Source organism: Streptomyces sp. NPDC085937 (assembly GCF_044540535.1).
GTDB lineage: Bacteria > Actinomycetota > Actinomycetes > Streptomycetales > Streptomycetaceae > Streptomyces.
In genome coordinates this window covers 239433-295786 of record NZ_JBITSH010000008.1, presented here as the reverse complement: position 1 = coordinate 295786, position 56354 = coordinate 239433, and the positions used below count along the sequence as shown (strand labels likewise).

At 72.8% G+C, this 56354-nt stretch carries 52 protein-coding genes (2 of these 52 cut by a window edge); 39 read left to right on the top strand and 13 right to left on the bottom strand.

Annotated elements, in window-relative coordinates; genetic code table 11:
* The 3 genes from ACIF8S_RS19530 to ACIF8S_RS19520 all read right to left on the bottom strand — a co-directional run.
* Positions 1-1984, bottom strand: the 5' portion of a protein-coding gene (locus ACIF8S_RS19530; RefSeq protein ID WP_400000323.1) for an ATP-binding protein. Its footprint begins 104 nt before the window's first position; 1984 of the gene's 2088 nt are visible here — the first part of the coding sequence; its start codon is at positions 1982-1984; its stop codon lies beyond the left edge, outside the window.
* Positions 1981-2625: a DUF4255 domain-containing protein gene (locus tag ACIF8S_RS19525; RefSeq protein WP_215214687.1), complete on the bottom strand. Its 645-nt coding sequence runs from the start codon at positions 2623-2625 to the stop codon at positions 1981-1983. Before ACIF8S_RS19525 ends, ACIF8S_RS19530 begins: the two co-directional genes overlap by 4 nt.
* A gap of 154 nt (positions 2626-2779) precedes the next feature.
* On the bottom strand, positions 2780-3463 hold the full coding sequence (locus tag ACIF8S_RS19520) for a LuxR C-terminal-related transcriptional regulator (RefSeq protein ID WP_400000321.1): 684 nt from the start codon (positions 3461-3463) through the stop codon (positions 2780-2782).
* Between the two features lie 377 nt (positions 3464-3840).
* On the opposite strand from ACIF8S_RS19520, the gene ACIF8S_RS19515 reads away from it, so the two are divergent.
* The gene (locus ACIF8S_RS19515; RefSeq protein WP_400000319.1) at positions 3841-6798 is read left to right on the top strand and encodes an AAA family ATPase; all 2958 of its coding nucleotides are present in this window, start codon (positions 3841-3843) and stop codon (positions 6796-6798) included.
* 193 nt (positions 6799-6991) lie between these two features.
* On the opposite strand, the gene ACIF8S_RS19510 is transcribed toward ACIF8S_RS19515, so the two are convergent.
* Positions 6992-9274, bottom strand: a complete 2283-nt coding sequence (locus ACIF8S_RS19510) for a (Fe-S)-binding protein (protein ID WP_400000318.1) — start codon at positions 9272-9274, stop codon at positions 6992-6994.
* A 323-nt stretch (positions 9275-9597) separates the two neighbouring features.
* On the opposite strand from ACIF8S_RS19510, the gene ACIF8S_RS19505 reads away from it, so the two are divergent.
* The 7 genes from ACIF8S_RS19505 (at position 9598) to ACIF8S_RS19475 (ending at position 17445) form a co-directional block, all read left to right on the top strand.
* Positions 9598-10635: an undecaprenyl/decaprenyl-phosphate alpha-N-acetylglucosaminyl 1-phosphate transferase gene (locus ACIF8S_RS19505; RefSeq protein WP_400000316.1), complete on the top strand. Its 1038-nt coding sequence runs from the start codon at positions 9598-9600 to the stop codon at positions 10633-10635.
* Positions 10636-10728: 93 nt separating this feature from the next.
* On the top strand, positions 10729-12567 hold the full coding sequence (gene dnaK / locus ACIF8S_RS19500) for a molecular chaperone DnaK (RefSeq protein WP_400000314.1): 1839 nt from the start codon (positions 10729-10731) through the stop codon (positions 12565-12567).
* Positions 12564-13235, top strand: coding sequence for a nucleotide exchange factor GrpE (gene grpE, locus ACIF8S_RS19495; protein WP_024885702.1), 672 nt, complete (start codon positions 12564-12566; stop codon positions 13233-13235). The genes dnaK and grpE overlap by 4 nt, the downstream gene beginning before the upstream one ends.
* A 36-nt stretch (positions 13236-13271) precedes the next feature.
* On the top strand, positions 13272-14447 hold the full coding sequence (gene dnaJ, locus ACIF8S_RS19490; RefSeq protein ID WP_145829177.1) for a molecular chaperone DnaJ: 1176 nt from the start codon (positions 13272-13274) through the stop codon (positions 14445-14447).
* Between the two features lie 4 nt (positions 14448-14451).
* A complete protein-coding gene (locus ACIF8S_RS19485; RefSeq protein ID WP_400000312.1) occupies positions 14452-14904 on the top strand; it encodes a heat shock protein transcriptional repressor HspR in 453 nt (150 codons plus the stop codon).
* A gap of 274 nt (positions 14905-15178) precedes the next feature.
* The gene (locus tag ACIF8S_RS19480) at positions 15179-16285 is read left to right on the top strand and encodes a sugar ABC transporter substrate-binding protein (RefSeq protein WP_400000310.1); all 1107 of its coding nucleotides are present in this window, start codon (positions 15179-15181) and stop codon (positions 16283-16285) included.
* 128 nt (positions 16286-16413) lie between these two features.
* Positions 16414-17445: a LuxR C-terminal-related transcriptional regulator gene (locus ACIF8S_RS19475; RefSeq protein WP_400000383.1), complete on the top strand. Its 1032-nt coding sequence runs from the start codon at positions 16414-16416 to the stop codon at positions 17443-17445.
* On the opposite strand, the gene ACIF8S_RS19470 is transcribed toward ACIF8S_RS19475, so the two are convergent.
* On the bottom strand, positions 17408-18382 hold the full coding sequence (locus tag ACIF8S_RS19470) for a helix-turn-helix transcriptional regulator (protein ID WP_400000308.1): 975 nt from the start codon (positions 18380-18382) through the stop codon (positions 17408-17410). The two genes, ACIF8S_RS19475 and ACIF8S_RS19470, sit on opposite strands and share 38 nt — an antisense overlap.
* A 23-nt stretch (positions 18383-18405) precedes the next feature.
* On the bottom strand, positions 18406-19383 hold the full coding sequence (locus ACIF8S_RS19465; protein ID WP_400000306.1) for a helix-turn-helix transcriptional regulator: 978 nt from the start codon (positions 19381-19383) through the stop codon (positions 18406-18408).
* 136 nt (positions 19384-19519) lie between these two features.
* On the opposite strand from ACIF8S_RS19465, the gene ACIF8S_RS19460 reads away from it, so the two are divergent.
* Complete coding sequence (locus ACIF8S_RS19460; protein WP_215213286.1) at positions 19520-19708, top strand: hypothetical protein; 189 nt, start codon at positions 19520-19522, stop codon at positions 19706-19708.
* 40 nt (positions 19709-19748) lie between these two features.
* Positions 19749-20045 (top strand): (2Fe-2S)-binding protein, encoded by a 297-nt coding sequence (locus tag ACIF8S_RS19455; RefSeq protein ID WP_167534435.1) that lies wholly within the window; start codon positions 19749-19751, stop codon positions 20043-20045.
* 170 nt (positions 20046-20215) lie between these two features.
* Here the strand turns inward: ACIF8S_RS19455 and ACIF8S_RS19450 are convergent, their stop codons facing one another.
* A complete protein-coding gene (locus ACIF8S_RS19450; protein WP_400000304.1) occupies positions 20216-20632 on the bottom strand; it encodes a pyridoxamine 5'-phosphate oxidase family protein in 417 nt (138 codons plus the stop codon).
* Between the two features lie 135 nt (positions 20633-20767).
* On the opposite strand from ACIF8S_RS19450, the gene clpB reads away from it, so the two are divergent.
* The 3 genes from clpB to ACIF8S_RS19435 all read left to right on the top strand — a co-directional run bounded on the left by clpB (position 20768) and on the right by ACIF8S_RS19435 (position 24842).
* On the top strand, positions 20768-23377 hold the full coding sequence (gene clpB / locus ACIF8S_RS19445) for an ATP-dependent chaperone ClpB (protein ID WP_400000303.1): 2610 nt from the start codon (positions 20768-20770) through the stop codon (positions 23375-23377).
* A 177-nt stretch (positions 23378-23554) separates the two neighbouring features.
* Complete coding sequence (locus ACIF8S_RS19440; RefSeq protein ID WP_349795302.1) at positions 23555-24085, top strand: YbjN domain-containing protein; 531 nt, start codon at positions 23555-23557, stop codon at positions 24083-24085.
* Between the two features lie 148 nt (positions 24086-24233).
* Positions 24234-24842: a DUF1707 domain-containing protein gene (locus ACIF8S_RS19435; protein ID WP_400000300.1), complete on the top strand. Its 609-nt coding sequence runs from the start codon at positions 24234-24236 to the stop codon at positions 24840-24842.
* 275 nt (positions 24843-25117) lie between these two features.
* On the opposite strand, the gene ACIF8S_RS19430 is transcribed toward ACIF8S_RS19435, so the two are convergent.
* Together ACIF8S_RS19430 and ACIF8S_RS19425 are read right to left on the bottom strand one after the other, a co-directional pair.
* Entirely contained in the window at positions 25118-25351 is a 234-nt protein-coding gene (locus tag ACIF8S_RS19430) for a hypothetical protein (RefSeq protein ID WP_400000381.1), read from the bottom strand.
* A gap of 12 nt (positions 25352-25363) precedes the next feature.
* Positions 25364-26017: an SCO4225 family membrane protein gene (locus ACIF8S_RS19425; RefSeq protein ID WP_400000299.1), complete on the bottom strand. Its 654-nt coding sequence runs from the start codon at positions 26015-26017 to the stop codon at positions 25364-25366.
* 403 nt (positions 26018-26420) lie between these two features.
* Here ACIF8S_RS19425 and ACIF8S_RS19420 point away from each other — a divergent pair, with 403 nt between their 5' ends.
* Positions 26421-27290, top strand: coding sequence for a hypothetical protein (locus tag ACIF8S_RS19420; RefSeq protein WP_400000297.1), 870 nt, complete (start codon positions 26421-26423; stop codon positions 27288-27290).
* Positions 27277-27444, top strand: coding sequence for a hypothetical protein (locus tag ACIF8S_RS19415; protein ID WP_400000295.1), 168 nt, complete (start codon positions 27277-27279; stop codon positions 27442-27444). The genes ACIF8S_RS19420 and ACIF8S_RS19415 overlap by 14 nt, the downstream gene beginning before the upstream one ends.
* Before the next feature lie 6 nt (positions 27445-27450).
* Here ACIF8S_RS19415 and ACIF8S_RS19410 read toward each other — a convergent pair whose 3' ends face one another.
* Positions 27451-28644: a pyridoxal phosphate-dependent aminotransferase gene (locus ACIF8S_RS19410; protein WP_400000379.1), complete on the bottom strand. Its 1194-nt coding sequence runs from the start codon at positions 28642-28644 to the stop codon at positions 27451-27453.
* 158 nt (positions 28645-28802) lie between these two features.
* Between ACIF8S_RS19410 and ACIF8S_RS19405 the strand changes: the two genes are divergently transcribed.
* The 21 genes from ACIF8S_RS19405 to ACIF8S_RS19305 all read left to right on the top strand — a co-directional run bounded on the left by ACIF8S_RS19405 (position 28803) and on the right by ACIF8S_RS19305 (position 50513).
* A complete protein-coding gene (locus ACIF8S_RS19405; protein WP_400000293.1) occupies positions 28803-29717 on the top strand; it encodes a carbohydrate kinase family protein in 915 nt (304 codons plus the stop codon).
* An 813-nt stretch (positions 29718-30530) separates the two neighbouring features.
* Positions 30531-31064: a DUF2617 family protein gene (locus tag ACIF8S_RS19400; protein ID WP_400000292.1), complete on the top strand. Its 534-nt coding sequence runs from the start codon at positions 30531-30533 to the stop codon at positions 31062-31064.
* Positions 31065-31123: 59 nt separating this feature from the next.
* On the top strand, positions 31124-32803 hold the full coding sequence (locus ACIF8S_RS19395; protein WP_400000290.1) for a polyamine aminopropyltransferase: 1680 nt from the start codon (positions 31124-31126) through the stop codon (positions 32801-32803).
* 86 nt (positions 32804-32889) lie between these two features.
* Positions 32890-33891 carry an SRPBCC domain-containing protein gene (locus ACIF8S_RS19390; RefSeq protein ID WP_400000289.1) on the top strand — a complete coding sequence of 334 codons (1002 nt, stop codon included), beginning with the start codon at positions 32890-32892 and terminating at the stop codon, positions 33889-33891.
* A gap of 165 nt (positions 33892-34056) precedes the next feature.
* A complete protein-coding gene (locus tag ACIF8S_RS19385; RefSeq protein WP_400000287.1) occupies positions 34057-34845 on the top strand; it encodes an aldose 1-epimerase in 789 nt (262 codons plus the stop codon).
* Between the two features lie 9 nt (positions 34846-34854).
* A complete protein-coding gene (pyrE, locus tag ACIF8S_RS19380; protein ID WP_349795282.1) occupies positions 34855-35403 on the top strand; it encodes an orotate phosphoribosyltransferase in 549 nt (182 codons plus the stop codon).
* Between the two features lie 156 nt (positions 35404-35559).
* The gene (gene fbaA, locus ACIF8S_RS19375; protein ID WP_400000285.1) at positions 35560-36591 is read left to right on the top strand and encodes a class II fructose-bisphosphate aldolase; all 1032 of its coding nucleotides are present in this window, start codon (positions 35560-35562) and stop codon (positions 36589-36591) included.
* 61 nt (positions 36592-36652) lie between these two features.
* Positions 36653-38122: an MFS transporter gene (locus ACIF8S_RS19370; RefSeq protein ID WP_400000283.1), complete on the top strand. Its 1470-nt coding sequence runs from the start codon at positions 36653-36655 to the stop codon at positions 38120-38122.
* Between the two features lie 17 nt (positions 38123-38139).
* Entirely contained in the window at positions 38140-38553 is a 414-nt protein-coding gene (locus ACIF8S_RS19365; RefSeq protein WP_400000281.1) for a DUF3151 domain-containing protein, read from the top strand.
* Positions 38554-38718: 165 nt separating this feature from the next.
* Positions 38719-39549: a tryptophan 2,3-dioxygenase family protein gene (locus ACIF8S_RS19360; RefSeq protein WP_400000279.1), complete on the top strand. Its 831-nt coding sequence runs from the start codon at positions 38719-38721 to the stop codon at positions 39547-39549.
* Positions 39542-40786: a kynureninase gene (gene kynU, locus ACIF8S_RS19355; protein ID WP_400000278.1), complete on the top strand. Its 1245-nt coding sequence runs from the start codon at positions 39542-39544 to the stop codon at positions 40784-40786. Before ACIF8S_RS19360 ends, kynU begins: the two co-directional genes overlap by 8 nt.
* 156 nt (positions 40787-40942) lie before the next feature.
* Positions 40943-41812 carry an alpha/beta hydrolase family protein gene (locus ACIF8S_RS19350; protein ID WP_400000276.1) on the top strand — a complete coding sequence of 290 codons (870 nt, stop codon included), beginning with the start codon at positions 40943-40945 and terminating at the stop codon, positions 41810-41812.
* A gap of 158 nt (positions 41813-41970) precedes the next feature.
* Positions 41971-42987 (top strand): alpha/beta hydrolase, encoded by a 1017-nt coding sequence (locus ACIF8S_RS19345; protein ID WP_400000274.1) that lies wholly within the window; start codon positions 41971-41973, stop codon positions 42985-42987.
* Positions 42984-44168, top strand: coding sequence for an acyltransferase (locus tag ACIF8S_RS19340; RefSeq protein ID WP_400000272.1), 1185 nt, complete (start codon positions 42984-42986; stop codon positions 44166-44168). Before ACIF8S_RS19345 ends, ACIF8S_RS19340 begins: the two co-directional genes overlap by 4 nt.
* A complete protein-coding gene (locus tag ACIF8S_RS19335) occupies positions 44161-45480 on the top strand; it encodes a sensor histidine kinase (RefSeq protein WP_400000271.1) in 1320 nt (439 codons plus the stop codon). Before ACIF8S_RS19340 ends, ACIF8S_RS19335 begins: the two co-directional genes overlap by 8 nt.
* Positions 45477-46139: a response regulator gene (locus ACIF8S_RS19330; RefSeq protein WP_400000270.1), complete on the top strand. Its 663-nt coding sequence runs from the start codon at positions 45477-45479 to the stop codon at positions 46137-46139. The genes ACIF8S_RS19335 and ACIF8S_RS19330 overlap by 4 nt, the downstream gene beginning before the upstream one ends.
* A gap of 115 nt (positions 46140-46254) precedes the next feature.
* Positions 46255-47601, top strand: coding sequence for a sensor histidine kinase (locus tag ACIF8S_RS19325; RefSeq protein ID WP_400000268.1), 1347 nt, complete (start codon positions 46255-46257; stop codon positions 47599-47601).
* Positions 47598-48263 (top strand): response regulator, encoded by a 666-nt coding sequence (locus tag ACIF8S_RS19320; RefSeq protein WP_400000266.1) that lies wholly within the window; start codon positions 47598-47600, stop codon positions 48261-48263. The genes ACIF8S_RS19325 and ACIF8S_RS19320 overlap by 4 nt, the downstream gene beginning before the upstream one ends.
* A 23-nt stretch (positions 48264-48286) precedes the next feature.
* Positions 48287-48721, top strand: coding sequence for a VOC family protein (locus tag ACIF8S_RS19315; RefSeq protein ID WP_400000265.1), 435 nt, complete (start codon positions 48287-48289; stop codon positions 48719-48721).
* Between the two features lie 60 nt (positions 48722-48781).
* Positions 48782-50002, top strand: a complete 1221-nt coding sequence (locus tag ACIF8S_RS19310; protein ID WP_400000263.1) for a cytochrome P450 — start codon at positions 48782-48784, stop codon at positions 50000-50002.
* A 94-nt stretch (positions 50003-50096) separates the two neighbouring features.
* Positions 50097-50513, top strand: coding sequence for a Uma2 family endonuclease (locus ACIF8S_RS19305; protein WP_400000261.1), 417 nt, complete (start codon positions 50097-50099; stop codon positions 50511-50513).
* Between the two features lie 62 nt (positions 50514-50575).
* Here the strand turns inward: ACIF8S_RS19305 and ACIF8S_RS19300 are convergent, their stop codons facing one another.
* Both ACIF8S_RS19300 and ACIF8S_RS19295 read right to left on the bottom strand, forming a co-directional pair.
* Positions 50576-52237 (bottom strand): ABC transporter permease, encoded by a 1662-nt coding sequence (locus tag ACIF8S_RS19300; RefSeq protein ID WP_400000259.1) that lies wholly within the window; start codon positions 52235-52237, stop codon positions 50576-50578.
* A complete protein-coding gene (locus tag ACIF8S_RS19295; RefSeq protein WP_400000257.1) occupies positions 52234-53199 on the bottom strand; it encodes an ATP-binding cassette domain-containing protein in 966 nt (321 codons plus the stop codon). The genes ACIF8S_RS19300 and ACIF8S_RS19295 overlap by 4 nt, the downstream gene beginning before the upstream one ends.
* Before the next feature lie 103 nt (positions 53200-53302).
* Between ACIF8S_RS19295 and ACIF8S_RS19290 the strand changes: the two genes are divergently transcribed.
* Complete coding sequence (locus tag ACIF8S_RS19290; RefSeq protein WP_400000256.1) at positions 53303-53836, top strand: GbsR/MarR family transcriptional regulator; 534 nt, start codon at positions 53303-53305, stop codon at positions 53834-53836.
* 1 nt (position 53837) lies between these two features.
* Here the strand turns inward: ACIF8S_RS19290 and ACIF8S_RS19285 are convergent, their stop codons facing one another.
* Positions 53838-54698, bottom strand: coding sequence for a diacylglycerol kinase (locus ACIF8S_RS19285; protein ID WP_400000254.1), 861 nt, complete (start codon positions 54696-54698; stop codon positions 53838-53840).
* A 186-nt stretch (positions 54699-54884) separates the two neighbouring features.
* Between ACIF8S_RS19285 and ACIF8S_RS19280 the strand changes: the two genes are divergently transcribed.
* Positions 54885-56168, top strand: coding sequence for an adenylosuccinate synthase (locus tag ACIF8S_RS19280; RefSeq protein ID WP_215213272.1), 1284 nt, complete (start codon positions 54885-54887; stop codon positions 56166-56168).
* Positions 56169-56283: 115 nt separating this feature from the next.
* On the top strand, positions 56284-56354 hold the beginning of the coding sequence (locus ACIF8S_RS19275) for a hypothetical protein (RefSeq protein WP_349795248.1). Its footprint extends 220 nt past the window's final position; only the first 71 of its 291 coding nucleotides appear in the window; its start codon is at positions 56284-56286; its stop codon lies off the right edge, out of view.

The window sequence follows — 56354 nt, the reverse complement described above, 5'->3', positions numbered from 1 at the left end:
CCGCGTAGGCGGCGGTGACCACGGCGCTGCGGATGGAACCGCCGGCCAGCTCGAAGTCCCGTGCGACCTGACGGGCGTCGACGTCGTCCGCGCACGGCACGCGGGAGAGGCTGTGCCGCCACAGCGCGAGCCGCTGGTCGGCGTCCGGGAACGGGAAGTCGACCACCAGGTCGAGCCGCCGGGTGAACGCCTCGTCGATGTTGGCGCGCAGGTTGGTGGTGAGCAGCGCGATGCCGTCGAAGGACTCCAGGCGCTGGAGCAGGTAGGCGCTTTCCATGTTGGCGTACCGGTCGTGCGCGTCCTTGACCTCGGAGCGCTTGCCGAACACCGCGTCCGCCTCGTCGAAGAGCAGGACCGCGTCGGTGCGGTCCGCCTCGGAGAAGACGCGCTCCAGGTTCTTCTCGGTCTCGCCGACGTACTTGTCCACGACCGACGACAGCCGTACGACGTAGAGGTCCAGGCCGAGTTCGGCGGCGACGACCTCGGCGGACAGGGTCTTGCCGGTGCCCGAGTCGCCCGCGAACAGACCGAGCACGCCGCGCCCCCGGCCGCCGCCGGCGCTCAGCCGCCAGTCGCCGAGCACCCGGTCGCGCAGCCGGGCCCGCCGGGCCAGTTCCCGCAGCTGCGCGAGGGGGGCCTCGGGCAGCACCAGGTCGTCCCAGGTGACCGCGGGGCGGATGCGCCGGGCGTGCTGTTCCAGACCGGAGGTCGACTGCTGGCGCGCCGCGAGCCGGAGGTGGGCGGGGGTGAGGGCGGTGCCGTCGAACGCGGCGAGGCCCCGCGCGGCCCGCACGGCCCGCGCCACCCGGTCGGTGCTCAGGTGGTAGGAGGCGACGGTCGCGGCGAGGTCGAAGCCGAGGGTGTCCGTCCGCGCGGCGGAGCGATCCGTGCCGTCCCCGTCGCCCAGGGCGGCGGAGTGATCCGTGCCGTCCCCGTCGTCCAGGGCGGGGGAGTGGTCCGCGTCGTCCCCGTCGTCCAGGGCGGCGGCCCAGGTGCGTACGGCGTCGGCGCCCAGCCGGGGGGCGTCCAGGACGAGCGGATCGTGGTCGCACCACTGCGGGTCGTACGGCCGGGGGCCGGTGAACACCACGGTCACATCGGGCACCGACAGTGCCCGCACGAGTGCCCCGGGGTCGTCCGGGAGCGCGGAGACGACCACCGCGAGGTTCCGCAGCCGGGCCTCGCGCACCAGCGCGGGCAGCGGCTCGTCGGCGTGCGGGCCCCTGGGCGTGTAGTGCAGGGCGCCGCCGGGCAGGGCGCGCGCCGCGTGCGCGAGGCCCTCGCCCTCGCGGTGCTCGCGCAGGTAGACGGTGAGCGGTTCCTCGGCGAGCCGCGCGGCGAGCCGCCCGGTGAAGGTGCCGTCGCCGGGTGTTCCGGCGGTGGCCGGGAGGGTGAGCGGGCGGACCCGTCCGGTGAGGGACGCGTCGGGGGTGTCGTCGCCGAGGAGATGGGCGACGAGCCGTCCCGGGACGCGCAGCGAGCGGCTGAGGAAGGGGCGTTCCGGCTCCTCGACCTCCAGCAGGGCCAGCGCGCGCAGGGGCGCGGAGGGGTGGAAGACGGCACGCGCCTCGGGACGGTGCACGGGGGCGCCGCACAGGTCGAGCGCGAGTCCGGTGGTGGCGCGGCGGCGGCCCACGTCGTCGTTGAGGTAGCCGTACAGCGGCTCGAAGGAGCGGTCGAGGTCCGGGGCGAGCGCCGCGAGCAGCACGGCGGCCTCCAGCGGGCGCAGGCCGAGCCGCCGTACGAGCGGGCCGAGCCGGTCGCCGGGGGGCTCGTCGTCGGCGGGCTCGTCGGGGGCGGCCGGGAGGGGGGCGGCGTTCAGGTGGTGCCGTACGGCGTTCTCGTCGAGGTAGAGGCCGCGGAGCGGGTCGCCGGCGGTCGGGTCGCCGGCGGAGCGGTCCCCGACCAGCCGGGCGACGCGTTCGCGGAGCCAGGTGACGCGGGTGAGGAGCGCCTCGGCCGGGTCGTGGAGCGGGCCGTTCACCGGGTGCGCCGCCCCCGCTCGACGTGGTGCGGACGGTGGTGGCGGCCGGGTGCGTCGTCCTGGACGCCGTCGACGGAGCGGACCCGGACGACCGCGCCCTCGGTGACCGGCGGCCCGGCGTCGTACTCGGGGTAGGACGGGAAGGGCACCAGCACCACCAGGTCGAGGGACGGCTTGAGTTCCCCGCCGAGCGCGGACCAGATCTCGGCGAGCGACCGCGACTCGGTCTGCGTGCCGGCCACGGACAGGGAGATGGACAGGCCCAGGGAGGCCAGGGTGGGCGGCAGTTCGTCGGGCGGCAGGATTTCGCGGGGGAGCAGCGTGGCGATGCAGGCCGACAACAGGCGGTGCTCGTCCTGGGGTTGCCGGGTCCAGGCGGTGACCAGGTACGACAGCCGGAACCAGCGCGGGGGCATCCGGCGCTTCACCACCTGGCCGCTGCCGTCGGTGACCGGGACGGTGCCGCGTTCGCGCCGGGAGACCTCCTCGCGGATGTCGTAGAGGTAGGCGTTGAGGGTGGGCGCGTTGCGGCGGGCCGCCCAGTCCCGGGTCGGGGCGTCCAGGGACACCTCGATGCCGGAGCCGGTCAGGGCGCCGCTCGTCAGGAGGCCCTTGAGGACCTCGTCCACCTCGTGGATCACCGTCGTACTCCTGCTCTGCCGTTGCGCGGCTCACCGGCCGCCGGACCGCCGGGCTTCCCCGATGGTGCCCAGGCGCGCGCGAGGGCGTGCCCCGGCCCGTGCGGGGCCGGGGCACGGCGGTCTGCCCGAGGGGTCAATTCGGTTGCCTGTACGGTCAGATGTAACCTTCCCGAAGGGCGTACGCGACGGCGTGCGCCCGGTTGCGGAGGTGCAGCCGGGTGGTGATTCCGTGCAACACGTTCTTGACCGTCCGCTCGGAGTACGAGAGCTTGCCGGCGATCTCGCCCGTGTCCAGCCCTTCGGAGACCAGTCGCAGGACGTCCACCTCACGTGCCGTCAGGCCGGTCGCGGGACCGCCGGAGTGACCCGTCGAGGTGCGGTGCAGGGTGCCCACGCGGTTGATCAGCCGGCCCAGCAGGTCGCCGGGGAGGTCCCCGTCGCCCCGGGACGCCGCGACGACGGCCCGCACCAGCCGGTGGGCGGTGGCCTCGTGGCGCCAGACGATCGCGCCGACCCCGCACTCCACCACGTCGAGCAGTTCGTTCTCCCGGATCGCGCCCACCACCAGCACGGCACGGCTGCCGTCGCTGCGCACGAGCTTGCGCATGCGGGTCAACAGGTCCTCGTCGAGCTGGTCGTTGACGAGCAGGGCGACGGTTCCGGGACCGGGGCGGCCGTCCTCCACCAGTTCGATGACCGGGTGGCGGCGCAGTTCGCTGGCCGCGCCGGCCCGGGAGATGGGGTCCTGGGCCTCGACCAGCACGGGGATGCGGCTGCCGGGCCCGGTGGGCGTGAGCGTGGGGGTGGCCGTCTCCGGGTTCCCGAACGAGCTGTGCAACCGATTCCCCATACCCGACCGTGCGGGCCCCACAGGGGCGACCGCGTCCGACGCTTCGCTCACACACTGCTGTGGCGGATGGGACGCGGGCAATCGTGGAGGACCACGAGACGCACCACGAGATCACGCGGTGCCCCGCGCGCCGGGACGGCGGCCGGGCGGTGGCTCGGCGGGAGTGGATCACGCCCCGGTGCGTCCCGTCCATACCCGTGGCGGGGATTCACACCTTCTTACCGTTTCTTGCCTCAACAGGCCGTCGGCTTCGGCCCGTCGGGGCACCCGACGGGCCCGGCGCGCGTCCTTCAGGAGGGGACCGGCTGCCCCGCCGCCGTCCCCCGACCACGATCCGCCCGGCCCAGGAGGAACCGTTGCCCTTAGTGGACCCCCTCAGCGAACGGGACGACGTCCTGCGCCTGCTGGCCGCCGAGGCGGAACGGGCCCGTGCGGGATCGGGCCGGCTGGTCCTGCTGCGCGGCGCCACCGGCACCGGACGCACCGCCCTCCTCAGGGCCGCGGCGCAGCAGGCGTCGGGCCGGGGGATGCGGGTGCTGCGGGCCCGTTGCACCCCTGAGGACCGGGGCACGGACTGGGGCGTCGCCCGCCAGCTCTTCGGGGAGGAGGCGGACTTCCTCCAGGACGCCCCGGCGGCGTCCGCCCAGGCACCGGCGGCCCACACCCCGGCGGCGCACACCCCCGCGGCGCACAGCCCTGCCCAGGCGGAGCCCGGCCCCACCCCGGCCGAGCGACGCCGGACCCGAGGGGCGCAGCTGTGGCGGCTGCTGGAGACGTACGCACGGCGGACGCCGCTGTTCGTGGCGGTCGACGACGTGCACGCCGCCGACCCGTCCTCACGCCGCTGGCTGACCGAGGCGGCCCGGCTGGCCGACGGCCTGCCGGTGCTGCTGGTGGTCACCGAGCGCAGCCAGTACGACATCGACCCGGCCGCTCCCGGCCTGGCGCACGGGCTGTCCCCGGCCTTCGTGCACACCCACACCCTCGCCCCGCTGAGCGCGGACGCCGCCACGGGCCTGGTGCGGGCCGCCTTCCCGCAGGCTGCGCCGGACCGGGTGGCCGACTGCGTACGGGCCGGGGCGGGCAATCCGCTGCTGCTGCGCGCCCTGCTGCACGACCTGTCGTCCTGGAACGCCGACGACGGCTCCGCCCGGCCGGCCGCGCTGCCGGACACCTGCGCGGCGCTGTACCCGGGCGCCTACCCGGACGTCGTCTCCTGGTGGCTGGCCGGCGCGGGCGGGGCCACGGCCCGGGTCGCCCGCTGCCTGGCCGTGCTGGAGAGCGCGGAGTCGGACGCGGGGGCCGTGCGCCCCCCGGCCGCGGACGGTACGGCGCCCGCGCGGGACTGGTGCCCGGGGTACTGCCCCGACGAGCGCCGCGACACCCAGGCGCGGATCGCGGCCAGGATGGCCCAGGCGGACCCGGCCCGGGTCGCCGGCTGGCTCACCGCGATGACCCGCCTCGGCCTGCTGCGGCGAGGGGAGGACGGCCTGCACCGGTACGCGCACCCGCTGCTGCGGGACGCCGTGCTCAGCGGCTGGACCAGCGGCCGGCGCCGGGAGGCGCACCGCACGGCGGCCGAGGAGCTGATGGGCGAGGGCGCCCCGGCCGGCGTGGTCGCCGGGCACCTGTTCCACGGATCCGCGGTGGCCGAGCCCTGGGCGGTGGACGTCCTGGTCGAGGCGGCGGGGGAGGAGGTGCGGGCGGGCCGGCCACGCTGCGCCGTGGCGTACCTGCGGCGCGCCCTGGACGAGCCCATGGCGCCGGTGCGCCGGGCCACCGTGCTGATCCAGCTCGGTTCCCTGGAGTGCGCCGCGCACCCGTCCGGCGGCCTCGCCCGGCTGGCCCAGGCCGTACGGCTGCCGGGCGAGTCCCGGGACCGGGTGCGGGCGATGGTGGCCCTGGCCACGGCGCTCGCCCGCAGCGGGGAGACCGGGGCGGCGCTGCGGATGCTCCGCGAGGAGGAACAGCGGCTCGCGGGCCGGCCCGGCCTGGTGCGTACGCTGCGCGCGGTCGCCGTGCTGATGTCCGACGCCACCCCCGACGCGCTGCGCCCGGAGCACGAGGCGCCGCTGCCCGGGCCCGAGGGGGACGGCCCGGACCTGCTGGACGCGGCCCGGCGGATGCTGGCCGTACGGCACGGGGCGACGGCCGGGCTGATCTCCTCGCGGGACGCGATGGAACGGATCCGCGCGCTCACCGACGGACCCGCCGACCCGCTCGCCGTGCCGTTCCTGTTCGGGATGGCGGCGCTGGTGGCGCACTGGGCGGACGAACTCGACGAGGCCGAGCAGCTGGTGCGGCGGGCGCTGGATCCGCTGGGGTCCTTCCTGCTGCACCCGATGCACCACATCCTGACCGACGTACGGGTGGACCTCGCGGCGGCCCGCGCCGACCACGACGCCGTGCTGGCCGAACCGAGCGCGCGGACCCCCCGGATCCGCTCGTCCGGGCCCGGGCCCACGAGCGCGCACACGCAGGCCGTGATCGCCCTGGTGGAGACGGGACGGCTGGAGCAGGCCGCCAGGCTCGTGGACGGCTTCGAGCTGCCGACCGCCCCGGACTCCTGGCGCACGCACCGCTTCCTGTACGCGCGGGGGGTGCTGCGCGCGGCGGCCGGGGAGCCGGCGGCGGCACTGGAGGACTTCGAGGAGTGCGGCCGGCGGCAGGCGTCCCGCGAGGCGTACCTGTCCGTGGCCTCCCCCTGGCGGGTGGGCGCCGCCGAGTGCCTGCTGGCGCTCGGCAGGCCGCACGAGGCGCTGGCGCACGCCGAGGAGGAGGCGCGGCTCGCCGAGGTCTGGCACACCCCGCGGGTGCGGGGGCGCGCGCTGCGGGTGCTGGGTGAGGCGACGGGCGGCCGGCGCGGGCTGCGGCTCACCGGCAGGGCGGTCGCGCTGCTGCGGGGGACTCCGGCCGACGCCGAGCTGATCGCCGCGCTGATCGCCCACGGACGATTGCTGCTCGCCTCTCGGGAGCGCTCCCAGGCGCGGGAGACCCTGTACGAGGCGGTGGAGCGGGCGGAGCGCCTGGGCGCGGTCCGGCTGCGCGGGGTGGCCGAGGAGCTGCTGCACGAGGGCGGTGCCCGGCGCGCGGGCGCCCCGCGCACGGGTCCGGCCGCGCTGACGGACAGCGAGCGCCGCATCGCGGGCCTGGCGGCGGAGGGCCGTACGAACGCGGAGATAGCGGCGTCCCTGCACCTGGCCCGCCGCACGGTGGAGACCCACCTGACGGCGGCCTACCGCAAACTGGGCATCACCCGCCGCACGGAACTCCCCACGGCCCTCCCCCCGTCCCCCTACGGGCCCCCGGCCCGAGCGAGCTGACGGCGACTGACCGCCCGCGCAAGGGCACGGGCGGTGGTACCGGGCGCGGCGGGCCGGTGAGCTGCCCGCCCGCCCCGGGGGTGCGGGGCGTGGGCGACCGTGGTGACTCCCCCCGGCCCGGGCGGGCTGACGGAGTCCCGGGACGCCGAAGGGGCCGCCCCTTCCGGGGCGGCCCCTTCGGTGCGTGGGGGTGTTACTTCACCGGTTCCGGCTCGGGAGCCGTCTCCGTCTCCTCCTCGCCCGCCGGGTCGATCGGGGTCTTGACGGACTCCAGCAGGAGCTGGGCGACGTCGACGACCTGGGTCGACTCCTTCGCCTTGCCGTCGTTCTTCTTGCCGTTGACCGAGTCGGTCAGCATGACCAGGCAGAACGGGCAGGCCGTGGAGATGATGTCCGGGTTGAGGGAGAGGGCCTCGTCGACGCGCTCGTTGTTGATGCGCTTGCCGATCCGCTCCTCCATCCACATCCGGGCGCCGCCGGCGCCGCAGCAGAAGCCGCGCTCCTTGTGGCGGTGCATCTCCTCGTTGCGCAGGCCCGGGACCTTGCCGATGATCTCGCGCGGCGGCGTGTAGATCTTGTTGTGGCGTCCCAGGTAGCACGGGTCGTGGTAGGTGATGAGGCCCTCGACCGGGGTGACCGGGATCAGCTTGCCCTCGTCCACCAGGTGCTGGAGCAGCTGGGTGTGGTGGATGACCTCGTAGTCGCCGCCGAGCTGCGGGTACTCGTTGCCCAGGGTGTTGAGGCAGTGCGGGCAGGTGGCGACGATCTTCTTCGACGCCTTCGGCTTGCGCGACTCCTCGGTCACCTTGCCGTCGTCGTCCATCTCCTCGCCGAACGCGGCGTTGAGGGACATGACGTTCTCCATGCCGAGCTCCTGGAACAGGGGCTCGTTGCCGAGACGGCGGGCGGAGTCACCGGTGCACTTCTCGTCGCCGCCCATGATCGCGAACTTGACGCCCGCGATGTGCAGCAGCTCCGCGAAGGCCTTGGTGGTCTTCTTGGCGCGGTCCTCCAGGGCACCGGCGCAGCCGACCCAGTAGAGGTACTCGACCTCGGACAGGTCCTCGATGTCCTTGCCGACGACCGGGACCTCGAAGTCGACCTCCTTGGTCCACTCCAGGCGCTGCTTCTTCGCCAGGCCCCAGGGGTTGCCCTTCTTCTCCAGGTTCTTGAGCATCGTGCCCGCCTCGGACGGGAAGGCGCTCTCGATCATCACCTGGTAGCGGCGCATGTCGACGATGTGGTCGACGTGCTCGATGTCCACCGGGCACTGCTCGACGCAGGCGCCGCAGGTGGTGCAGGACCACAGGACGTCCGGGTCGATGACGCCGTTCTCCTCGGCGGTGCCGATCAGCGGGCGCTCGGCCTCGGCGAGGGCGGCGGCGGGCACACCGGCCAGCTGCTCCTCGGACGCCTTCTCCTCGCCCTCCATGGTCTTGCCGCCGCCGGCCAGCAGGTACGGGGCCTTGGCGTGCGCGTGGTCGCGCAGCGACATGATCAGCAGCTTGGGGGAGAGCGGCTTGCCGGTGTTCCATGCGGGGCACTGCGACTGGCAGCGTCCGCACTCGGTGCAGGTGGAGAAGTCCAGCAGGCCCTTCCAGGAGAACTGCTCGACCTGGGAGACGCCGAAGACGTCGTCGTCACCGGGGTCGGTGAAGTCGATCGGCTTGCCGCCGGAGGTCATCGGCTGCAGGGCGCCCAGGGCGGTCCCGCCGTCGGCCTCGCGCTTGAACCAGATGTTGGGGAAGGCGAGGAAGCGGTGCCAGGCCACACCCATGTTGGTGTTGAGCGAGACGACGATCATCCAGACGAACGACGTCCCGACCTTGATCATGGCGACCAGGTAGACCAGGTTCTGCAGCGCGCCGACCGACAGCCCCTTGAAGGCCAGCACCAGCGGGTACGACGCGAAGTACGACGCCGAGTAGCTGTCGACGTGGTGCAGGGCGCCCTCGAGGCCGCGCAGCACGTAGATCGCGAGGCCGATGGTGAGGATGACGTACTCGACGAAGTACGCCTGGCCGGCCTTGGAGCCGGCGAAGCGGGACTTGCGGCCGGGCCGGGACGGCAGGCTGAGCAGGCGGATCACGATCAGCGCCGCGATGCCCAGGACCGTCATGACACCGATGAACTCGATGTACATCTCGAACGGCAGGAAGTCGCCGATGACCGGCAGCACCCAGTCGGCCTGGAAGAGCTGGCCGAAGGCCTGGGCGAGGGTCGGCGGCAGCGTCAGGAAGCCGACGGCGACGAACCAGTGGGCGATGCCGACGATGCCCCACCGGTTCATGCGGGTGTGGCCGAGGAACTCCCGCACCAGGGTCACACTGCGCTGGTAGGGATTGTCGGTCCGGGTGCCGGCCGGGACCGGCTGGCCCAGCTTGAAGTGCCGGACGAACTGGCCGATCGCGCGTGCGAGCAGCGCAACGCCGACCACGGTCAGGACCAGCGACACGATGATCGCGGCGAGTTGCATGAGGGCTCCTCGGGCCTGCGAGGGGTTCAGGGTGTGGAGTGGGTTGTCGGGGGCTTCACCGGGACTTGCCTTCCGGCTTCCCCGAGATTACTAAGCGGTAACTTATGCAGTCCGTCTGAGACTACCCCCATCTCCGGCCGCACTGTAGCCGGGCACGGGGTGATCTGAATCGCTGAGGGTTGCCTTCGCGGGTGACCGGTGGGCCGGCCGGCGGACGCCCTGGTGGGTGCCCGGGAGGCGCCCCGGCGACCGTCCCGGATGGCGTCCGGGATCCGATCGTGTTATTCACGCCAAATCAGTCGATACGCCCCTAACTTATATCCGTGCTCTACGGGATCGTCGCCGCCGCCACCGCCCTGCTGCTGTCCGCCCTGCTCACGGGGGTCCTGCGGGCCCCCGCCCTGCGCCTGGGGCTCGTGGACCGCAGGCGTCGCCGGCCTGTGCCGCTGTCCGGGGGAACGGCCGTCGTGCTGGCGACCGCCCTGGTCGCGGCGGCCGGGGACGCCCTGGGCGCCGCCCCGCTCGGCGCCGGGATCGGCAGGGTGGTCGTGGCCGCCGGCTGTGTCGCGGTGCTCGGGCTGGCCGCAGACGCCTGGCGGCTGCGCCGGTGGGTCACGCCCGCCGGCACGGCCGTGGCGGCGGCGCTCGTCGTCCCCTACGAGGAGACCGGGATGCCCGGCGGGGTGCTGGCCGCGGCATGCGTCGTCGTCGCGACCGTCGCCTTCCGGGGCCTGGACCACGCCGACGGCCTGGCCGGGACCGTGGGGGCGGTGGGCGCGTTCGCGCTGGCCGTCTGCGCGGCGGCCGAGGTGATGGACGGACTCGCCGCGCTGCTCGGCGCCCTGTCCGCCGCCCTCGCCGGGTTCCTGCTGCACAACTGGTTCCCCGCGCAGGCGGCGCTCGGGGCGGGCGGAGCGCTGTTCACCGGCTTCCTCCTGTCCTCCTCGGCGGTGTTCGTGCGGGCCGGACAGGGAATCGGCTCCGGAGCCGCCGTGTTGTTCGCGCTGACGGCCCTGGCGTGTGCGGACGGCGCCCTGGTGGTACTCGGGCGGCGGCTCGACCGCCGGCCGGTGACCCGCGGACGGCCGGACCACCTCGCGCACCGGATGCGGCGGCTGGGGCTCGCGCCCCGCGCGGCCGTGGCGCTGCTCGGTGCCGGGGCCGCGGGCGCGGCGGTGGTCGCGGTGTGCGTGCACACGGGGAGGCTGCCCGCGGGTGCGGCGCTGTGGGTCGCCGGGGTCGTGGCGGTGCTCGTCCTGGGGCTGATGCGGTTGCCCGTCACCCCTGTTTTCCGGCCGCGTCAACGTTCGGCCAGCGCGTCCTCGCAGGTCAGCGAGCGGTTGCGTGTAAGGAGCGGATAAGAGTTGAGTCTGGCCGACTCAGCTCTGTTGACCCCACGCCGGACGTCATGCATGCTTGAGTCTGTTCCACTCAAGTCAGCTGGAGGAATCGAAATGGCACGTGCGGTCGGCATCGACCTGGGCACGACTAACTCCGTCGTCAGCGTTCTGGAGGGCGGCGAGCCCACCGTCATCACCAACGCCGAGGGCGCCAGGACCACGCCTTCCGTCGTCGCCTTCGCCAAGAACGGTGAGGTGCTGGTCGGCGAGGTGGCCAAGCGCCAGGCCGTGACGAACGTCGACAGGACCATCCGGTCGGTCAAGCGCCACATGGGCACCGACTGGAAGATCAACCTGGACGGCAAGGACTTCAACCCGCAGCAGATCAGCGCCTTCGTGCTGCAGAAGCTGAAGCGGGACGCCGAGGCGTACCTGGGCGAGAAGGTGACCGACGCGGTCATCACCGTCCCGGCGTACTTCAACGACGCCGAGCGCCAGGCGACCAAGGAGGCCGGCGAGATCGCCGGCCTGAACGTGCTGCGCATCGTCAACGAGCCGACGGCCGCCGCCCTGGCGTACGGCCTCGACAAGGACGACCAGACCATCCTCGTCTTCGACCTCGGTGGCGGTACCTTCGACGTCTCCCTGCTGGAGATCGGCGACGGTGTCGTCGAGGTGAAGGCCACCAACGGTGACAACCACCTCGGTGGTGACGACTGGGACCAGCGCGTCGTCGACTACCTGGTCAAGCAGTTCCAGTCGGGTCACGGCGTGGACCTGTCCAAGGACAAGATGGCGCTGCAGCGTCTGCGTGAGGCCGCCGAGAAGGCGAAGATCGAGCTGTCCTCGTCCACCGAGACCTCGATCAACCTCCCCTACATCACCGCCTCCGCCGAGGGCCCCCTGCACCTCGACGAGAAGCTGACCCGCGCGCAGTTCCAGCAGCTGACCGCGGACCTGCTCGAGCGCTGCAAGACGCCGTTCAACAACGTCATCAAGGACGCCGGCATCTCCGTCAGCGAGATCGACCACGTCGTCCTGGTCGGTGGCTCGACCCGTATGCCCGCCGTCGCCGACCTGGTCAGGGACCTGACCGGCGGCAAGGAGGCCAACAAGGGCGTCAACCCGGACGAGGTCGTCTCCATCGGCGCCGCGCTCCAGGCCGGTGTCCTCAAGGGCGAGGTCAAGGACGTCCTCCTGCTCGACGTCACCCCGCTGTCCCTCGGCATCGAGACCAAGGGCGGCATCATGACCAAGCTGATCGAGCGCAACACCACGATCCCGACCAAGCGCTCCGAGATCTTCACCACGGCCGAGGACAACCAGCCGTCGGTGCAGATCCAGGTCTACCAGGGCGAGCGCGAGATCGCGGCGTACAACAAGAAGCTCGGCATGTTCGAGCTGACCGGCCTGCCGCCGGCGCCGCGTGGCGTCCCGCAGATCGAGGTCTCCTTCGACATCGACGCCAACGGCATCATGCACGTCACGGCGAAGGACCTCGGCACCGGCAAGGAGCAGAAGATGACCGTCACCGGCGGCTCCTCGCTGCCGAAGGACGAGGTCGACCGGATGCGCCAGGAGGCCGAGAAGTACGCGGAGGAGGACCACGCCCGCCGCGAGGCCGCCGAGTCCCGCAACCAGGGCGAGCAGCTCGTCTACCAGACGGAGAAGTTCCTCGCGGACAACGCGGACAAGGTCCCCGGTGACGTCAGGACGGAGGTCGAGGAGGCCGTCGCCGAGCTGAAGGAGAAGCTCAAGGGCGAGGACACCGCCGAGATCCGCACCGCCACCGAGAAGGTCGCCGCCGTCTCCCAGAAGCTGGGCCAGGCCATGTACGCCGACGCCCAGGGCGCCCAGGCCGCCGGTGGCGCGTCCGCCGGCGAGGCCAAGGCCGACGACGACGTCGTCGACGCCGAGATCGTCGACGAGGACCGCAAGGACGGTGCGGCGTGACGGAAGAGACCCCGGGCTTCGACGAGCAGCAGCAGCCCGACGTCCCTTCCGGCGCACCGACCGACGACGCCGAGCCGAAGGCCGCCGCTCCCTCCGAGGAGGAGGCGGCCCCGGCCGGGGACACGGGGCAGAACGCCGCCCTGGTGGCTCAGCTGGACCAGGCCCGCACCGCGCTCGGTGAGCGCACCGCGGATCTCCAGCGCCTCCAGGCCGAGTTCCAGAACTACCGCCGCCGTGTCGAGCGGGACCGGGTGGCGGTCAAGGAGGTCGCCGTGGCGAACCTCCTGTCCGAACTGCTCCCGGTGCTGGACGACATCGGCCGCGCGCGGGAACACGGCGAGCTGGTCGGCGGCTTCAAGTCCGTCGCCGAGTCGCTGGAGACCACGGTGGCGAAGCTGGGCCTGCAGCAGTTCGGCAAGGAGGGCGAGCCCTTCGACCCGACGATCCACGAGGCCCTGATGCACTCCTACGCCCCGGACGTCACCGAGACGACGTGCGTGGCGATCCTGCAGCCGGGGTACCGCATCGGCGAGCGCACCATCCGCCCCGCGCGGGTGGCCGTCGCCGAGCCGCAGCCGGGCGCGCAGACGGTGAAGCCGGCCGAGGAGAGCACCGAGGCGCAGGCGGACGCGGAGAACAAGGAGAACGGTGGCCCGGAGGAGGGCTGACGTTATAGCTGACGCAGGGAAGGAGGGACGTCGGGGATGAGCACCAAGGACTTCATCGAGAAGGACTACTACAAGGTCCTCGGCGTCCCCAAGGACGCCACCGAGGCCGAGATCAAGAAGGCGTACCGGAAGCTCGCCCGCGAGTTCCACCCGGACGCCAACAAGGGCAACGCCAAGGCGGAGGAGCGCTTCAAGGAGATCTCCGAGGCGAACGACATCCTCGGCGACCCCAAGAAGCGCAAGGAGTACGACGAGGCGCGCGCCCTCTTCGGCAACGGCGGTTTCCGTCCGGGGCCGGGCGGGAGCGGCGGCACGTTCAACTTCGACCTGGGCGACCTCTTCGGAGGCCAGCCCGGCGGCGGCCAGGCGGGCGGCTTCGGCGGCGGCCTCGGTGACGTCTTCGGGGGCCTGTTCAACCGGGGCGGCGCGGGGACCACGAGGACCCAGCCGCGCCGGGGTCAGGACATCGAGTCCGAGGTGACGCTCAGCTTCACCGAGGCGATCGAGGGCGCGACCGTCCCGCTGCGGATGTCGTCGCAGGCGCCCTGCAAGGCCTGTTCGGGCACCGGCGACAAGAACGGCACACCGCGCGTGTGCCCGACCTGCGTCGGCACCGGGCAGGTGGCGCGGGGCTCCGGCGGCGGTTTCTCGCTGACGGACCCGTGCCCCGACTGCAAGGGCCGCGGCCTGATCGCGGAGGAGCCCTGCGAGGTCTGCAAGGGCAGCGGCCGGGCCAAGTCCTCGCGGACGATGCAGGTGCGCATCCCCGCGGGGGTCAGCGACGGGCAGCGGATCCGGCTGCGCGGCAAGGGCGCTCCCGGTGAGCGCGGCGGGCCCGCGGGCGATCTGTACGTCGTCGTGCACGTCGGCACCCACCCGGTGTTCGGCCGCAAGGACGACAACCTGACCGTCACCGTGCCCGTCACGTATCCCGAGGCGGCTCTCGGCGGCGAGATCCGGGTCCCGACGCTGGGCGGTCCGCCGGTGACGCTGAAGCTTCCGCCGGGCACACCCAACGGGCGCACCATGCGCGCCCGCGGCAAGGGAGCGGTCCGCAAGGACGGCACCCGCGGTGACCTCCTGGTGACCGTCGAGGTGAGTGTTCCCAAGGACCTGTCGGGGAAGGCTCGTGACGCCCTGGAGGCGTATCGCGAGGCAACCGCGGACCAGGATCCGCGGGCGGAGCTGTTCCAGGCCGCGAAGGGAGCTTGATGCGATGGACGGCCGTCGACGCAATCCGTACGAACTGACCCAGGACACCCCGGTCTACGTCATTTCGGTGGCGGCCCAGCTGTCCGGTCTGCACCCGCAGACGCTGCGTCAGTACGACCGGCTGGGACTTGTGTCGCCGGACCGCACGGCGGGCCGGGGCCGGCGTTACTCGGCCCGTGACATCGAACTGCTCCGGCAGGTGCAGCAGCTGTCTCAGGACGAGGGCATCAACCTGGCCGGAATCAAGCGCATCATCGAACTGGAGAACCAGGTCGCCGCCCTTCAGGCCCGCGTGGCCGAACTGGAGGACGCGCTCGACGGCGCGGCGGCGGCGATGCGTCAGCGTGAGGCGGCCGTCCACGCCTCGTACCGCCGTGACCTGGTGCCCTACCAGGAAGTGCAGCAGACCAGCGCGCTGGTGGTGTGGCGGCCCAGGCGCCAGCAGCAGTCGGACTGACCACGCGCAACGCGCGGAAGGGGCCCCGGGGTTCACCGAACCCCGGGGCCCCTTCTCTTATGCCTGACCACATCTGTGACTATGGTATGCCTGCGTGTCCAGGTGATCCACGCGGCGTGTCCGCAGGACTTTCACGAGTTCAGCGGACCGTGCTGTGTCCATCTCGTTAAGTGGTTGCCCCTTGACGGCGATGGGCCCTGAAGCGTTGGCTTTTCAGTCACATGGGCCGCAAAGCTGTGCCCACGTCCAAAACGCACCTGAAGTGAGCCCTCGCATGCGTCGTATAGCCATATCCGTGGCCGCCGTCTCGATGTCCGTCACGCTCGCCGGCTGCGGCATGCTCGACGCGACAGGGAGCAGCGACGAGGCGAGCCCGGCCAAGGGGGACGACATCTCCGTCGGTCTCCTCCTCCCGGAGAAGGCCAACACGCGCTACGAGCAGTTCGACTACCCCTTCTTCAAGAAGAAGGTGGAGGCGCTCACCGACAACAAGGGCAAGGTCGAGTACGCCAACGCCGAGGCGGACGCCGACAAGCAGGCCTCCCAGATGCAGCGCATGATCGACGCGAAGGTCGACGTCATCGTGCTGGACGCGGTGGACGCGCACGCCATCGCGGAGAGCGTCACCAAGGCCAAGGACGCGGGCATCCCGGTCATCGCCTACGACCGGCTGGCCGAGGGCCCGATCGACGCGTACATCTCCTTCGACAACGAGCTGGTCGGCGAGGTGCAGGGCCGTTCGCTGCTGGAATCCTTCGGCGGCGACCTCAGCATCACCGACAAGGTCGTGATGATGAACGGCTCGTCGACCGACCCCAACGCCAAGCAGTTCAAGGCGGGCGCGCTGTCCGAGCTCAAGGGCAAGGTCACCATCGCCAAGTCCTTCGACACCAAGGACTGGGACCCCAAGAACGCCGAGAAGAACATGGCCGAGGCGATCGGCGAGATCGGCGCGGGGAAGATCAAGGGCGTCTACTCGGCCAACGACGGCATGGCGGGCGGCATCGTCAAGGCGCTGCGCGCCGCCGGTGTCACCGACCTGCCCCCGATCACCGGCCAGGACGCGGAGATCGCCGCGGTGCAGCGCATCGTCACCGGCGAGCAGTACATGAGCGTGTACAAGTCGTACCCGACGGAGGCCGAGAACGCGGCGGAGATGGCCGTGGCGCGGGTCCAGGGCCGGGACATCCAGTTCGACGCCCTCACCCGTGACCGGGTCGACAGCCCCACCGAGCAGGACATCCCGGCGCAGCTGGTGCCGGTGGTCGCGCTGACGCAGGAGAACATCCAGGACACGGTCATCGCCGACGGGTTCTACGACGTGTCGGACATCTGCACCGCCGAGTTCAAGTCCGCCTGCGAGGAGCTCGACCTGAAGTAACTCCCGTCGGTATTCGGCCACCCGCAGGTCTCCGGGCCGGCGCGGTGGCCGGCCCCGTGTTGCACAGCAGGTTCCGGCCGCGCATAGTTGCGCTGCGGAAAGTGGCTGAACCGGGGGTGGGATGGGCGATGGCCGGGCACGCGGATCAGGAGCATCCGCACGGTGCTGACCGACTGTGCGAGGCCGGGGACCGCGTGTACTCCCGGGCCGTACGGCGCGGCCGGCTGCCGCGCCGCGAGGCCGAGCGGGTGCCCTGCCTGCTGGAACTGGCCCTGCTGCACCCGGATCCCGACGACATGGACTGGCTGGTGCCCACCGCCCCGCAGGAGGTCATGACCCGGCTGCTGCGCGGCATGTACGACGAGGTGAGGGCGAGTCAGCGCCGGGTCGGCTCGGCGGTGGCCGCCTTCGAGTGGTACGCCGGACTCGGCCGCCAGGTGCCCGTCGCGGGGGCGTCGGCGGAGGGCCCGGCGATCCGTGTGCTGGACGGACTGGCGCGCATCCAGGCCGCGATGGACGAGGCGACGCAGGCGTGCACCACGGAGGTCCTCACGGTCCAGCCGGGCGGCATCCGGCGTGAGGCCGAGCTGTCGGAGGGTCTGCACCGGGCGATGGCGCTGCGCGGCCGGGGCGTGCGCATGCGGGACCTGTACACCCATGTCGCCCGGCACGGGCACGGGCTGCTGAGCTATCTGGAGCTGATGGGCGACGCGGTGGAGGCGCGCACGCTGGACGAGGTGGTCGACCGGCTGATCCTGTTCGACCGCACGGTCGCCTTCATCCCCGCCAACGCCGAGCGCACGATGGCGCTCGAGCTGCGCCACCCGGCGCTGGTGGAGTACCTGGGCACGGTCTTCGACCGGCTGTGGCGGCTCGCCATCCCGCTGACCGCCCCGCTTCCGGACACCGGCATCGACGGCATCTCGCACCGGGAGCAGTCCATCGCGGCGCTGCTGGCGGAGGGCCACCAGGACGCGGTCATCGCGGAGCGCCTGGGCATCAGTGTGCGGACCTGCCGGGCGCACATCGCCCGCCTGTCGGAGACCCTCGGGGCGGCCAGCCGTACGCAGCTGGGGGTGCGGATCGCGCAGGCGGGGCTGGACGGGGCGCGGCACCCGGCCGTCACTCCGCCGGGTCGAGCACCCCGGACCGCGCGATGAGGTAGCCGAGCTGGGCCCGGCTGTGGCTGCCCAGCAGCGCGGCGAGTTTGGCGATGTGCTCCCGCGCGGTGCGGACGTTCATGCCGAGCCGGTCGGCGATGACGGCGTCGGTGTGCCCCTCGACGAGCAGTGTGGCGATGGCGCGCTGGCGCGGGGTGACGCCGTTGAGGGTGGGCTGCCGGTCCGCCTCCGGGTACATCGGGCTGGCCAGGCGCCAGAGCCGGTCGAAGGTGGTGACCAGGAACGTCACGATCGCCGGATGCCGGACCTCCAGGGCCGTCGAGCGCTCGGGGCCGGCCGGGATGAAGGCGACGGCGCGGTCGACGATCACGAGGCGGTCGGTGATCTCGTCCAGGGAGCGGGCCTCGACGTCGCCGGTGAGGCGTTCGTAGCGGGCGGCCAGCGTGGGCGCGTGGCGCAGGGTGTGCTGGTACAGGGCGCGGATGCGGCCGCCGCGGTCCAGCAGGTCCTGGTCGCGGCGGAGGGCGGGTTCGTGGACGGCCGGGTCGAACTTCACGTAGCTGCGGTGCGGCTGGACGGCGAGGAGTTCCGTGGCGCCGGTCATCGCCTCGCCGATGGCCCGGCCGATGCACTCCATGCCGCTGTGCCGGGTGACGAGGGGGGACTCCTGTTCCACCGGTTCGCCGGGGCGCAGCAGCGGGGCCAGGGTCTCCGCCAGGCGTTCCTGACGGCGCCGTTCCTCTGCGACGCGGTCCTCGGAGGCGCGCAGCAGCCGGTGCAGGGCGAGGTGCGGTGCGACCGGCTCCAGCCGGCTGGGGTCGTCCCCGGCGGGGTGGAGCAGGCCGAGGCGGAGCAGGAGCGGGGTCTCCGCGTCCCCCGAGGCGGGCACGTGGCCCTGGTCCAGGGCGCGGGCGTAGCGGTCCAGTGCCTCCGCCCGCAGCGCGTCCGCCGCTCTGTGTGGTGCGTCGCCGCTCATGCCTGATCGCCCCCCGGACCGGATCAGTGGTCCTGCTCGAGAATGCCGGACTGTGCGATGAGGTACCCCAGTTGGGCACGGCTGCCACTGCCGAGCGCGGTGGCCAGCTTGGCTATGTGTGCCCGGCAGGTGCGGACGTTCATGCCGAGGCGGCGCGCGATGGCCTCGTCGACGTGTCCCTCGACGAGCAGTTTGGCTATCGAGTGCTGGATGTCGGTGAGACCGTCCGGTGCGGTCTCGTACGGGGTGCCGGCGGTGAGGGGGACCGCGCGGCCCCACATGAACTCGAAGACCTTGATGAGGTAGCGGACCAGGCCGGGGTGGCGCAGTTCGAGCGCGACCTGCCGGTCGTCCCGGACGGGGATGAAGGCGACCGTGTCGTCGCAGACGATGAGGCGCTCGACCAGCTCGTCGATGGTGCGGTACTCCACCTTGCCGTCGGCGAACTGCTCGGTCCAGGCGATGCGCTCGGGGTTGTACCGGGCGGTGTGCTGGTAGAGCGTCCGGATCCGCACCCCGCGTTCGATCAGCGGCCGGTCGCGTTCCAGTGCCTCGATCAGGCGCTGCTCCGGGTGCCGGTTCTTCGGCTGGACGGTGAGCACTTCGTTCCGGCACTGGGAGGTCGCCAGGTCGAGCGCCTCGTTGATGCGGTCGAGTCCTTCGAGCACGGTGATGGAGTGGACCGGTTCCGCCAGGGGGGCGCCGAGTCCCATGAAGGGCTCGAAGGTGTCCGCCAACTCCATGGTCAGGCGCCTGCGTTCGCTGATCTCACGCTCGATCGGGTCCAGCCGCTGGGCCAGCACGACGGAGGGCGGGACGGGGCGCAGCCAGTCCGGGTCGTCGGGGTCGGGGTGGAGTAGGGAGAAGTCGACCAGACAGGGTGCGGCTTCGGCCTCCGCCCGGGGGATACGTCCCGTGCGCAGTGCGTTCGCGTACAGACGACTCCCTTCCACGCACAGCTCCGTCATGGGATGGGGATGCACGGTTTTGGTCCGATTCATTGTTAAATCTCCACCCCCCAGGCTCCTGAACATGCAGGAACATGATGCACCGATCGTGTGGCCATGACGTGCCCGAATGAGCCATCGTCTTACTTGACGGGGGAAAGGGGACCTTCGAGTGAGGACGAAGCCGACTATGCGTAAGAGAATGCGTCGCTCGGTGCTTGTCGCCGCCTTGTCCGCCGTTGTGGCCTTCGGTGCGCTGGGCGCCCTGTCCGGCGCGCAGACCGATGCCGAGGACGACACCGTCTGGTCGAGTGGGGCCGTGGGCGTGGTGGACGGCGAGGACGTGGTCCAGCTCCCGGCAGACACTGTCTGGAGCTGACGTGGCCACCCCACCTGACGACCGATCCTTCCGTCGTGAGATGGCGACGGCCTACCGGTCCGGATGGCATTTCATCGACCTGGTCACCGCCATCCCCCACAGCGGTGACTCGTTGATGGTGACCGTCTTCGGTGAGCCCGTGGTCGTCACGCGCGACGAGGACGGTGACGTACGGGCGTACCGGTGCCTGAGGCGGCCCAGGGGGGCGCCGAAGCCCGTGCGGTGTGCCATCCGGTACGGAATGATCTTTGTGAACCTGGACCAGCGGGACCACCGGCAGGTGGAGTCCGACTCCCCTGCCCCCAGGACCATCTCGGCCACCCCCCGCAGTGCCTGACGCGATTCCCCCGTCGTAAAAAGATCGCGCAGGTGCTTCCCCCCGCAGCGGCGTCACCGTGACCTGAACACGGTGACGCCGCTGCAGTTTTGAGGGATATTTCTGGGTATCCCCCGGATCGGGCGATGGCCGGAAGGGATCGCTCGCCGGTGCGAGCCGCGCCGCCGGCCTCAGCCGCGGCCCATCGCGCGCGTGAGCGCGATCTCGATGACGACCCGGTCCGGGTTGGGTCCCGGCATCCGTCCGTAGCGCTCCGCGTACCGCAGCACCGCGTCCTGAACGCGCTCCGGTTCCGTGCGGACCCGCGCGCGTCCCTCCAGCGTCGCCCACCGCCCGCCGTCCACCTGGCAGACCGCTACCGGCGCGCCCTCGTCCCCGGCCGCCCGCACATGGCGGACCTTCGCACTGGTCCGGTTGGTGATGACCCGGGCGAGGCGCGCCTCGGGGTCGTACGTCACTCCGACGGGTACCAGGTGCGGTGTGCCGTCCGGGCGAAGGGTGGTCAGCGTGCACAGGTGCCGTTCGCGCCAGAAGCTGAGGTACGACACGTCCGGATCGCCCGGATCCACCGAATACGTGAGGGTCATGACCCCGGAACTTAGCCCCGAGTTCCTCGCGGTCACCACCTTGAGTGGATTAGACTCAAGTTTGTGGACGTTGGCACAGTCAGCCACGACCACCGCTGAGGGTCACCGAAGGGCACCAAGGAGGAGAACGGACACGTGGACGCCGAGCTGACCAACCGGAGCCGGGACGCACTGGCCGCCGCCGGCAACCGGGCCGTGACCGAGGGGCACCCCGACCTCACCCCCGCGCACCTGCTGCTCGCCCTGCTCGCCGGGCAGGAGAACGAGAACATCACGGACCTGCTCGCCGCGGTGGACGCCGACCAGGCCGCCGTACGCTCCGGCGCCGAGCGGGTCCTCTCCGGGCTGCCGAGCGTCACCGGATCCACCGTGGCGCCGCCCCAGCCCAACCGCGAGCTGCTCGCCGTCGTCGCCGACGCCCAGGCCCGCGCCCAGGACCTCGGCGACGAGTACCTGTCCACCGAGCACCTGCTGACCGGCATCGCCGCCAAGGGCGGTGCGGCCGGGGAGGTACTGTCCCGGCAGGGCGCCACCGCGGACAAGCTGCAGGAGGCCTTCCAGAAGGCGAGGGGGACGCGCCGGGTGACCACTCCCGACCCGGAGGGCCAGTACAAGGCCCTCGAGAAGTTCGGCACCGATCTGACCGCCGCCGCCCGCGAGGGCAGGCTGGACCCCGTCATCGGACGGGACCAGGAGATCCGGCGGGTGGTGCAGGTGCTGAGCCGCCGCACCAAGAACAACCCCGTGCTGATCGGCGAGCCCGGCGTCGGCAAGACCGCCGTCGTCGAAGGCCTCGCCCAGCGGATCGTCAAGGGCGACGTGCCCGAGTCGCTGAAGAACAAGCGGCTGGTCGCGCTCGACCTGGGCGCCATGGTCGCGGGCGCCAAGTACCGCGGCGAGTTCGAGGAGCGGCTGAAGACCGTCCTCGCGGAGATCAAGGAGTCCGACGGGCAGGTCGTCACCTTCATCGACGAGCTGCACACCGTCGTCGGCGCGGGCGCCGGCGGCGACTCCGCGATGGACGCCGGCAACATGCTCAAGCCGATGCTGGCCCGCGGCGAGCTGCGCATGGTCGGCGCCACCACGCTCGACGAGTACCGCGAGCGGATCGAGAAGGACCCGGCGCTGGAGCGGCGCTTCCAGCAGGTGCTGGTCGCCGAGCCGACCGTCGAGGACTCCATCGCCATCCTGCGCGGGCTCAAGGGCCGCTACGAGGCGCACCACAAGGTGCAGATCGCCGACAGCGCGCTGGTGGCCGCCGCGACCCTCTCCGACCGCTACATCACCTCCCGCTTCCTGCCGGACAAGGCCATCGACCTCGTCGACGAGGCCGCCTCCCGGCTGCGCATGGAGATCGACTCCTCGCCCGTCGAGATCGACGAGCTCCAGCGCGCCGTCGACCGGCTGAAGATGGAGGAGCTGGCCATCGGCAAGGAGACCGACGCGGCCTCCCGGGAGCGCCTGGAGAAGCTGCGCCGCGACCTCGCCGACAAGGAGGAGGAGCTGCGCGGCCTCACCGCCCGCTGGGAGAAGGAGAAGACCTCCCTCAACCGCGTCGGTGAGCTGAAGGAGAAGCTCGACGAGCTGCGCGGCCAGGCCGAACGCGCCCAGCGCGACGGTGACTTCGACACCGCCTCCAAGCTGCTCTACGGCGAGATCCCGGGCGTCGAACGCGACCTGGAGGCCGCCTCGGAGGCCGAGGAGGAGGTCGCCAAGGACACCATGGTCAAGGAGGAGGTCGGCGCCGACGACATCGCCGACGTCGTCGCCTCCTGGACCGGCATCCCGGCCGGCCGCCTGATGGAGGGCGAGACGCAGAAGCTGCTGCGCATGGAGGACGAGCTGGGCCGGCGGCTGATCGGCCAGACCGAGGCCGTGCGGGCCGTCTCCGACGCCGTGCGGCGCTCGCGGGCCGGCATCGCCGACCCCGACCGGCCCACCGGCTCCTTCCTCTTCCTCGGCCCCACCGGCGTCGGCAAGACCGAGCTGGCCAAGGCGCTCGCCGACTTCCTCTTCGACGACGAGCGGGCCATGGTCCGCATCGACATGTCGGAGTACGGCGAGAAGCACTCGGTCGCCCGGCTCGTCGGCGCGCCCCCCGGCTACGTCGGCTACGAGGAGGGCGGCCAGCTCACCGAGGCCGTCCGCCGCCGCCCGTACAGCGTGGTGCTGCTGGACGAGGTGGAGAAGGCCCACCCCGAGGTCTTCGACATCCTGCTCCAGGTGCTCGACGACGGCCGCCTCACCGACGGCCAGGGCCGCACCGTGGACTTCCGCAACACCATCCTGGTGCTGACGTCCAACCTGGGCAGCCAGTACCTGGTCGATCCGGTCAGCACCGAGGCCGAGAAGCGCGAACAGGTCCTGGAGGTGGTCCGGGCGTCGTTCAAGCCGGAGTTCCTCAACCGTCTCGACGACCTCGTGGTGTTCTCCGCGCTCAGCAAGGCCGAGCTGGAGCGCATCGCGGAGCTCCAGATCACCGCGCTCGGCCGGCGCCTGGCCGAACGCCGGCTCGCCCTGGAGGTCACGCCCGGGGCGCTGGCCTGGCTGGCCCAGGAGGGCCTGGACCCGGCGTACGGCGCCCGGCCGCTGCGCCGCCTGGTGCAGACCGCGATCGGTGACCGGCTCGCCCGGGAGATCCTCTCCGGCGAGATCAAGGACGGCGACACGGTCCGGGTGGACCGCTTCGAGGACGGGCTGATCGTCGGTCCGGCCGGCGACGCCGGAACCGGCAAGACACTCTGAGTGACGGTTCCGCTTTCCGGGCCCGATGTCCCCCGCGGACGTTGGGCCCGGAGCCTTTCCGGGTACCCCGGACCTGACCGGATCGAGTCAGCCCTCGGCTGACAGGCCCGTCGGGGCTTGCCACCCCCCTCCCCGCATGGGGGAGGATGGCGGGATCCGTACGAAGGGAAATTCACGGTGACCATCGACCCGTCCTCGATTCCGAATTTCGGGGGCCAGCAGCCCGAGCCGCAGCCCCAAGGACCGGCGGGCCCCGTCGTCCCGGATCAGGACCTCGTGAAGCAGCTCCTCGACCAGATGGAGCTCAAGTACGTCGTCGACGACGAGGGTGACCTCGCGGCGCCGTGGGAGCAGTTCCGCACCTACTTCATGTTCCGCGGCGAGGACGACCAGCAGATCTTCTCGGTGCGGACGTTCTACGACCGGCCGCACCAGATCGAGGAGAAGGCACAGCTCCTCGAGTCCATCGACGACTGGAACCGTCGCACCCTGTGGCCCAAGGTCTACACGCACACCCACGACGACGGCACGGTCCGTCTCATCGGTGAGGCGCAGATGCTGATCGGCATGGGCGTCAGCTTGGAGCACTTCGTCTCCTCGACGGTCAGCTGGGTGCGGGCCGCCATCGAGTTCGACAAGTGGCTCGTCGAGCAGCTCGGCCTGGAGTCGGAGATCAACGACGCGGAGAAGCCCGACGACGACGCGTGAGCGCCCTGGGGCGCGGGCGGCGGCACCGGCCAGGTGCACGCCGCCGGGGAGCCCAGCCCGGCCCGGAGGCCGGTCCGTGCGGCCGGTCGCGGAGCCGGGCTCTCTCATGCCCTCTTCCGCCCTGCCGTCCCCGCCTATTCTTGGGGACATGACAGCCCAGCCGGCCCCGCGCGACGCATCCCGAGGCGTTCTGCGCGCCTCCCACGACGACCGTGAGGCGGTGGTGGAGCAGCTGCGCGACGCGGCCGCCGAGGGGCGCATCGACCTCGACGAGCTGGACGAGCGGCTGGAGCGGGCGCTCACCGCGAAGACCTACGCCGAGCTGGACGCCCTCACGGCCGACCTGCCGAAGCCGTCGGCGCCCACGGACCTGCCGCCCCTGGAGCTGAAGGGCGGCCTCCACGGAGCGTCCCGCGGCCCCGCCCGCTGGGAGGTGCCCGCGCAGGTGATCGCGCGCGGCGGCCTGGCAGGCGTGAAGCTCGACTTCAGTCGCGCCGAGTGCCGGTTCACCGAGGTCACGGTGGAGGCGTACGGGGAGGCGGCGGGCGTCACGATCGTCCTCCCCGACGGCTGGGCGGCCGACACCACCGCGATGGACCCCGGCATCGGCGGTCTGAAGGACACCACCACCCCCGACCGCCTCCCAGGCACCCCCCTGATCCGCCTCACCGGCTCCGGCGGCATGGCGGGCGTGGTGATCCGGCATCCGAACCGGTGGGAGCGGCGGAAGCTGGGGAACGACCGGGCACGGGGTTAGGGCCTTTCGTTCGGATCAGGCCGGGCTCGCGGGCCCTGGCACCGCGCCTCGCCGCGTTGTCGTCGGTTGTCAGGGCTCCGCCCTGCCGCCCTCCTCCGCCTTGCGATGCACGGCACCAGACCCCGCTCCCTGATCCGGCCTGATCCGAACGAAAGGCCCTAGCCCGTTCGTCGCGCCGCTGGTGGGTCCCGCAGCCGGAGGCGGGCGACCCGCTCCTGCGGGCCGCGACGGGCCGCGACGGGCCGCGGAGGTCCGCCCGGCCGGGCCGGGCCGCGTCAGTGGCGGGGTGCGGCCGTGGAAGCGAGGTAGGCGAGGGCCTGTGCGCTGCGGCTGCCCGGTTCCGCCGACCCCACCAACAGTTCCTGGCCGGGCGCCGCCCGTACGCCGAAGCTCTCGTAGGTCAGCTCGATGCGTCCGGCCTCGGGATGGACGAACACCTTGAACGCCCGGGCGGGAGCACCGGCCTTCTGGTCGTCCCACAGGGCACGGAACTCCGCCGACGCCTCCAGCAGTTCCTGGGCCTAGCCGCGGCTCAGCGGGCTGCCTCCGACCTTGCGGGCGAGGCGTCCGATCAGCACGGCGTTGACCAGTCCGGCCAGGACCACGCCGGCGGTGAGGACCAGCGTGCCCAGCCAGGGGAGCGCGTACTCGGCCGGAGCCGACACCGCCACGGCGAGGAAGCTGAGCGGCGCCGCCGCGAGGATGGGCCAGATCCCGGCGAACCCGGGGTCGGGCGACAGCAGCACGGCGTACAGGAAGGTGCCCAGGGCCGCCGCGACCACGGCGACGTAGACCCGCGCGGGCCAGTTGTCCACGGCGGCCGTGAGCAGCGCACGTCCGGGGCGCGCCGAGGGCGTTCGGTCGGGTCTGCGGGCGAGCGCGCCGAACGCGGCGGCGTTCACCAGGGCACACAGCAGCAGCCACCCGCCGTACAGCGCGGCCGCCACCACGTCGGCCGCCCCGCCCTCCGTCGTAACCGCCCCGAAGGGCAGGAACACGGGCAGGAAGGAAAGCGGAGCGGTGAGCAGCGCCGACGCCATGGCGTACGGGCTCGCCGGGGCCAGGAACAGCACCAGGACGCCGAGGGCGACGAGGCCCAAGTAGGCGCGGGCGGGCAGGGTGTCCGTGGCGAGAGCGAGGAACTGCCGCGGGCGGCGGCGGGGAGAGGCCGACATGGGAGGCCCTTCGATCCGGTCCGGATTTCTTGATCACCACAGTGACCGGAAGGGCCCGCCCGGACATGAGTACCGGTACTCACCACATGACGGGGGACGACTCAGCCCGCGCCCGTACGCCACACCCCCGGCAGGCCCCTCACCCGGCGCCACCGATTCCCTGTCGGCGAGGGTCCGGTGGGCCACTGACCTCCCCGAAGAACCGGGGGAAAGAACTACCCGCCCACCCACCCTCCCCGCGGAAAGGCCCGCGTCACTCGTGCGAGTGACCGGCTTGCAGGTGCGGAATGCGGGCGGCTACGTTCGCCGCGACAAGCTCGACGATAACCAACGAATACGGCCCCCGGCCGGGACTGGCATCCCGACCGAAGGCCTGACCGTTCAGGAAGAAAGCCCCTTCCCAATGGCTGACTCGCAGTTTAACGCGCTCCCGCGCGCCGACGCCGGAGCTCCGACCTCCGGTGTGATCCACGTACGCACCCGCCTCACCGCCGACTTCACGGTGATCTCCAACGCCCTCGCCCAGCGGCGCGGCAGCGCGGTCACCATCGGAGTCGCGGTCTACATCCTGTCCCTGCCCAGCGGCAGCATCGTCAGCATCTCCGCTCTGCGCGCGCACTTCACCGAGGGCGAGATCCTGATCTCGCGGGCACTCAGGGAGCTGGAGGCCGCCGGATACCTGGAGCGCCGCCGCGAGCGCACCCCGTCCGGGCAGATCCGCACCCGCACCTACTTCTACGACGTTCCCGGCGGGCCACCGGAGCCGGATCCGGACGGGCCGCCGGAACCCCCCGAGCCGCCCCGCCCCCGGAAGCCGCCCGCAGGTGAGACGTCTTCCGTCTCCGTCGCCGCGCGGGAGGAGGCGTCGGCGGAACTCGCGGACGTGGACCCGGAGGCGGTCGCCGTGCTGGCGTCCCTGCGGCGCGTCGACAAACGCCTCGTGCTGTCCGAGCGGGAGGCCGTGCGGCTGGCGCCCGCCGTCACCGCGTGGCTCGCGGCCGGTGTGGCACCCGCCCAGATCACCAGAACGCTCACGACGGGGCTCCCCGACCGGTTCCTGGCCCGCCCGGCGGGCATCCTCGGCTTCCGCCTCCGCGAGATCCCCCTGCCCGCGCCGCCGCTCCCGCCGCTCCCGGAGTACCTCGGCAGCCCGGCCGTACCACCCCTCCAGACCTGCGACGGCTGCGACCGCGCCTTCCGCGCACCCCACCCCGGCCACTGCCGCGACTGCCGGAAGCTTCAGGCCGAGGGGACGTTGCGTGCTGCCTGCTGAGGCGCGGGGCTCTCCGGACAACCAGCAGCTGCCGAGTGCGGACATGGCCGGGCGGCTCGACGCACACCGCGAAGCCGTCCACCACGCCGTGGCGCGGGGCGGACCCGCTGCCTACGCCGTGCGACGCGACCGCATCGAGCGCACCTGGCCCTGAGTTCGCTCAGCGCGCCCCCGCCGACTTGAGGCGGGCCGCGGCCTCCTCCAGGACGTGGCGCTGCTTGCAGAAGGCGAAGCGGACGAAGGGGGCGCCCATGGCCTGGTGGTCGTAGAAGACGGCCGTGGGGATGGCGACGACGCCCGCGCGTTCCGGGAGGGCGCGGCAGAAGGCGATGCCGTCGGTCTCGCCCAGGGGGCGGATGTCGGCGGTGACGAAGTAGGTGCCGGAGGGACGGTAGACCGTCAGGCCGGCCTCCTCCAGGCCCGCCGCGAGGACGTCCCGCTTGGCGAGCATGTCCGCGCGGAAGCCGGTGAAGTACGACTCCGGCAGGGCGAGGGCCTCCGCGACCGCGTACTGGAAAGGGCCCGCGGAGACGTAGGTGAGGTACTGCTTGGCCGAGCGGACCGCCGTGACCAGCTCGGGGGACGCGGTGATCCAGCCGACCTTCCACCCGGTGAAGGAGAACGTCTTGCCCGCGCTGGAGATGGTGACCGTGCGGTCGCGCATGCCGGGGAAGGTCGCCAGGGGGATGTGTTCGGCGTCGTCGAAGACCAGGTGCTCGTAGACCTCGTCGGTCACGACGAGGAGGTCCCGCTCCACGGCCAGCTCGGCGATCGACGCCAGCTCCGCGCGGGTGAGGACCGTGCCGGTCGGGTTGTGCGGGGTGTTGATCAGCAGCAGGCGGGTGCGGTCGGTGACCGCGTCGCGCAGCTCGTCGAGGTCCAGGCGGAAGCGGCCCCCGCCCGGGCGGAGGGTGACGGGGACGCGGGTGCCGCCCGCCATGGCGATGCAGGCCGCGTAGGAGTCGTAGTACGGCTCCAGCGCGATCACCTCGTCGCCGGGCTCCACCAGCGCCAGCAGCGCGGCGGCGATGGCCTCGGTGGCGCCCGCGGTGACCAGGACCTCGGTGTCGGGGTCGACGGCGAGGCCGTAGCGGCGCCGCTGGTGCGCGGCGATCGCGGTGCGCAGCTCGGGGATGCCCGGCCCCGGCGGGTACTGGTTGCCGAGCCCGTCCCGCAGGGCGCGTACGGCGGCCTCCCTGATCTCCTCCGGGCCGTCCGTGTCGGGGAAGCCCTGGCCCAGGTTGATGGCTCCGGTCCGCAGGGCGAGGGCCGACATCTCGGCGAAGACCGTCGTCCCGAACTCTGCGAGCCGGCGGTTGAGGAGGGGGCGCGCGCTGGAGGTCATGCCGGCCATCCTGCGCCGGATCACCGGCGTCCTCAACTCACCTCCGGGCCACGGGGTCGCGTGTCATCCCTTGGCCCGGGCACGGCGGAGCGTGACGGCGTCCGGGGCCGGGTAGGTACCCACCGCTCCGATCCCGATCCGACGAGGGACACGACAAGGGGACCGGCATGACGGCCACGGCCCTGTTCTGCGGAGACATCGCCTTCGACGTGGCGCTGCGCGTCGCGCACCATCCGGCTCCGGACGAGAAGACGCACGCCTTCGAGAGCCTGGTGAGCGCCGGCGGTGTGGCGGCGAACTCCGCTGTCGCCTGCGCCCGGCAGGGCGTCACGACCGCTCTGATCGCCGACGTGGGCGACGACGTGCTCGGCGCCCAGGCGATCGAGTTCCTCGCCGCGCGGGGCGTCGACGTCAAGGGGGTGACCCCGGTGCCCGGCAGGACGGCGGTCTCGGTGTGCACGCTCGCCGGCGACGGGGAGAAGCGGCTCGTCTACACCTCGTCCGTGTCGCAGTACCCCTCGCCGCGGCGGCTGCGTGAGGCGGGCCTGGACGGCGTCGAATGGATCCACACCTCGTGCCTGCACCCCACAGCCGCCGCGGTGCTCGCCCGGCGGGCGCGGGAGGGCGGCATCAGGCTGTCCGTCGACCTGGAGCCCCCGGCACTGGCGCACGGCATGGAAGCCCTCGCACCGGTCCTCGACGGGGCGGAGGTCGTCTTCCTCAACGAGCAGGCCACGGCGTCGCTAGGCGACGTGGACGCCTTCGCCGCCGGCCACCGTGTGCGGTCGGTGGTGCGCACCTTGGGACCGCGGGGGGCCACGCTGACCCAGGGCACCCGGCGGATCGGCGTCGCGCCGCCGCCCTCGGCGCCGGTCGTCGACACCACCGGAGCCGGTGACTGCCTGGCCGGCGTCTATGTCGCGCGCCGCCTGTCCGGCGCGGACCCCGCTACGGCGCTGCGGGCCGCGGTGGTCTCGGCGACCTCCGCCTGCGGCCACCTCGGCGCCCAGGGCGGCTACCCCGACCGGGAGGCGACGGACGAGCTCATGGCCCAAGCTCCGCCTGCCGAACGGGAGTCCTGAGGACGCGGGGCCGCCGAAACCTCTGGAGTTGCTCAACTCTGCTTTGGGGTGGAGTGGGGGAGGGCATGTCCCGGTCACACCGTGAGCGAGGCACCCACGGGGGCTGCTTCGGGGGATCACGGGGAACCGGAAGGAGGGTGGCGCCATGACTGTCGGCATCATCCTGGTAGTGCTCTTCGCCCTGCTCGTCGTGTTCGTGTCGCGGACGTCCCGCAGGTCGGCGCTGCGTCGCGCCGAGGCGGGGGCTGGCCGCCGACGCGGCGGGTCGTCCTCGGGCGGCGGCCACACCGACGGGGGCAGCGGCGGCTGGTGGGCCGGCGGCGGCGCGGCCGCGACCAGTTGTGGATCGTCCTCCGACGGAGGCTCGTCCTGCGGAGGCGGGTCGTCCTGCGGAGGGGGCGGATGCGGCGGTGGAGGCGGCTGACACGGGGCAGCACGGCTCCACTTCGGGAGAACGCATCCGCGACGGCGGGGTCCGCACCTGGGGCGGGCCCCGCTGTGGCGTTCAGCGGCGGCACGGACTCCGGTTCCGGTTGGCGCGTGGTGCGGGGGAGTGCGACGTCACTCGGGGCGTACGCCGTAGTGGAACACGTGAGCTGTGGAGCCCCCTAGGGGATGGAAAGCCCACGAAGTTGGGTAAAAACGCTGTGGTGGCAGCACAGTTCATGATTCCCTATAAATCACCAGCGCAGCCATCGGACCTCCCCGCGGACCCTTCTTCCAGCCGGGCGACCGGGCTGACGGGCCGAGTCCCCGGTCCCACCGGGGTGCGCGGACCCGTATTTCTTCCTTGTGTGCTTGCGGAGCCGATCCATGCTCACGACCCTGAACACCGCCTATTCCGACACGCGCGCGGCCGACCTCGCCTGGGCACTGGGGCGCGAGCCGCTTCCGGCGCTGGCTACCCTCGACCTCGAACTGCAGGGGGCCAGACTTCAGTTGCGGCTGCTCGGCGCGTCCCACCAAGTGCTCCTGGAGGAGGAGCGTGGCCTCTGCTCGGAGACGGTGGCGTGCATCCCGGGCAGCAGCACGCCGCTTCCGCTGGGCGTGGCCAAGCGGGTGGACGACTGGGAGTACGAGTTCGCCGCCCGGGTGGAGGTTCTGCCTCCGGGCGCCTTCGCCGGCCGGGCGCAGGAGCTGCTCGCCCTGGTCTCCGACCACCCGCAGGGCCTCGCCGGGGTGTTCCCCGGCAGTCCGCACGCGTTCACGGCGATGCTCGCCCGCAGCCACGAGGGCCAGTTCCACTGGCGCACCTGGCACGCCTACCCGCAGGACGGCCAGCTCGTCGCCACCCGCACCCGCGTGGGAGCACGGGTGGCCGCCCATACCGGTGCCGTGCGGGCGTAAACAAAAATCACGCGTGTGGGTGACGTTGTGCGATGGGAGCGTGACGTAACGTCCCTGGGGTGATCGAACCGCAGGCCCCCGCTCCGCCCGGCTCCACGCAGTCCTGGGACGGGCCTGACGGCTCCCGGGTGGACGACACCGCGAGTGAGCTGCCGCTGCCCGTGGGGCAGGGCACCGGGCGGTGGCTGGTCCTCGCGGGGGTGTTCGTGTGCGCCGCCTGCGGACTGGTGTACGAGCTGGAACTGGTCGCGCTGGCCGCGTACTTGATGGGCGACTCGGTCGTCCAGACGTCCGTCGTGCTGTCGGTGATGGTGTTCGCGATGGGCATCGGCTCCCTCGCCGCCAAACGGCTGCGCCGGCACGCGGCGGCCGGGTTCGGCGCGATCGAGGCGGCACTCGCGCTGGTCGGCGGATGCAGCGTCATGGCGCTGTACGCGGTGTTCGCCTGGACCGGCGACTGGGGCGGGATGTGGGCGAACGGCCCGCGCTGCCTGCTGGTCGCGTTCTCCCTCGCCACCGGGCTGCTGATCGGCGCCGAGGTGCCGCTGCTGATGGAGCTGATCCAGCGGATCCGCCGCCAGGACGCGGGCGGCGCGGTGGCCGACCTGTCCGCCGCGGACTACGTCGGTGCCCTGGTCGGCGGACTCGCCTTCCCCTTCCTCCTCCTGCCGGTGCTGGGCCAGTTGACGGGCGCGCTGATCACCGGCGCGGTCAACGCGGTCGTCGGCGGCGCGCTGGTGCTCGGGCTGTTCCGGCACGACCTCACCCGGCGCGCCCGCCGTCTGCTGGTGGTCGCCAACGTGTGCGTGCTCGCCCTGCTCGCCTCCGCCGCCGTCCTCGTCGACGACTTCGAACGCGCCGCCCGGCACGCCCTGTACGGCGAGGACGTACGGGTCGCCGTGCACACCGACGTGCAGGAGGTGCTGCTCACCGGCGGCCGGGACGGACGGCCGCTGAACCTGTTCCTCGACGGGCGGCTGCGGGTCAGCGGCCGGGACGAACTGCGCTACCACGAGGCCCTGGTGCACCCCGCGATGGCCGGACGGCACACGCGCGTGCTGGTGCTGGGCGGCGGCGACGGGCTGGCCGCCCGTGAGGTGCTGCGCCATCCCGGCGTGCGGCGGGTGGACGTCGTCGAACTCGACGAGGGCGTGGTGCGGCTGGCCCGCCACGACCCCGCGCTGTCCGCGCTCAACGCGCACTCCCTCGACGACCCCCGCGTCCGGGTGATCACCGCGGACGCCTTCGACTGGCTGCGGACGGCACCCCCGGCCGCGTACGACGTCGTGGTCGCGGACCTGCCGCACCCCGGGATCACCGCCAGCACGAAGCTGTACGCCCAGGAGTTCTACGGCCTGGTCCGGAGGGCGCTGGCCCCGGGCGGGCGGCTCGTGGTGCACGGAGGCGCGGTGGCGTCCCGGCCCCGCGACTTCTGGACGGTGGACGCGACCCTGCGCGCCGCGGGCCTGCGCACCACCGCCTACCGGGTGCGCGGCCGGCAGGCCGGGTTCGCCGCAGGACCCGACCGCGGCCCTGCGGACACGGCCCGCGCCCACCGCGACTGGGGGTTCGTGCTGGCCGCCGACCGGCACGCCCCCCGGCCGCGCCTCGACCCCGCCGGACCCCGGCCGCGGACGCTGACCGACTCCTCCCTGGCGGCGGACATCCGTGCGGCGGAACGCACCCGCGTGCGCGGACTGCGCCCGTCCACGCTGGTCCACCCCCGCTACACGGACTGACCCCCTGACCGCGCACCGCACCGACGCGCCGTGACTTCTCACGGACGGGGGTGCGGTCCGGCGTCCCGTGGGTAGGCTCCGCACTCATGGAGCACGAGGTGTTCGTTCCGGTCGAGGCGGAGCGGCTCAGGGAGGTGCTGGACGACCCCGCGCGGGTCGCCCGGGCGGTGCCCGGGCTCCAGCACGACGCCGGTGCGGATCCCGTCGCCGGGCGTCTGAAGGTGCGCGTCGGCGGCTCCTCCATCACCTACCGCGGGTCGGTACGGGTGACCCCGGAGGACGACGGGGCCTACGCCGTCGAGGGCGAGGCGGCGGAGGCGCGGGGGAGCGGGTCGGTGCGGCTGGCGCTGCGGCTGCGCCCGCGCGCGGTGGACGCCGGCACGGCGCTCGTCGTCACGGGGACGGCGACGGCCGGCGGGCGGATCACTCAGGTGCCGCCGGAGGCGGTGGCGTCGGCGGTCACCCGTCTGCTCGACCGCTTCGGGGAGAACCTGGGCGCGATCGCCGCGGAGGAGGCCGGGGCCGGGCCCCGCCCGCCCGCGGAGTCACCGGAACAGCTGTCGGCGGGCGACTTCGAGCCGCAGGCCACCACCGACTTCGAGACCACCCCCGACGCGGAGGACCCGGCCCCGCCACCGGAACAGCCGAAGCCGACCGGCACGTCCGGACCCGGCTCCGCGTCCGACGGCACGTCCGAGCCCGCGCCGGAGTCCGAGGAACCCCCGGCGTCCGAGCCGCCGTCCGCGCCCGGGGCCGAGCCGGAGGCCGGCCCCTCGGACGAGCCGCCGCCGCAGTACGGCGCCGGGAGCGGGCCGGAGCCCGTCGGGCTGCCGCCCGGGTTCGGGGACGGGCCGTTCGGGGACGACGAGGACGACGACTCCCCCGCCGAGGCCGCGCACGCCCGCCGGACGATGATCGGCCGCAGCGCCGAGGAGGTCGACCACGCACCCCCGCGCGGCCGGTACGCCCCGGTCCCGGCGCCCCAGACCGTCGCCTCCCCGACCCCGCTGCGCTGGGCCGCCCCGGCGGCGGCCCTCGCGGTCGCCTCGGCCGTCGTCGCCATCAGAGCCCTCCGCCGCCGCCACTGACCACCCCACCGGTGGTCCCGCCCCACGGGAGCGGGCCCCCGGGTGATCCGCATCCGGTGGCCCCGGCCCCCCGCCCGCGACGCCCCCGGCCCCCGCCCTCGCGGACGCGGACCCCGCCCGCGGACGCGGACCCCGGCCCCTTGATCACCCCAGTAGGGTCGAAGGGTGAGTAACGAACACATCACGCTGACCGCGGGTGACGCGGAGGTGGACGTGCTGCCGGGGAACGGCGGACGGATCGGGGGGCTGCGGATCGGCGGCGTGGAGCTGCTGCGGCAGGGGGAGAAGTTCGGGTGCTTCCCGATGGTCCCCTGGTGCGGACGCCTGCGCGACGGCCGGTTCCGGGACGGCGCCACCGTGCAGCAGATGCCGCTCAACGCCCCGCCGCACGCCATTCACGGCACGGCTCGCAACTCCCCCTGGCGCACCGCCCGCAAGAGCACCGACGAGGCCGTGCTGACGTACGACCTGACCGATCCGTGGCCGTACTCGGGGCGGGTCACCCAGCAGGTGGCGCTCGGTGAGGAGTCCCTGACGCTGACGATGGGCGTGGAGACGTACGAGTCGTCGTACCCGGCGCAGATCGGCTGGCACCCGTGGTTCCTGCGCAACCTCGGCGGCGAGGACGTGACGATCGGTTTCGAGCCCGCCTGGCAGGAGGAGCGCGGGGAGGACCACCTGCCCACGGGACGGCGCGTCGACCCGAAGCCCGGCCCGTGGGACGACTGCTTCGGGATGCCCGGCGGGGTGGACGTCACCCTCACCTGGCCGGGGCAGCTCCAGCTGAAGGTGACCAGCCGTGAGGAGTGGGTCGTCGTCTACGACGAGCAGGACGAGGCCGTCTGCGTGGAACCGCAGACCGGACCGCCGGACGGACTGAACACCCACCCGCGGCTGGTCACGCCGCTGGAGCCGCTGGAGGCCTCGACGACCTGGACGTGGACCCGCCTTTAAGCTGGCGGCATGACGGACACACGCGGCGCGCTGCTGCAGCAGATCAAGGACAAGGCCGTGGTGCACGGCAAGGTGACCCTCTCCTCCGGTCTGGAGGCCGACTACTACGTCGACCTGCGCCGCGTCACCCTCGACGGCGAGGCCGCCCCGCTGGTCGGGCAGGTGCTGCTGGACCTGACCGCGGAGCTGGAGTTCGACGCGGTGGGCGGCCTGACCATGGGCGCCGACCCGGTCGCCGCCGCCATGCTGCACGCCGCCGCCGCGCGCGGCCGTGAGCTGGACGCGTTCGTCGTGCGCAAGGCCGCCAAGGCGCACGGCCTGCAGCGCCGCGTGGAGGGCCCGGACATCAAGGGCCGCCGGGTGCTGGTCGTGGAGGACACCTCCACCACCGGCGGTTCGCCGCTCACCGCCGTGGAGGCGGTGCGCGAGGCCGGCGCGGAGGTCGTGGCCGTCGCGACCATCGTCGACCGGGCGACCGGCGCCGCCGAGAAGATCCAGGAGGGTGCCGGGGTGCCGTACCTGTTCGCCTTCTCCAAGGACGAGCTGGGCCTGGACTGACCGGTCCGACATCGCCGTCATAACGACTCGACCTGCACCGTCGACGTGCCGCCGATGTCTGGGAAGATGGGGCCGACAACGGCGTCGCTTCCAAGGTTCCAGGTCAGGGCCGACAGTACGCAGCACCCCACACCGCACGCTTAAAGGAGCGGACAGATGCCCATCGCAACTCCCGAGGTCTACAACGAGATGCTGGACCGGGCGAAGGCAGGAAAGTTCGCCTACCCGGCCATCAACGTCACCTCGTCCCAGACCCTGCACGCGGCTCTGCGCGGCTTCGCCGAGGCGGAGAGCGACGGCATCGTGCAGATCTCGACGGGCGGTGCCGAGTTCCTGGGCGGCCAGCACAGCAAGGACATGGTGACCGGCGCCGTCGCCCTCGCCGAGTTCGCGCACATCGTCGCCGAGAAGTACGACGTCAACATCGCGCTGCACACCGACCACTGCCCGAAGGACAAGCTCGACGGGTACGTCCGCCCGCTGCTCGGGGTGTCCGAGGAGCGCGTGAAGGCCGGCCGCAACCCGCTGTTCCAGTCGCACATGTGGGACGGCTCCGCGGAGACCCTCGCGGACAACCTGAGCGTCGCCCAGGAGCTGCTGGAGCGCGCCCGGGCCGCGAAGATCATCCTCGAGGTCGAGATCACCCCGACCGGTGGCGAGGAGGACGGCGTCACGCACGAGATCAACGACTCCCTCTACACCACGGTCGACGACGCGATCCGTACCGCCGAGGCGCTGGGCCTGGGCGACAAGGGCCGCTACCTGCTCGCCGCGTCCTTCGGCAACGTGCACGGCGTGTACAAGCCGGGCAACGTCGTCCTCCGTCCCGAGCTGCTGAAGGAGCTCAACGAGGGCGTCGCCGCCAAGTACGGCAAGCCGGCCGGCGCGCAGCCGTTCGACTTCGTCTTCCACGGCGGCTCGGGCTCCACCGAGGAGGAGATCCGCACCGCCCTGGAGAACGGCGTCGTGAAGATGAACATCGACACCGACACCCAATACGCGTTCACGCGTCCGGTCGCCGACCACATGCTCCGCAACTACGACGGAGTCCTGAAGGTCGACGGCGAGGTCGGCAACAAGAAGACCTACGACCCGCGCACCTGGGGCAAGCTCGCCGAGGCGTCCATGGCCGCCCGCGTCGTGGAGGCCTGCGGTCACCTGCGGTCGACGGGCACCCGCATCAAGTAACCGCTCCGCGCGTCGGGCCCGGCACCTGTCCAGGTGCCGGGCCCTTCCGTATGCTCCCGGTATGCCCGATGTCCGGCTGGCGTCCCCGCAGGGCAGGTGGATCCTGTTCACCACGGTCCTCGGATCCGGCATGGCCCTGCTCGACTCGACCGTCGTGAACATCGCCCTGCCGCGCATCGGCGAGGACCTCGACGCCGACCTCGCCGCGCTGCAGTGGACCGTCAACGCCTACCTGGTCACGCTGGCCGGGCTGATCCTGCTGGGCGGGGCGCTCGGCGACCGGTTCGGGCGGCGCCGGGTGTTCGTCGTCGGCGTGCTGTGGTTCGCCGCCGCCTCCCTGCTGTGCGGGCTCGCGCCCGACGAGGGCGTGCTCATCGGCGCCCGGGCCCTGCAGGGGGTGGGCGGCGCGCTGCTCACGCCCGGTTCGCTCGCGTTGATCCAGGCGTCCTTCCACCCGGAGGACCGGGGCCGGGCGGTCGGTCTGTGGTCCGGGTTCGGCGGGATCGGCGCGGCCGTCGGCCCGTTCGTCGGGGGCTGGCTGGTGGACGGGCCGGGCTGGCGTTGGGTGTTCCTGCTCAACGTGCCGTTCGCGCTGCTGTGCGCGCCCGTCGCCGTGCGCCATGTGCCGGAGTCGTCGGGCGGGAAGGCCGAGGGTCACTTCGACGTGTTCGGCGCGGCGCTCGGCGCGGTCGCCCTGGCGCTGGTGACGTACGCGCTGATCGAGGCCGAGGACGGGTCGCTGCTGGTCGTCGTGTCCGCCGTGGCGGGGCTCGCCGCCGCTGTCGGCTTCGTGCTGGTGGAGAAGCGCCGCCCGGGGCCGATGATGCCGCTGGAGATCTTCGCGTCCCGCCAGTTCTCGGCGGTCAACGGCGTCACCCTGTGCGTGTACGCGGCGTTCGGCGGCTTCTTCTTCCTCGCGGCGCTGCAGCTGCAGGTCGTCGTCGGCTGGTCCGCGCTCGTCGCGGGGACGGCCCTGCTGCCCACGACCGCCCTGATGCTGCTGCTCTCCGCCCGCTCCGGCGAGCTCGCCGACCGGATGGGGCCGCGCCTGCCGCTCACGGTGGGGCCGCTGCTGAGCGCGGCCGGGGTGCTGCTGATGCTGCGGGTCGGGCCGGGCGCCGCGTACGCCACCGACGTGCTGCCCGCGCTGCTGGTGCTGGGCCTCGGCATGGTCACCCTGGTGGCGCCGCTGACGGCGACCGTCCTGGCCTCCGTGGACACCGCGCGGGCGGGCCTGGCCAGCGGCATCAACAACGCCGCCGCCCGCGCCGCCGGGCTGCTGGCGGTGGCGGCGCTGCCGCTGCTGGCCGGGATGGGCCCGGAGGCGTTCCGGCAGCCGGCGCGGTTCGACGCCGCGTTCGACCGGGCGATGCTGCTGTGCGCGGGCGTCCTGGTGGTCGGCGCGCTCCTCGCCGCGGCGACCGTGCGCAGTCCCGCGCCGGGCTGCCGGCGCCCCGAGTGCCGTACCCACGGCAGTGTGGCCGTGCCCCCGCTGGAGGCGGACCCGCGCCGGGGGAGCAGCATCGCCTGATGTACGAGACTGGACCCATGTCGATTCACGAGAACCTCCTCGGGGGACCGCCCCCGACCCACCTCCCCGACGACCCGGAGCCGCGCGAGCTGCTGGCGTCCGGTGCCTCCGCCGCCGACGTCGCGGGCCGGTACCCCACCTCCTCGCTGGCCTGGGCGCGGCTCGCGGACGAGGCGTTCGAGCGGGACAGCGTCGTCGAGTCCTACGCGTACGCCCGTACGGGCTACCACCGGGGCCTCGACTCGCTGCGCCGCAGCGGCTGGAAGGGCCACGGCCCGGTGCCGTGGGAGCACGAGCCCAACCGCGGCTTCCTGCGCGCCCTGCACGCCCTCGCCCGCGCCGCGCAGGCGATCGGCGAGCAGGAGGAGTACGAGCGCTGCACGCAGTTCCTGAAGGACTCCTCGCCGGCCGCGGCGCAGGTCCTGGGCTGAACCGGCCGGTAACCGGAACCTGATCACCGCGGGGCCCGCCCGCCGGACGGGCGGGCCTTGCGGTGGTGGGGGACGATTACGCAGGATGCACCGTGGGGACCGGGGCCCCCGTGCCGGTAACGGCAGGGGCGGACCGCTACCCGGAGAACATTTCAGGAGACAGCGATGTCCCACGAGGCTCACGAGCCCGAGACCCCGCATCTCGACTTCCAGGGGACCACCCCCTACGAGGACTACGTCAGGGCCGACGTCCTCACCCACCTCCAGCACACCCTCTCGGACGACCCCGGAGAGATGGTCTTCCTGGTCACCACCCAGGTCATGGAGCTGTGGTTCACCGTCATCGTCCACGAGTGGGAGACCGCGGCGAAGGCGCTGCGCCGGGACGACGTACCGACCGCGGTGGACGCGCTGCGGCGCTCGCGGCGCGAGCTGGAGGCGCTGAACGCCTCCTGGAAGCCGCTGGCCGGGCTCACCCCGGCGCAGTTCAACTCCTACCGCAGCGCCCTCGGTGAGGGCTCCGGTTTCCAGTCGGCGATGTACCGGCGCATGGAGTTCCTGCTGGGTGACAAGTCCGCGTCGATGCTGGTTCCGCACCGGGGCGCGCCCCGGGTGCACGCCGAGCTGGAGAAGGCCCTGTACGAGCCCAGCCTGTACGACGAGGTGCTGCGGTTCCTCGCCCGGCGCGGGCACCCCGTGCCGGAGGCGGTGCTGGAGCGTGACGTGTCGCAGAAGTACGAGCCGTCGCCCGAGGTGGAGCACATCTGGACGTCCGTCTACGCGGGGGACGAGCGGGACGAGGTGGCGCGGCTCGGCGAGGCGCTGACCGACGTCGCCGAGCTGGTGTGGCGCTGGCGCAACGACCACCTGGTCGCCACCCGCCGGGCCATGGGGGCCAAGACCGGAACAGGAGGGTCCGCCGGCGTGGCATGGCTGGAGAAGCGGGCGCAGAAGAGCGTGTTCCCCGAGCTGTGGACGGCGCGGTCCTATGTCTGAGCTGACGGAGAAGGCGGAGAAGCTGGACGCCGTCGACGAACTCGCGGCCAAGCGCGAGGAGTTCGTGCTCGACGGGCCCGACGGCGCGGTCTACCTGGACGGCAACTCACTGGGCGCGCTGCCCGTCGCCGTGCCCGGCCGGGTCGAGGACGTGGTGCGCCGCCAGTGGGGCGAGATGCGCATCCGCTCCTGGACGGAGGGCGGCTGGTGGACGGCGCCGGAGCGGATCGGCGACCGGATCGCCCCGCTGGTCGGCGCGGCGGCCGGGCAGATCGTGGTGGGCGATTCCACCAGCGTCAACGTGTTCAAGGCGCTGGTCGGCGCGGTCCGGCTGGCGCGGGAGACCGATGCCGGGCGGGACGAGATCCTGGTCGACGCGAGCACCTTCCCCACGGACGGTTACATCGCCGGGTCGGCGGCCCGGATGACCGGCTGCACGCTGCGCCCGGTGGAGCCGTCCGAGGTGCCGGGCGCGCTCGGTGAGCGTACGGCCGCCGTGCTGCTCAACCACGTGGACTACCGCACCGGCCGGCTGCACGACCTGCCCGCGCTCACGGCGGCCGTCCGTGCGGCGGGCGCGTACGCCGTCTGGGACCTGTGCCACAGTGCGGGCGCGCTGCCGGTCGGCCTGGACGCGCACGGCGTGCACCTGGCCGTCGGCTGCACCTACAAGTACCTCAACGGCGGCCCCGGTTCGCCCGCGTACCTGTATGTGCGCGCGGACCTCCAGGACCGTTTCGACTCCCCGCTGCCCGGCTGGAACTCGCACGCGGAGCCCTTCGGGATGCGCTCGGAGTACGAGCCGGCCGAGGGCGCGGTGCGCGGGCGGGTCGGCACCCCGGACATCCTCTCCATGCTGGCCCTGGAGGCGGCGCTGGAGGTCTGGGACGGGGTGACGGTCGAGGCGGTGCGGGCCAAGTCCCTCGCGCTGACCGACTTCTTCCTGGAGTGCGTCGCGGAGTACGTCCCCGAGGGCCGGGTGGAGTGCCTGACCCCGCTTCCGCACGGGGAGCGGGGCAGCCAGGTCGCGCTGCGCTGTCCCCCCACTGCCGGCTCCGCCCGAGCGGGAGGTACCCCCACCGCCGGGCCGGTGATGCGGCGGCTGATCGAGCGGGGCGTGGTCGGCGACTTCCGCCACCCGGACGTGCTGCGCTTCGGTTTCACCCCGCTGTACGTCGGGTTCGCGGACGTGGAGCGGGCGGCGCGGGCGCTCGCCGAGGAGCTGGACCAGGCGTGAAGGCGGGCCGGGGCGGCACCGTCCCGGCCCGTTCCCGCCGGTCAGGCGGGACCTCCCGGTGAGAAGGACCTCCGAGGTACTGGTACCGTCCCGGCCGAACGGCCGTGTGTGTGTCCGGTCCGGTCGAACCACGTTGTATCGCTGAGAGGTTGGAGCATGACGGACGACGTCGCAGCCGCCCGGGCCGCCGCCGAGGAGGAGTCGGCTCTCTCCCACCAGCCGGTCGCCCCCGACGCCACGGCGGCCTACGGCGACGATCCCGACCAGGTGATCGACCTCTACGCGCCGCGCGGCGGGGGCGGACCCGTCCCGGTCGTCGTCGTCCTGCACGGCGGCGCCTGGCGCGCGCCTTACGACCGGCGCCACATCAGTCCGTTCGCCGCGTTCCTGGCGGCCCGCGGCTTCGCCGTGGCCAGTGTCGAGTACCGGCGCGGGGCGGGGGAGAGGGGCGGCGGTGACCCGGTGGCCGGGCGCTGGCCCGACACCTTCGACGACGTCGCCGCCGCGGTGGACGCGCTGCCCGGGCTGATACGCGAGCACCTCCCGGCGGGCGATCCGCGCCGCATCGTCCTCACCGGCCACTCGGCCGGCGGTCATCTGGCGCTGTGGGCCGCCGCCCGGCACCTCCTGCCGTCCGGTTCGCCCTGGCGCACGGACGCCCCCGCACCGCTGCGCGGGGTCGTCGCCCTCGCCCCCATCGCGGACTTCGAGGTCGCCGACAAGCTCGGCGTGTGCGGTGGTGCCGCCCGTGAACTCCTGGGCGGTGACGACCACTTCGCCGAGCGCCGGCCGCACGCCGACCCGGCGCTGCTGCTGCCCACCGGGATCGCCACCACCCTCGTCCAGGGCCGCGGGGACGTCGACGTCCCCTTCGCGGTCGCCGAGTCGTACGCGGACGCGGCGGCGAAGGCGGGCGAGGTGGTGGGGGTGACGCTGCTGGAGGACGTCGGCCACTTCCCGCTCATCGATCCGGCCGCGGACGCCTGCGCGGTGGTGGCGGAGGAGATCGCCCAGCTCGCCTGGTGAGCCCAACTCCCTCCAGGGCAAAGCGTCGTCATACCCCTAGTACCTGAGAGCTACCCCGCGGATGAGTCCCCCGGTGGGACGCGGGTTACGGACCACGCTCCGTAACTTCCTTTCCCAGCAGGCCCGATGGACGGGCGGACGGGAAGGAAGCGGCGACGATGGAGCAGGGGCGCGAGCGGGGCACTCCGGGCACGAGACCCGACGGGGCAGAGGCCACGGCACACCGCCCGGCGGGCCGGCTGCGGCGCGGGCTGCTCGCCGCGCTCGTCGCCGCCGCCCTGGCCGTGCCCCTCGCCGGGGCCGCCGGCCCGCGGGTGCCCGCCCCGCCGCCCGCCCAGCTCCCGCCCCCGGCCGTCGCCGGACTCGACGCGACCTACGCCGCCCACCGGGCCAACGCCGCCGAGGCCGCCCGTACCGCCGCCGCCTACGGGTACCGGGACCGCGCGGCCACCGAACGCTCGCTCAGCGCACGGCAGTTGCTGTACTTCGACGGACGTGGTGCCGGCCTGGTCACCGAGGTCCTCGGCGACCTGGGGCACGCCGACCGCGTCGCCGTCCTGGTCCCCGGGTCCGACACCGGCATCGACACCTACGACCGGTTCCGCGCCACCGCCCTCGCCCTGCACCAGCGGCTGACCCGGGAAGCGCCCACGGGGATGCGTACGGCGGTCGTGGCCTGGCTCGGCTACGAGACGCCCGGCACGGTCAGCCCCTCCGTCGCGACGACCGGCCGCGCGGAGGCGGCGGCACCCGGACTGCGCGTGCTCGTGGCGGACATGCGGTCGGTCGCCGCCCCCCGCGCCCGCGTCTCCCTGCTCTGCCACTCCTACGGCTCCGTCGTCTGCGCGCGGGCCGCCGCCGGACTCGACGTCGACGACCTGGTGTTCCTCGGCAGCCCCGGCACCGGCGCCGGCACGGCCGCCGATCTGCGCACCCGCGCCCGGGTGTGGGCCGCGCGCGGCGCCGGCGACTGGGTCGAGCACGTCCCGCACCTCGACGCCGAACTGTTCGGCACCACCGTCGGCTTCGGCACCGACCCCGTGTCCGGGGAGTACGGCGCCCGCGTCTTCGCGGCCGGCGACGGCGGACACAGCGACTACTTCGCGCCCGGCTCCCTCTCCCTGACCAACGTCACCCGGATCGTCCTCGGCCACACCCAGGAGGTGACCCGATGACCCGCCTCACCGTCGCGCTACGCGACACCGCCGCCCGCATCGACGCGGCCACCCCCGCCCACCGCGACCGCGCCGTGGACGCCCTGCGGGCCTTCGCCGTCCTCGGCGTGGTCCTGGGGCACTGGCTGGTCACCGCGCTGGTCGCGGACGACCGCAGCCTGCGCACCGCCGGCCCGCTCCAGCACATGCCCTGGCTGGCCCCGGTGTCCTGGGCCTTCCAGACCCTCGCCGTGTTCTTCCTGGTCGGCGGGCACGTCGCGACCCGCTCGTACGCCTCGGCGCGGGAGCGCGGGACGCCGTACCGCCGGTGGCTGCACGCCCGGCTGACCCGGCTGTTCGGGCCGGTCGGCGCCGTCCTCACCCTGTGGACGGTCGTGACGCTCGCGCTGCTGCTGTCCGACGCCGAGTACGGGACCGTGCGGACGCTGGTGAAGCTCGCCCTGTCCCCGATGTGGTTCCTGCTGGTCTTCGCCGCCCTCACCGCCGCGGCCCCGCTGGTCGCCCGCCTGCATCCACTGTGGCCGCTGGCCGTCGTCCTCCACGTCGACGTGCTGCGCTTCGGCTTCGGAGCCCCGTCCTGGCTCGGCTGGCTCAACCTGGCCGCGGGCTGGCTGGTGCCGTACACGCTGGGCGCGGCCTGGAGCCGCGGCGAGCTGGAACGCCGCAAGTTCGGCTGGGTGTTGTTGGTCTGCGGTGCGGCTGCCACGGCCGCCCTGGTGGTGTGGGCGGGTTACCCGGCCGCGATGGTCGGAGTGCCGGGCGCCGAGGTGTCCAACCTCAACCCGCCGACCCTGGCCGCCGTCACCTTCGGCCTCGCCCAGTGCGGTCTGGCGCTGCTGCTGCGGGACCGGCTGCGCCACGCGATGCGCCGGCCGGTCGCGTGGGCGGCGGTGGCGCTGGTCAACCTGTCCGCGATGACGGTGTTCCTGTGGCACCAGACCGCCCTGATGACCACCACCGCCGTCGCCCTCCCGGCCGGTCCGCTGCCCGGACTGCACACCGTCCCGGACGGCCCCGGCTGGGTCGCCGCCCGGCTGCTGTGGCTGCCGGTGTTCGCCCTCGCCCTCGTGGTCTGCGGGGCCGCGTTCCGGACCTGGGAGCGCGGCGGAAGTGGGCGGCGGGAGCGGTCCCGGGTGGTCCGCGCACACCGCCCGATGACCGGGCGCACCCCCCATGTCTAGGCTGAACGCCGTGGCGGACACGGGGGTGGAGCACATACGACGGTGGCTGGGCGTCCTGCGCGACGACCTGATGACCACGCGGGTCGACCCCTTGCCGCCGTCGACGTGGCTGCGGTGGCTGCCGCACGGGGTCGTGTGGCTGGCCGCCCTCGGCGTGCTGCTCGGTGACGCGGCCCAGCTGAATGACAACGGCGGGCTCGATCCCGGGTTCGCGTTCCTGGTCGCCCTGGGGCAGGCCGGCGCGATGGTCTGCGCGCTGTGGCGCCCGGTGCTCGCCTGGTGGATGTCCCTGGCGGCCATGCTGGTGGCGGCGTTCGCCGTGCGGGCGGTGATGGACGCGGGCGGGGACAAGTTCACCTGGCCCTGGACGACCGCGGGGCTGATCGCGCACCTGCTCGTGCTGCTGCTACTGGCCCTACGGGTCCGTACCCGGGTGTCGGCGGAGGCTCTGGCCCTGACCGCGCTTGCCACCTATGGCGTACAGGGACTGGTGGGCGCGGTGAACTACCAGCCGACCGGCCAGCTCGCCGTCATCCTTCTCACCATCGCCGTCGTCCTCGGCGCCGCCCTGCGCGGCCGCCGCGAGGCCCGTGCGGAACTGGGCCGGCAGACCACGCTCACCGCCGAGGAGCGCGCCCGCCGCACACTGCTGGAGGAACGCAGCCGCATCGCACGCGAGTTGCACGACGTGGTGGCCCACCACATGTCGGTCATCTCCATCCAGGCGCAGGTCGCCCCGCACCTCGTGCGGAACCCGCCCGACGAGCTCAAGGAGAACCTCGCCGGCATCCGGCAGAACGCCGTCGAGGCGCTCACCGAACTGCGCCGCGTGCTGGACGTCCTGCGCTCCGAACACCCCGCCCCCGGCGAGCGCGCGGACGCCCCGCAGCCCACCCTCGACCGGCTGGAGGCGCTGGTGGAGAACACCCGCGCCGCCGGACTCACCGTGACCACCGAGGTGACCGGCGAGCGGCGCCCGTTGCCGCCCGGCGTGGAGCTCTCCGCGTACCGGATCGTGCAGGAGGCACTGAGCAACGTGCTGCGGCACGCGCCCGGCGCCACCGCGCACGTCACCCTCGCCTACGGGCCGCGCGCCCTGCGGGTGGAGGTCGTGAACACCGCCCCCACCCGGGAGGCGCCGTCGTCCGCCGGGGCCCGGCACGGACTGCTCGGCATGCGGGAGCGGGCGGCCATGCTGGGCGGCACCCTCACCGCCGGCCCCTGGTCCGGGCGCGGCTACCGCGTCGAGGCCCGCCTCCCCGTGTCCGCACCCTCCGCCACCGACCCCCTTCCCCAGGACGGCACCGCATGATCCGCGTACTGATCGCCGACGACCAGCAGATGGTCCGGCAGGGCTTCACCGTGCTGCTGAACACGCAGCCCGACATCGAGGTCGTCGGCCAGGCGGTGAACGGGATCGACGCCGTCGAGAAGGTCGGTGAACTCCCCCCGGACGTCGTCCTGATGGACATCCGCATGCCCGAACTCGGCGGCATCGAGGCCACCGCCCGCATCACCGCCGTCCACCCCGAGGTGAAGGTGCTGGTGCTGACCACCTTCGACCTCGACGAGTACGTGTACGAGGCGCTGCGCGCGGGCGCCTCCGGCTTCCTCCTCAAGGACGCCTCCGCCGAGCAGCTCGCCGAGGCGGTGCGGGTGGTGGCGGCGGGTGACGCCCTCCTCGCGCCGGGTGTCACCCGCCGGCTGATCGCCGAGTTCTCCCGCCTGGACCCGCGGCCCCGCACACCCTTGCGGCAGAGGGTCGGCGACCTCACCGAGCGGGAGACGGAGGTGCTGGCGCTGATCGCGCAGGGCCTGTCCAACGCGGAGATCGCCGTACGGCTGGTGGTGGCCGAGCAGACCGTGAAGACGCACGTCGGCCGGATCCTGGTGAAGCTGGGTCTGCGCGACCGCACCCAGGCCGCGGTGTTCGCGTACGAGTCGGGGCTGGTGCGTCCCTCCGGTTACTGACCACGGTCGTACCGTGAAGTAACCCTGCGCGGCCTGCGTAGTACCTGAGACGGACGCCCGGGAACCCGACTCAGCGGGGACGACCGCGACCACCCGGTCGGCCTACCGTGTGAGCGTGACCGAGACGACGCACCAGCAGTCCCCGCGTGCCGGGGACGGGGACCGCAGCCCGGAGTACCGGCTGGCCCAGAACTCGTTGCGGGGACTGCGCGAGGACCTCTTCCGCGACCCCTTCGCCTACCGTCCGCTGGGCCCCCGGCCGACGGACGGCCCGCTCGTGGGCCGGCTGCCCGCGCGGATGCGCACCGCGGCGGAACGGCTCCCGCACGCGGTGGTGGGGGCGGTCGCCCTGCTCACCCTGCTGATCGGCACCGTCTCCGGCGCCGAGCCCGGCGGTGACGGCAGGGCCCTGCTGGCCGGACTGCTGTGCGCGCTGCCGGTGATCGCCACGCTGTCCCGGCCGGTCGGCGCGTTCTGGCTGTCCCTCGTGGTGGCGCCGGTGACCGCGGTGCTCAACGGGGACGGGTCGGACTGGCCGTGGATGCCCGGCGCGTTCCTCAGCCACCTCACGGTGCTGGTGGTGGTGGCGCTGCGCACCCGGCCCCGCACCGCCGTCTGGATGTGGGTCGTCACCGCCGTCTACGTCGTCTTCTCCGACGTCCTCTTCGGCGGGTCGTACTACTACAGCAACGGCGCCCCGATGCTGCTGACGTCCTCGTTCGCCCTGCTCCTGGTCTGTCTCTGGCACGTCCGGCACACCGCGCAGCAGGAGGTCACCGCGCAGCAGACGGTCACCGCGCAGGAGCGGTCCCGGCGCACCCTGCTGGAGGAGCGCACCACGATCGCCCGCGAGCTGCACGACGTGGTGGCCCACCACATGTCGGTGGTCGCCATCCAGGCCGAGGCGGCGCCGTACCGGGTGGAGAACCCGCCGGAGGAGCTGGAGCGCGCCTTCGCCACCATCCGGGAGAACGCGGTGGCCGCCCTCACCGAGCTGCGCCGGATCCTCGGCGTGGTGCGCGCCGAGGACTACGAGGCCCCGGACGCCCCGCAGCCCACCCTCGCCGACCTGGACGCCCTCCTGGTCAACGTGCGGGACGCCGGGCTGACCGTGGAGAAGGTGGTGACGGGCGCGGTGCGGGAGCTGCCGCAGGGCGTGGAGCTGTCGGCGTACCGGATCGTGCAGGAGGCGCTGAGCAACAGCCTGCGGCACGCGCCGGGTGCGAGCGCCCGCGTGGAGATCGGGTACGTCCTCGGCGGCCTCGGTGTCCGGGTCGTCAACGGCGCGATGCCCGAGCCGAGCCTGGTGAAGCCGTCGCCCGGGGCCGGTCACGGCATCACCGGGATGCGCGAGCGGGTCGCCATGCTGAACGGCGAGATGACCGCCGGCGCCACCGACGACGGCGGCTACGAGGTCGCGGTGTTCCTGCCGGTCACCGCGGTGAACGAGGATGACGCATGACCATTCGCGTGCTGATCGCGGACGACCAGATGATGGTGCGCGAGGGGTTCTCCGTCCTGCTGAACGCGATGCCGGACATCGAGGTCGTCGGCGAGGCGGTCAACGGCCGGCAGGCGGTCGAGTGGGTCCGTGAACTCGCCCCCGACGTGGTCCTGATGGACATCCGCATGCCCGAGCTGAACGGCATCGAGGCGACCCGGGAGATCGTCGCCGCCGACGGCTCGTCGAAGGTGCTGGTGCTGACCACCTTCGATCTCGACGAGTACGTCTACCAGGCGCTGCGCGCGGGCGCGTCCGGCTTCCTCCTGAAGGACGCGTCGGCCCGTCAGCTCGCGGACGGGGTCCGGATCGTCGCGGCCGGTGAGGCGCTGCTCGCCCCGTCGGTCACCCGGCGCCTGATCACCGAGTTCTCCAAGCTGTCCGAGGCCCCCCGGCTGATGCCGTCCGCGCAGGCGGCGTACGGCGACCTGACCGAGCGGGAGACGGAGGTGCTGGTGCTGATCGCGCAGGGCCTGTCGAACTCGGAGATCGCCGGGCGGCTGGTGGTCGCCGAGTCGACGATCAAGACGCACGTCAGCCGCATCCTGGTGAAGCTGGGCCTGCGGGACCGCACGCAGGCGGCGGTGTTCGCCTACGAGGCGCGGCTGGTCACGCCGGGCTGACCGCGCGTCCTAGGCTGAGGCCCATGGAGCAGCGCATCACCCTCATCACGCTGGGAGTCACCGACCTCGCCCGGTCGAAGGCCTTCTACGAGGCGCTGGGCTGGCGCGGGCAGGAGGTGCAGGAGACCGTCTTCTTCCAGGCGGGCGGTCTGGGGCTGGTCCTCTGGGGCCGGGAGAAGCTGGCCCGGGACGCCGGTCTCGCACCGGGGACCGCGGGCGGGTTCGGCGGCATCGTCCTCGCGCACAACGTCCGTTCCGACGCCGAGGTCGACGAACTGCTGGCGGCGGCGGAGCGGGCCGGCGGGACGGTCACCAAGCCGGGTGTCGCCAACGAGATCGGCTTCTACTCCGGCGCCTTCACCGACCCCGACGGCCACGCCTGGGAGGTCGCCCACAACCCCGGCTTCCCGCTCGCCGAGGACGGCACGGTCACCATCCCCGACCTCGGCACCGCCTGACGGGCGCCCGGAGGGCCTCACCCCTGGTCAGGGAGGGGGACGGCGGTCTACCGTCCGTGCATGGCAGCTCCTTCCGACCTCGCTTTCGACCCGTGGGACCCGGCCTTCCTCGCCGACCCCTACCCCGCCTACGCCGAACTGCGGGCACAGGGCCGGGTGCGGTACTTCGAGCCCACGAACCAGTGGCTGGTCGCGCACCACGCGGACGTCTCGGCGCTGCTGCGCGACCGGCGCCTGGGTCGGACGTACCTGCACCGCTTCAGTCACGAGGAGTTCGGCCGTACGCCGCCCCCGCCGGAGCACGAGCCGTTCCACACGCTCAACGACCACGGCATGCTCGACCTCGAACCGCCGGACCACACCCGCATCCGCCGCCTGGTGTCGAAGGCGTTCACCCCGCGCACCGTCGAGCGCCTCAAGCCGTACGTGCGGCAGCTCGCGGACGACCTGGTGGCGCGGCTCGTCGACGCGGGCGGCGGCGACCTGCTGAGGGACGTCGCCGAGCCGCTGCCGGTCGCGGTGATCGCGGAGATGCTGGGCATCCCGGAGTCCGACCGGGCACCCCTGCGGCCCTGGTCGGCGGACATCTGCGGGATGTACGAGCTGAACCCGTCCGGGGACGCGGCGGCGCGGGCCGTGCGGGCGTCGCTGGAGTTCTCGGACTACCTGCGGGAGCTGATCGCCGAGCGCCGGAAGAACCCGGGCGACGACCTGGTCTCCGGGCTGATCGCCGCCCACGACGAGGACGACCGGCTCACCGAGCAGGAGATGATCTCCACCTGCGTCCTGCTGCTGAACGCGGGCCACGAGGCGACCGTGAACTCCACGGTCAACGGCTGGTGGGCGCTGTTCCGCCACCCCGGCCAGCTCGCGGCCCTGCGCGCCGACCACTCCCTCGTGCCCACCGCCGTCGAGGAGCTGATGCGCTACGACACCCCGCTGCAGCTGTTCGAGCGCTGGGTGCTCGACGACATCGAGATCGACGGCCAGGTGATCCCCCGGGGCGCGGAGATCGCGATGCTCTTCGGCTCCGCCAACCACGACCCGGCGGTCTTCACCGACCCGTCCCGCCTGGACCTCACCCGCCGCGACAACCCGCACATCTCCTTCAGCGCCGGCATCCACTACTGCATCGGCGCCCCCCTGGCCCGCATCGAACTGGCCGCGTCGATGACCGCCCTCCTGGAACGCGCCCCCACCCTCCGCCTGGCGTCGGAACCGATCCGCAAACCGAACTTCGTGATCAGGGGCCTGGAAGGCCTGGCCGTAGAACTGGGGTGATCACTCCTTCGGCTGATCACCGGCCGATTCCGGATGAGGTACGTGCCTGGCTCGTCAAGCTGGTGTCCGCCCGCGGGGGGGGGGGGGGCACCTTATGGCAGAACGTGGGTCGTCGCAGTTGTCGGTGGACATGTTCGAGCGGATTGCCGAGTTCGCCGAACGGAAGGGCCGGGCCTTGCCGGACGCGGTGCTCGCCCCCGTTGCGCATTTCGCGGGGCAGGGGGACTGGGCGGACACCGAGGGAGTGCCGATGACGGTGGAGGTCACCTCCTTCGACTCGGACACGCATGATCGCGACCGTGTGGAGAAACCCCAGGCCTACGCCGAGTCAGGGATCCCCGTGTATCTGCTGGTCGACCGTGACCGCCGCTCCGTCCTCGTGCACAGTGACCCGGACCCGGTGGTCGGCCATCGGAACGTCCAGAAGCGCCGGTTGGGTCAGAGGGTCGTGCTCCCCGATCCCGTCGGTGTCGAGTTCGACACCGAGGAGCCCAAGCAGTACATGGACTGACGGCTCCCTGTTGCCGGGACGCGTTCCGCCGGGGGAGGGGCAGTGGGCCCGGGCGGGTGGAGCTACTTCGTCTCCAGGTCCCGTCGGCGGAAGCCGGCCAGGCCCAGCCACAGCAGGGCGATGGCGACAAGAGTCAGCAGGAACAGCGGGGTCCAGCGCATGTCGGCGGCGGGCAGGCGGGGGACGTGGCCGAAGGGGGAGAGGTTGTTCATCCAGTCCGGGAACTGGAGGATCTGGCCGAGATAGCCGACCACGAACGCGTACACCGGCACGACCCAGGCCGCCCGGCTCGCCCGGGGGAACCAGCCGAAGAGGGCCACGGCCACGCCGACCGTGACCCACAGGGCCGGTGCGTACGCGAGGGCCGCGCCCGTCAGGTCGGGCACCAGCCCGGCGTCACCGGTCGAGGCCGCGCCGGCCAGGCCGAAGCCGAGTCCGGCCAGCGACAGGACCACCGTGCCGCCGCCCATGGCCACGGCCAGATGGCCGCCGACCCAGCGGGAGCGTGAGAGGCCGGCGGCGAGCAGGGGTTCGGCGCGGCCCGCCGTCTCCTCGGACCGGGGCCGCAGGGCCGCCATCACGACGTACACGGACGCCACGACCGTCAGGACGACCATGACCATCGAGGCGAAGGACTCGACGACACTCGTCCCGCCGATGCGCTCCAGGGCCTCCTCGATCTCGTCGATGCCCGCCAGCATGTCCTCGGCGTCCCCAAGGATCGACCCGTACATCGCGCCCATCAGGAACAGGCCGGCCCCGAAGCCGGCCAGCATCCCTCGGTGCAGGCGCACGGCGAGGCCGACCGGTGTGGTGAGCGCGGCGGAGGCGGTGGGGCTGCCCGGTTTCTGCGGACGCAGTCCCGCGCCCACGTCCCGGCGGGTGGAGAGCCGGAACCCCGCCGCCGCGCACCCCACCGCGCACAGCAGGCACAGCAGCAGGGGCCACCAGCGGTTGTCGACGTACGGGTAGCTGCGCTGTACCCAGCCGATCGGGGACAGCCAGGACAGGGTGTCGTTCGTGCCGCTGTCGCCGGCGGCACGCAGCACGTAGGCAGTGCCGATGACCGCGAGCGCCGTCCCGGACGCCCCGCGGGTGTGCGCGGTGAACTGGACGGTGACCGCGGCGACCGCGGCGAAGACGAGACCGGCGGCGGCGTGGGCGAAGCCGTAGACCAGCGAGCCGCTCGCGTCGACGCCGTCCAGGCCCAGCCCGGTCAGGCCGAGGGCCAGCAGCAGCGCGAGGGCCAGGTTGGCCAGGACGGCGACGGCCAGGGCGGCGGCGAGGTGGGCGTGCCGGCCGACGACGGTCGAGCGCACCAGCTCGGCGCGGCCCGTCTCCTCCTCCGCGCGGGTGTGCCGCGTGACGATCAGCACGCTCATGAGGCCGACGAGGACGGCCGTGAAGCCGATCATCTGGTGGCTGAGGAGGGAGCCGAAGCCGTCGTCGGTGAGGTAGTGGCGGGGGCCGGACATGGCCAGACCGGCCGGGCTGTCCACGCTCTTGACGGCGTTCGCCCGGTCCTCGGGGTCGCTGTAGAGCGTCCTGAAGCTGTTCGCCGTCATGAGGGTGGAGAGGAACAGGGCCAGGATCCACACCGGGAGCTGGACCCGGTCCCGGCGAAGGGCGAAGCGGATCAGGGTCCGGGTGCCGGCCAGCGCGCTGCCGCCCGCGACCGGTGCGGCGGGCGCCCGGGTGCCGGGGGCGGCGGTGGCGGAGGTCATCGCGGCTCCCCGTCCGTACCGTGTCCAGTGGTGTGCCCGTCGGCGCCGTAGCCGTGCCCGTTGGCGGCCAGCTCGTCGCCGTAGTGGCGCAGCATCAGCTCCTCCAGGGTGGGCGGGTGGCTGACCAGGCTGCGGACGCCGAGGTCGGTGAGCGCGCGGACGGCGGAGCCGACCTGGGCGCCGTCGACGGTGAAGCGGATCCGGCCGGTGGCCTCGTCGACGGTGCGCAAGTCGTGGACGCCGGGCAGGCGGGCGAGGTCCGTGGCGGGCCGTTCGGTCTCCGCCTCGACGGTGGTGCGGGTCAGGTGGCGCAGCTCGCCGAGGGTGCCGGACTGGACGGTCCGGCCCTGGCGGACGATGCTCACGCGGTCGGCGAGCTTCTCCACCTGGGCCAGGATGTGGCTGGAGAGCAGCACGGTCCGTCCGGCCGCCTTGGCCTCGGCGATCACGTCCTGGAAGACCACTTCCATCAGCGGGTCGAGCCCCGCGGTCGGCTCGTCGAGGAGCAGCAGCTCGGCGTCGGAGGCGAGCGCGGCGACGATGGCGACCTTCTGCCGGTTGCCCTTGGAGTAGGCGCGGCCCTTCTTGGTCGGGTCGAGGTCGAACCGCTCGACGAGTTCGGCGCGGCGCCGCTCGTCGAGCCCCCCGCGCAGCCGGGCCAGCAGGTCGATGGCCTCACCGCCGGTCAGCCCCGGCCACAGCTCCACGTCACCGGGGACGTAGGCGAGCCGGCGGTGCAGCGTCACGGCATCGCGCCACGGATCCTGCCCCAGCAGCTCGACGCTGCCGGAGTCGGCGCGCACCAGACCGAGCAGCACGCGGATGGTGGTCGACTTGCCGGCGCCGTTGGGGCCGAGGAAGCCGTGGACCTCGCCGGTCTCGACGCTCAGGTCGAGCCCGTCCAGCGCCTGGGTCCGGCCGAACGACTTGCGCAGCCCGGACACGGAAATGGCCTTCGTCATGGCCCGCAACGTACGGCATTTTTAGAAAGTTGTGAAGACAGAAAACTGATTGAAGATAGTTAGACTGATCCGCACCTCGTCGAGCTGGGGAGAAGGCTGGATCATGGCGGAGCAGAGCGGGACGGCCCGGGACCCGGAGGCCGTCTCGAAATTCGTGGAGCACTTCGCCGCGCAGTTGGTGGAGGCCGGACTCCCGCGCATGCCCGCCCGCGTCTTCGCCGCCCTGCTGGCCTCCGACGACGGCGTCCTGACCTCCGTCGAGCTGAGTGAACGGCTCAAGATCTCGCCGGCCGCGGTCTCGGGCGCGGTGCGCTACCTGGCGCGCCAGCACATGGTGTCCCGCGAGCGTGAACCGGGCTCCCGCCGGGAGCGCTACCGGGTCCACGGCGACCAGTGGTACGAGGCTCTCACCAATCGCGACGCCGTCATCAGGCGCTGGGAGGGAGCCCTTCGTGAAGGCATCGCCAGTCTGGGCGGGGCCACCCCGGCGGGCCGGCGGCTGGCGGAGACACTGGCCTTCTTCGAGTTCGTGGAGAAGGAGCTCGAGGCGATGACGGAGCGCTGGCGGGTCCGCCGCGAGGAACTGTTCGGCGGCGACGGGGGGAACCCACCGACCCGTACCGGTGCCGGAGCCTGACTCACGCTGGCAGCGTCAGCCCCCACGCCCCCTCCCTGACCTCCCAGGTGCGGGTGCGGACCGGGCCCGAGACGGTGGCGTCCGCGCGGTAGCGGAAGTGGGCGCCCGAGACGGTGACCGTGCGGGCGTCGGCCGACAGGGGCGACGCCTCCGCGCCCACCGAGGCCGGGCGGACCTCGACGCGGGCCGTGCCCGAGACGCCGGGGACCACCGAGACCGCCTCCACCGACTGGTGCAGGTCGACCAGCGTCACCCCGTCCACCTCCACCAGCAGCCGCGTCGGCCCCGACCCGGGTGCGGCGGGCGGCCGGGCGGGCGCCAGCGTCCGGACGAAGGAGCGGCAGGTCTGCAGCCAGGGACGGGTCACCCCGCCGTCGGTGTCGCGCACCCGGGGCGGGCCGCCGAGCGGCGGGATGCGCAGCGCGCCCAGCACCACGCCGTCGCTGTCGTCGACCAGCAGGTCCATCCGGCGCTCCGCCCCGTCCAGCACGGCCCGCGCCGCGGCCACCGCCCCCGACGGGACGCCCAGCGACCGGGCGAGCGACACCGCGCCCCCGACCGGCACCAGGGACAGCACGCATCCGGCCAGCTCCCGGTGCCGGTGCAGCAGCTCCACCGTCCGCACCAGCGCCCGGTCGTCGCCCACCACCACCGGACGGCGTGAGCCGCGCCGGGCCAGCGCCCGGGCGAACTCCTCCGGGCCGTCCGGCAGACACACCTTCGCGCCGGCCGCACCGGCGCTGAGCACGTCCTTCGCGATACGGACCGACTCGCCGTCCGCCCGCCGGGCGACCGGATCGATGACCACCAGAAGCTGATCGGACGTCGCGGAAGAAGTCCCGGAAGTCGCCACCTCGGCCATGCCTCGCTTCCTCGGGTAGCATCTTTGTGCAAGAGCCCCTTTGCGCTATTGCGCCAGGGGCTTCGTCTATTCCGGGGCATCCGGTCCGACGGTTGGCGGCCAACGGTGGTCGCGGTGCACGCGGCGGAGATCCTCCGTGTGCGCCCCTGACCTTGGACATGCCCCGCCCGGAAGGGGTGTACGCGCGTGCCCGCACTTGTGCTGCTCGGTGCTCAGTGGGGTGACGAAGGCAAGGGAAAGGCGACGGACCTTCTCGGTGGTTCCGTCGACTATGTGGTGCGCTACCAGGGCGGCAACAACGCCGGCCACACGGTGGTCGTGGGCGATCAGAAGTACGCCCTGCACCTGCTCCCTTCCGGGATTCTCTCCCCCGGCTGCACGCCGGTCATCGGCAACGGTGTCGTCGTCGACCCGTCGGTCCTGCTCTCCGAGCTGAGCGGTCTGAACGAGCGCGGCGTCGACACGTCCAAGCTCCTGATCAGCGGTAACGCCCACATCATCACGCCGTACAACGTGACGGTGGACAAGGTGACCGAGCGTTTCCTCGGCAAGCGCAAGATCGGGACCACCGGCCGGGGCATCGGCCCGACCTACGCCGACAAGATCAACCGGGTCGGCATCCGGGTGCAGGACCTCTACGACGAGTCGATCCTCACCCAGAAGGTCGAAGCCGCCCTCGACGTCAAGAACCAGATGCTCACCAAGCTCTACAACCGGCGCGCGATCGCCGTGGAGCAGGTGGTCGAGGAGCTGCTGGGCTACGCGGAGAAGCTGGCCCCGTACGTCGCCGACACCGTGCTGGTGCTGAACGAGGCGCTGGAGCAGGACAAGGTGGTCCTCTTCGAGGGCGGCCAGGGCACCCTGCTCGACATCGACCACGGCACGTACCCCTTCGTCACCTCGTCGAACCCGACCGCGGGCGGCGCCTGCACGGGCGCGGGCGTGGGCCCGACGAAGATCAGCCGGGTCATCGGCATCCTGAAGGCGTACACCACCCGTGTCGGCGCCGGCCCGTTCCCGACGGAGCTGCTCGACGAGGACGGCGAGGCGCTGCGCCGCATCGGCGGTGAGCGCGGTGTCACCACCGGCCGTGACCGGCGCTGCGGCTGGTTCGACGCGGTGATCGCCCGCTACGCCACCCGCGTGAACGGCCTGACGGACTTCTTCCTCACCAAGCTCGACGTGCTCACCGGCTGGGAGCAGATCCCGGTGTGCGTGGCGTACGAGATCGACGGCAGGCGCGTCGAGGAGCTGCCGTACTCGCAGTCCGACTTCCACCACGCGAAGCCGGTCTACGAGATGCTGCCGGGCTGGAGCGAGGACATCAGCAAGGCGAAGTCCTTCTCCGACCTGCCGAAGAACGCCCAGGCGTACGTCAAGGCGCTGGAGGAGATGTCCGGCGCCCCGATCTCCGCGATCGGCGTGGGCCCGGGCCGTGACGAGACGATCGAGATCAACTCGTTCCTGTAGGCCTGTAGGCCTGTAGGCCTGTCGCCGAGTGCACCGGCGCCCGCGCGGGCGCCGGTGCACGGGCATAGCCTGACGCTGTACCCCGCGTGCATCGACGTGGAAGAGGGTGAGTGCGATGCGCGTGATGCTCAAGGCGACGCTGGACACGGAGAAGGCGAACGAGGTCATCCGCAACGGGAAGATGCC

What these genes read in the sequence shown, in the direction of transcription:
- ACIF8S_RS19510 (WP_400000318.1), bottom strand. Translation starts at nt 9,274, where the DNA reads ATGCAACTCGCCGCGATCATCGTGTCGCTGGTCCTGACCGTGGTCGGC.
- dnaK (WP_400000314.1), top strand. Translation starts at nt 10,729, where the DNA reads ATGGCACGTGCGGTCGGCATCGACCTGGGCACGACTAACTCCGTCGTC.
- dnaJ (WP_145829177.1), top strand. Translation starts at nt 13,272, where the DNA reads ATGAGCACCAAGGACTTCATCGAGAAGGACTACTACAAGGTCCTCGGC.
- ACIF8S_RS19485 (WP_400000312.1), top strand. Translation starts at nt 14,452, where the DNA reads ATGGACGGCCGTCGACGCAATCCGTACGAACTGACCCAGGACACCCCG.
- ACIF8S_RS19480 (WP_400000310.1), top strand. Translation starts at nt 15,179, where the DNA reads ATGCGTCGTATAGCCATATCCGTGGCCGCCGTCTCGATGTCCGTCACG.
- ACIF8S_RS19475 (WP_400000383.1), top strand. Translation starts at nt 16,414, where the DNA reads ATGGCCGGGCACGCGGATCAGGAGCATCCGCACGGTGCTGACCGACTG.
- ACIF8S_RS19470 (WP_400000308.1), bottom strand. Translation starts at nt 18,382, where the DNA reads ATGAGCGGCGACGCACCACACAGAGCGGCGGACGCGCTGCGGGCGGAG.
- ACIF8S_RS19465 (WP_400000306.1), bottom strand. Translation starts at nt 19,383, where the DNA reads ATGAATCGGACCAAAACCGTGCATCCCCATCCCATGACGGAGCTGTGC.
- ACIF8S_RS19460 (WP_215213286.1), top strand. Translation starts at nt 19,520, where the DNA reads ATGCGTAAGAGAATGCGTCGCTCGGTGCTTGTCGCCGCCTTGTCCGCC.
- ACIF8S_RS19455 (WP_167534435.1), top strand. Translation starts at nt 19,749, where the DNA reads ATGGCGACGGCCTACCGGTCCGGATGGCATTTCATCGACCTGGTCACC.
- ACIF8S_RS19450 (WP_400000304.1), bottom strand. Translation starts at nt 20,632, where the DNA reads ATGACCCTCACGTATTCGGTGGATCCGGGCGATCCGGACGTGTCGTAC.
- ACIF8S_RS19435 (WP_400000300.1), top strand. Translation starts at nt 24,234, where the DNA reads ATGACAGCCCAGCCGGCCCCGCGCGACGCATCCCGAGGCGTTCTGCGC.
- ACIF8S_RS19425 (WP_400000299.1), bottom strand. Translation starts at nt 26,017, where the DNA reads ATGTCGGCCTCTCCCCGCCGCCGCCCGCGGCAGTTCCTCGCTCTCGCC.
- ACIF8S_RS19420 (WP_400000297.1), top strand. Translation starts at nt 26,421, where the DNA reads ATGGCTGACTCGCAGTTTAACGCGCTCCCGCGCGCCGACGCCGGAGCT.
- ACIF8S_RS19410 (WP_400000379.1), bottom strand. Translation starts at nt 28,644, where the DNA reads ATGGCCGGCATGACCTCCAGCGCGCGCCCCCTCCTCAACCGCCGGCTC.
- ACIF8S_RS19405 (WP_400000293.1), top strand. Translation starts at nt 28,803, where the DNA reads ATGACGGCCACGGCCCTGTTCTGCGGAGACATCGCCTTCGACGTGGCG.
- ACIF8S_RS19400 (WP_400000292.1), top strand. Translation starts at nt 30,531, where the DNA reads ATGCTCACGACCCTGAACACCGCCTATTCCGACACGCGCGCGGCCGAC.
- ACIF8S_RS19390 (WP_400000289.1), top strand. Translation starts at nt 32,890, where the DNA reads ATGGAGCACGAGGTGTTCGTTCCGGTCGAGGCGGAGCGGCTCAGGGAG.
- pyrE (WP_349795282.1), top strand. Translation starts at nt 34,855, where the DNA reads ATGACGGACACACGCGGCGCGCTGCTGCAGCAGATCAAGGACAAGGCC.
- fbaA (WP_400000285.1), top strand. Translation starts at nt 35,560, where the DNA reads ATGCCCATCGCAACTCCCGAGGTCTACAACGAGATGCTGGACCGGGCG.
- ACIF8S_RS19370 (WP_400000283.1), top strand. Translation starts at nt 36,653, where the DNA reads ATGCCCGATGTCCGGCTGGCGTCCCCGCAGGGCAGGTGGATCCTGTTC.
- ACIF8S_RS19365 (WP_400000281.1), top strand. Translation starts at nt 38,140, where the DNA reads ATGTCGATTCACGAGAACCTCCTCGGGGGACCGCCCCCGACCCACCTC.
- ACIF8S_RS19360 (WP_400000279.1), top strand. Translation starts at nt 38,719, where the DNA reads ATGTCCCACGAGGCTCACGAGCCCGAGACCCCGCATCTCGACTTCCAG.
- kynU (WP_400000278.1), top strand. Translation starts at nt 39,542, where the DNA reads ATGTCTGAGCTGACGGAGAAGGCGGAGAAGCTGGACGCCGTCGACGAA.
- ACIF8S_RS19350 (WP_400000276.1), top strand. Translation starts at nt 40,943, where the DNA reads ATGACGGACGACGTCGCAGCCGCCCGGGCCGCCGCCGAGGAGGAGTCG.
- ACIF8S_RS19345 (WP_400000274.1), top strand. Translation starts at nt 41,971, where the DNA reads ATGGAGCAGGGGCGCGAGCGGGGCACTCCGGGCACGAGACCCGACGGG.
- ACIF8S_RS19340 (WP_400000272.1), top strand. Translation starts at nt 42,984, where the DNA reads ATGACCCGCCTCACCGTCGCGCTACGCGACACCGCCGCCCGCATCGAC.
- ACIF8S_RS19335 (WP_400000271.1), top strand. Translation starts at nt 44,161, where the DNA reads ATGTCTAGGCTGAACGCCGTGGCGGACACGGGGGTGGAGCACATACGA.
- ACIF8S_RS19330 (WP_400000270.1), top strand. Translation starts at nt 45,477, where the DNA reads ATGATCCGCGTACTGATCGCCGACGACCAGCAGATGGTCCGGCAGGGC.
- ACIF8S_RS19320 (WP_400000266.1), top strand. Translation starts at nt 47,598, where the DNA reads ATGACCATTCGCGTGCTGATCGCGGACGACCAGATGATGGTGCGCGAG.
- ACIF8S_RS19315 (WP_400000265.1), top strand. Translation starts at nt 48,287, where the DNA reads ATGGAGCAGCGCATCACCCTCATCACGCTGGGAGTCACCGACCTCGCC.
- ACIF8S_RS19310 (WP_400000263.1), top strand. Translation starts at nt 48,782, where the DNA reads ATGGCAGCTCCTTCCGACCTCGCTTTCGACCCGTGGGACCCGGCCTTC.
- ACIF8S_RS19305 (WP_400000261.1), top strand. Translation starts at nt 50,097, where the DNA reads ATGGCAGAACGTGGGTCGTCGCAGTTGTCGGTGGACATGTTCGAGCGG.
- ACIF8S_RS19300 (WP_400000259.1), bottom strand. Translation starts at nt 52,237, where the DNA reads ATGACCTCCGCCACCGCCGCCCCCGGCACCCGGGCGCCCGCCGCACCG.
- ACIF8S_RS19295 (WP_400000257.1), bottom strand. Translation starts at nt 53,199, where the DNA reads ATGACGAAGGCCATTTCCGTGTCCGGGCTGCGCAAGTCGTTCGGCCGG.
- ACIF8S_RS19290 (WP_400000256.1), top strand. Translation starts at nt 53,303, where the DNA reads ATGGCGGAGCAGAGCGGGACGGCCCGGGACCCGGAGGCCGTCTCGAAA.
- ACIF8S_RS19285 (WP_400000254.1), bottom strand. Translation starts at nt 54,698, where the DNA reads ATGGCCGAGGTGGCGACTTCCGGGACTTCTTCCGCGACGTCCGATCAG.